This window comes from Streptomyces sp. NPDC091412 (assembly GCF_044756885.1).
Taxonomy (GTDB): Bacteria; Actinomycetota; Actinomycetes; order Streptomycetales; family Streptomycetaceae; genus Streptomyces.
Map to the genome: position 1 here is coordinate 17,835 of NZ_JBIVTV010000030.1, position 46,060 is coordinate 63,894.

The window sequence follows — 46,060 nt, forward strand, 5'->3', positions numbered from 1 at the left end:
CCGCCGGGGGGGGGGGGCCCCCGGGCGGCCGGGCGGGGGGGGGGGGGCCGGGGCGCGCCGGGGGGCCTACCCCCTGGCGGGGTGGGGGGGGGCCCCCCGGGGCGCCCCCCCCACGCCGCTGTGCCAGGTCCAGGCCTGTGGCGCGCTCGCCGCGGGCGAAGCTCACCTCCAGCTCCGCCAGGCCCAGGCCCAGATCGAGGTCGACGTCGCCGTGCAGGAAAGCCTTCGTCAACGGCGGGCGGTCGTACGGCTCGTGGAGCTCGTCGCCGATCAGTACGATCTCGCCGTCGAAGCCTGCCGATCGGAGCGCCGCACAGGTCCGTCCGCCGCCGATTCCACCACCGACGACAACAACCCTCTGCGGAGCCGCTCCGGCGTACGTCATGCGAGAACTCCCTCCGCACGGAGCACCCGATCGGCCAGCTCGGCCGGCGGGTGCAGGATCATCTCGTTGCTGCGCGCCTTCCGGAACAGCAGATGAGCGCAGTGCTCCCAGCTGAACCCGATGCCACCATGAACCTGGACGTTCTCGCCGCTGGCGAGGACGGCGGCGCGGGACGCCGCCAGCAGGGCCATGGCCGAGGCCTCCGGGAGGTCCCGCGGGCTCTGGACCGCCGCCCACACCGCGTGCTCCACGAGCGACCGGGCCAGGTCGGCTTCCACCGCCACGTCGGCGAGCACGTGCTTGACGGCCTGGAAGGAGCCGATGACCCGGCCGAACTGCTCGCGGACCTCGGCGTACTCGACCGCGTCCTCCAACGACTGCTCGGCGACGCCGAGCTGTTCGCAGGCGAGCAGGAGATCGGCGACCGCCTCGATCCTGTTGCGCAGCCCTTCCGTGACGGCGTCGCCGAGGTCTGTCGCGGGGGCACCGTCGACGGTCAGCGTGGTGATGTCCCGGACGAGGTCCAGGGTCTCGTGCCGGTCCCGGGTCGCGTCCGCGACGTCAACCCCGAACCAGCGCGCTCCGGCCGGGGTCGACGCCTCGGCGATGAGGACGTCTGTCACGGATCCGTCGACGACGGCCGGAGCCGATCCAGTGACCCGCCAGACGCCGTCGACCTCGACCGCGCGGAGGTCGCCGGCGAAAGCGACGGCACCGTGAGCGCTGCCGTCGATCAGTGCGGGCAGCCACACGCCGGCGGTCGGCGACTCGAGCGCGGCCACGAGCGCCTCGATGGCCAGTGCCGCGCCGAACAGCGGAACCGCCGCGGTTCGCCGGCCCAGCACCTCGACGACCGCGCCCAGCTCGGCGTGAGTCGCGCCGGCGCCGCCTTGCTCCTCCGGTACCGCGAGTCCAAGAATGCCGACCTCGCGGATCAGACGCTCCCACAGCTCACGGTCGAACGCTCCGTCGGCCGCGGCATCGGCCCGGGCGACCGCATCGCTGCGGGGCGCAACCCGGTCGGCCAGCTGCGCAACGCACTCGGTGAGCTCCGACCGCATCTCGGCCGCCTCGACATCCTGCAGAATCATCCTTCACACCTCCACGAAGTCCGAGACGTCCGTCTGCAGTGATGCGAGGAGGTCCGCGTACTTCTCCTCGGCCCGGGCCTGGAGCCGCGGCGCGTGCATCGACGGGAAGAGGTCGGGTGCGGGAGTCACGTCGCGCAGCAACTGCTTGGCCACGGACTGCTTGTGCACCTCCGTCGCGCCGTCGGCGATCGCCATGTGGAAGCTCTCCAGGACGTACTTGCCGAACGGCATCTCGGTCGAGATGCCCAGCGAGCCGTGCAGCTGCAGGGCACGGCCGGCGACGTCCTGCAGCACCCTCGGCATCGCGACCTTCACGCCCGCGATGTCCTTGATGACCTGCTTGTAGTTCTTGGCCTGGTCGATCTTCCACGCCGTGCGCAGCACGAACAGCCGGAACTGCTCGAGCTGGATCCACGAGTCCGCGATCATCTCCTGGACCAACTGCAGGTCTCCGAGCCGCCGGCCACGGGTCTCGCGCGAGACCGCCCGCTCGAGCATCAGGTCCAGCGAGCGGCGCACCAGCGCGACGGTGCGCATCGCGTGGTGGATGCGACCGCCTCCCAGGCGCACCTGCGCGACCTTGAAGCCGTCGCCCTCCTCGCCGAGCATGTGGTCCGCGGGGATGCGCACGTCGTTGTACCGGATGTAGGCGTGCGTCCCCTCGTGGCCGGCGTGGCCGGTGACGCCGACGTTGCGGACTATCTCGATGCCCGGCGTGTCCGACGGCACGATGAACATCGACGCGCGACGGTGGCGCGGTGCGTCCGGGTCGGTCACCGCCATGAGGACGAGGAAGCTCGCGAACCGGGCGTTCGACGAGAACCACTTCTCACCGTTCACGACGTAGTGGTCGCCGTCGCGCACGGCTCGGCATCGGAACGACGTCGGGTCAGATCCTCCCGTCGGCTCCGTCATCGAGAAGCACGACGCGATCTCGCCCTCGAGCAGCGGGGTCAGGTAGCGACGCTTGAGCTCCTCGGAGCCGAAGTGCGCCAGCACCTCCGAGTTGCCCGAGTCCGGTGCCTGGGTGCCGAAGACAACAGGGCCGCAGAGGGTCGTGCCGATCAGCTCATTGAGCAGCGCCAGCCTGAGCTGCCCGTAGCCGGGGCCCCCGAGCTCCGGGGCCAGGTGACAGGCCCACAACTCCTTCTCGCGCACCTTTTGCTGCAGGGGCTTGATGATCGCGTTTCGGACGGGGTCGGTCATGTCGAGCGGGTGCTCGTACATGCGATCGGCCGGCTCGACCTCCTCGCGGACGAACTGCTCGACCCAGTCCAGCTTCGCCTGGTACTCCGGATCGGTCTGGAAGTCCCACGCCATGGTGTTCTCCTTCAGGTGGCGGACGGCTCGGATTCGCCGATCGCCCAGTTGGGCAGGACGACGTCCCCTCCGAGGTCGATGAACTCGACGGTCACGGGCGTGCCCACGAGCAGGTGCGGGCGACCGGGCAGGTGACCGAGGAAACGGACGGTCGGGTCCCCGGGTCGCGGTTCGACATCGACCAGGACCGACGTGTACGGAACCGGGAAGTGGGGGTTGATCTGGTGCTCGACGACGGTCCACGTGTGGACCCTGCCCTCGCCGGGCACCTCCTCCCACCCGAGGTCGTCACCGCGGCAGGAACGGCACCGCGGGCGGGGCGGCTGCTGCTGGTGCGCGCAGGCGCGGCATGTCTGGACCACGAGCCTGCGCTCCCGGGCCGCGGCGAAGAATCCCGACGTGTCGGGGTCATCCGTGATCGGACGCAGTCCGATCCCTCCTCCCAGCCCGCTCATGCCGACACCAGCAGCAGGGCGCTCGCCCCCGGCGGAGGCGCCGAGGTGACCAGCGAGACCTCGACCCCGGGGACTTGAGCGGTCGACGTTCCGCGGATCTGGCGGACGCCCTCGACGATGTGGTTCATGCCATGGATGTACGCCTCGGACAACTGACCTCCTGCCGTGTTGATCGGGATCTGTCCGCCGACGTCGAGCGCGCCGCTCTCGACGAAGGCCGACGTGTCGAGGCGGTCGCAGAATCCGTAGTCCGGCAGTTGGAGGAACACCGTGATGGTGAAGCAGTCGTAGAGCTGCGCCACATCGACGTCGCTCGCCGTCAGGCCGGCACGCGCGTAGAGCCGCTCGGCGACGCGCCGGGAGGTGAGGTTGTCGAGGCTCTCCCCCATCAGCACCGGGTACATCTGTCCCGGCCCGACCCGCATCCCCGTGCCCTGGGCGACGGAACGGATCATCGCCGGCGACTGTGCGCAGTCGCGCGCCCGCTCCGCCGAGGTGACGACCAGCGCCGCCGCGCCGTCCGTCTCCAGGCAGAAATCGTAGAGGCGCAATGGGTCGGAGATCATCCTCGACGCGTAGTAGTCGTCGAGCGTCAACGGGCGGTCGTACATCTGTGCCGCCGGGTTCGCGTTGGCTCGCTGGCGGCACACCATGGCGATCTCGGCGAGCGCCCCCGACGTCAGGCCCCACTCCTCCTGGTAGCGCCGGGCGATCATGGCGAAGAACTGGCCGGGCGAGGTGACGCCGTACGGTGAGAACAGCTCGAGGTAGCTCGAGTTCCCCCCGACGCTGCTGTCGGCCGACACGCCCTTGCCCAGCCGCCGTCCCGACCTGCCGTTGAGCGCGCGGTAGACGAGGACGTTCGTGGCCTGCCCGGACACGATCGCCGCCACCGCCTGCCCGACCATCGCCGCCGGGCCGGACCCGCCGGGACCGTTCTGGCCCCAGTACGTGATGTCGTCGATGCCGAGCGCGTCAGCCAGCGCCACCTGGGACGTCTCGTCGTAGTCGCTGCGGATCAGTCCGTCGATGTCGGCGGGAACCAGCCCGGCGTCCCCGATGGCGGCCAGCGACGCCTCGGCGGCGAGTGAGGTGACGCTGACGCCGGACGCCTTCGAGTACGCGGTTGTGCCGATGCCGACAATCGCGCACCGGTCCGGCACCCAGGTGTCGGTCACGACGCCACCTCGTCGGCGACGAGGCCGCTCACCACCGCGTCGGTGTCCGCTCCGAGGCGCGGAGGCGCCTTCGGCCCGGCGGTTCCGTACGAGAACCGGAACGGCGCCCCGGGGAACAGAGCCGACTGACCGTCACCGGCCGCGACCGGGACGAAGAAGCCGCGCTCCCGCAGGTGCGGATCGTCGAGGAGCTGCTCGGGCGCGAAGACCGGACCGATCGGCAGGCCACGGCGCTGGGCCTCCTCGTAGACCGTGACCGAGTCCTGCATCAGGAAGAACGACTCAATGATCGTCTGGATGTGGGAGAAGTGCTCCTGCCGGTACGCCAGCGAGAGGTACTCCTCACCTCCCAGATCGAGGTCGAGACCCATCGTGGTGAGCCACTCGACCAGCGTCTTCCACGTCCGGTCGTCGCTGAGGATCAGCGCGAAGTACACCTGAACGCCGTCGGCGCACTCGAACAGAGCCGGCTGCGTCGGCGACGGCTGCGCGTGCCGGCACGTCTGTCGTTCGAGCAGGACCCGGGGGTAGAACCAGTACGGGTTCGCCAGCTCACCGCTGACCGCCACGGCCTCATGCATCGAGACTTCGACCAGCTGGCCCAATCCCGTGGCCTGCCGTTCGAGCAGGGCGAGGAGCAGCCCGCAGTGGCCGAAGCTCGCCGCGAGCTGGAAGGCCTGATTCCCACCCGGCCTGATCGGCGGGATCGTGTGGTCGTCGTAGCCACAGCTCATGAGGATCCCGCCGGCGGCGAGCGCCACGAGGTCGCTCGAACGCCACTCGGCCCAGGGACCCGTCAACCCGAACGGGGAGACCGACAGAGCAATCAGGTGCGGCAACTCGTCGATGAGCGCGTGCAGATCGAGCCCGTCGGCCGCCAGATCGCGTGGGCCGGCCGACGTGATGAGCACGTCGGCGTCGGCGATGAGCGCCCTGCGCTCCTGACGCCCCTCGGCTGTGGACGTGTCCACAACGACACTGCGCTTGCCCGTGTTGTACGTCCAGAAGTGCAGGCTGTGGTCGGGGTCGCCCTCGTGACCCTGTACCCACGGGCCGATCCTACGGCCGGCCGATCCGCCGGGGGGCTCGACCTTGACGACGTCCGCGCCCTGGTCGGCGAGCAGCTTGCCGACGATCTCGCCCTGAGGATCCTGAGCGAGCTCGACGACTCGCAGACCGCTGTACGTCAGTTCCGAGGTGGGGCCGTCCCACATGTCAGATCACCCCTTCCGACTCGAGCTCTGCGATCTCGTCGCTCGAGAGCCCGAGCATGTCGCCGAACACGTGGTGGTTGTCCTCACCGAGCAGTGGCGCGGAGCGCCAGGTGTGCTGGCGCGTCCGCGAGAACGTGATGGGCGTGCCCTCGAACCGGGCCTCGCCGATCACCGGGTGATCGAGCTCGAAGAAGATCCCGCGCTCCCGCAGCTGCGGGTCAAACTCGTTGATCTCCTCGGCTGTCTGCGCCGCACCGGCGGCCACACCCGCCGACTGCAGGAGGAGCATGGCGTCGCGGGGACTGCGCTGCCGGGTCCAGGTCGCGACATGCTCGTCCAACGCGTCCTGGTGGGCACGGCGCGACTCCTCGGTCGCGAACCGCGGATCCTCGGTCCAGGCCGGCCGCCCGATCGCCTCGACGAACCGCGTCCAGTCGTCGTCCCCGAAGACGGCGATCGCGATCCAGCGATCGTCACTGTCGCTCGGATACACCCCGTGGGGCGCTGCGGGCGGATGCTCGAGCCGGTTCCCGCGGGGGAAGTCGGGACGCCTGGTGTGGTGGCCGTTCACGGTCACGTCGAGCATGTCGGGCCCGATCATCGAGATGCCGACCTCGACGGCGGAGACGTCGACCTCGGCGCCGCGCCCTGTCTTGTTCCGTCGCAGGATCGCCATCATGAGCGCGGCCGAGTTGTAGTACGCTGCCTGGTTGTCCATGTAGGACAGCCCCCATCCGGACGGCTCGCGGCCGGGAAGTCCGCTGATGAAGGACAGTCCGCTGACTGCCTGGACGATCGGTCCGTAGGACTTGAAGTGCGCGTGCGGGCCCGAGTGCCCGAACCCGCTCATGCGTCCGTAGACGACGTTCGGCGACAGTTCGTCCAGCCGCTCGTAGGTGAGTCCCCAGCGCTCCATCACGCCCGGGGCGAAGTTCTCCGTCACGACGCTGCTCACCGAGATCAGACGGTCGACCAGGTCGCGCCCCTTCGGTGACTTCATGTCGACCGTGATGCCGAGCTTGTTGCGACTGTAGTTGTTGTGGAGTCCTCCGCGGTCCGGGTCGGCGTCGGGTATCTCCTCACCGTAGTTGCGCGTCTCGCCCTTGTAGATCGGGAGCAGGCGGGGCCGGTCGATCCGGCGCCGGTTCTCGATCTTGATCACCTCGGCGCCGAAGTCCGCGAGCATACGCGTGGCCACAGAGCCGACGCCCATCCAGCAGAAGTCCGCCACGCGGACACCCGCCAGCGGTCCGACCCGCGGCACCGGCGTGCGGTGGGCGGGACGTGCTGGAGACTCGTTCACCGACGTCATGCAGGTTGCTCGCTCTCTGTGCGTGGATCGGGGTGGCTCAGGACATCGCGGTGCGTCCACCGTCGACCGGCAACACCGTTCCGGTCGTGAAGGAGGACAGGTCGGAGGCGTAGTAGAGGGCGGCTCCGACGATCTCGCGCGGTTCCCCGGCGCGGCCGAGAGGGAACGACTTCGCGCGCTCGCGCCACTCGTCCGTGTACCAGACGTCACTCAGGTCCGTCAGGAAGGGCCCGGCCATGATCGTGTTGCAGCGGATCCGCGGGCCGTAGGCCTGGGCGAGGCCCTTGGTCAGGGTGTTCAACCCCGCCTTCGCCGCGGCGTAGACGAGGTCGGACGTCTTCGGACGAACCGAGGCGATTGAGCTCACGTTGACGATCGACCCGCCGTCGGCCATCCGTGGAGCCGTGAGGGTGCTGAGCCGGAACGGACCCTTGAGGTTGACGTCGAAGGTCTTGTCGAACAGCTGCTCCGTCGCGGTCTCGAGGCTCTCGTACATCGGGGCGATGCCGGCGTTGTTCACCAGTACGTCGAGACGGCCGAACTCCTCGAAGACGGTGTCGACGAGCGCCTCACCACCGGCCCAGTCACCGACGTGGGCGCCGACCCCTACGGAGCGGACACCGCTGTCGCGGGTCAGCTTCTCCGCCACCTCCCGGCACGCGTCGGCCTTGCGGCTCGCGACCACGACATTGGCTCCCGCACGGGCGAACGCCTGGCACATCTCCAGGCCGAGGCCACGGCTGCCGCCGGTCACCAGCACGACTCGGCCGGTCAGGTCGATCGCTACACTCATGGCCTCTCCTTCCAGGACCGGGACTCGGCCACCTTGGGTTCGGGAGGAAGGTTCAGGTGCCGCTCGGCGACGATCGACCGCTGGATCTGGTCGGTTCCGCCTGCGATGCGGTAACCGGGAGCACCGAGGACGTGGGCGTTCCACGAGAACGTGCCCGGCTCGCCGAGGTCGGCGACCGCCCGGTCAGCCAGTAGGGTGCGCGCCAGGTCCGAGACCCGGTTGAGCTTCGCGACCCACTGCAGCTTGCGCATGGAGCCGGCGGCGCCCGGCGCCTCGCCGGCGTCGCGTGCACGCTTGTCACGCCGGAGGGCGATCTCGGCGGCGATCTCCCGCATCCGGACATCGGCCAGTGCGAGCCTGACGTCGCGGTGGGACAGGGAGCGGGTTCGTCTTGCGAGATCGACCAGCTGCTCGAACGACCCGCCGACGCCCGCCTTGTTGGAGGCATTGGCGCGCTCGAAGCCCAAGGTCGCCCGAGTGACGCCCCACCCGTCGCCGACGTCGCCCATCCGGTACGCGTCCGGAACGCGTACGTCGGTCAGGAACACCTCGTTGAAGCTCGTCCCACCCGACATCTGCCGGATCTGGCGCACCTCGACTCCCGGCGCGTCCATGGGGACCATGAGGGTGGTCAGACCGCGGTTGCGCTTCGAGCCGGCCTCGGTCCGGACGATCGCCTGCCCCCAGTCGGCGAACTGGGCACCGGACGTCCACACCTTCTGCCCGTTGACGACCCACTCGTCGCCTTCGCGCACGGCCCGGGTGGAGATGTTCGCGAGGTCCGAGCCGGCCCCCGGCTCCGAGAACAGCTGACACGCGAGCAGTGAGCCGTCGAGCAGCCCCGGGAGCAGCAGGGACCTGAGCTCGTCCGACCCGTAGATCCGCACGGTGGGGGCGATCAGGTTGACGGTCACCGAGAAGAGTTCGTGTCGGGTCGGAGCGACCGCGGCGGTCTCCTCCTCCTTGAAGGCGTCGGCGTACTCCGTGGGCAGGCCGGCACCGTGCAGCTCCGTCGGCCACGAGAGAGCCGCGTACCCGGCGTCGAACTTGAGTCGCTGCCACTCCCGCAGCTCGCGCAGGACCTCGAGTTCGGCGTCGTGGTCGAGATTGTGGAAGACCGAGACGTCGTGCTCGTCCCGCACGGCCGTTCGGGCAGGAGCGTTCTGCCTCAGCCATGCCCGGGCCTGCTCGCGGAACTGCTCGATCGTCGGAGTCCCGACGGCCATGTCGATCGCCATCGTCACGCCTCGTCACTCACCGAGATCGCGCGCTCGGGACAGTTGTCGACGGCCGACAGCAGGTCCGCGATACCGTCCCGGTCGTCGGGAACACGCTCTTCGAGGATGACCGGGAAACCCTCGTCGTCGTAGTCGAAGAAGGCCGACGCGAGCGTGTAGCAACGGCCGTGGCCACTGCACTTCGAGGTGTCGACGGTGATGCGCTTCATCTCAGGCCTCCCAGGCAAGCTGCAGCTTCTCGACGCCGACCTGCGGGCCGCTCTCGACCAGGCCCTCCGTGTTCGTGACGCGGTAGTTCGGGATCCGCTTGTGCCACTCCTCGAGGGTGATGGCGAGCTCGGTCCGGGCGAGGTGTGCGCCGGCGCAGCGGTGCGGGCCGCCCGCGAACGAGAAGTGGCGGTTGACCTGGCGGTCGAGGCGGATCTCGGTCGGGTCGTCGTACACGGCCTCGTCGCGCGAGGCCGACGGGTTGGCGACCATGACCATGTCGCCCTTCTTCATCGGGCAGCCGTGGAAGTCGACGTCCTCGGCGACCTGACGAGCGGTCATCACGATGTTGTGCGCGCGCAGGAACTCCTCGACCGCGTTCGGGATGATCTCCGGCTCACGCGTGATCCACTCACGATCCGAGTCGTGTGTGGCAAGCCAGTAGAAGATGTAGCTCAGCTGGCTCTTCACCGTGTCGAGGCCGGCCAGGAGCATCACCTCCGACATGTTCAGGAACTCGTCGTCGCGGATCGGCCGGCCCTCGATCTGGGCGTTCGCGAGGATCGTGAAGAAGTCGTCCTCGGCGTTCGCCGGCTGGTTCTCCCTGCGGTCCTTGAGGACGCCCGCGAAGTAGGTGCGGATGTCCCGCTGCGCCTGCAGCTGGTCCTCGGCCTCCTCGCCGAAGTGGCCGAGGCCCTCGAAGATCGTCTCGACCCACCCCATGAACATGTCGATGTGCTCCAGCGGAAGCCCGAGGATGCGCAGGAAGACCTTGGTCGGGAACACCTTCGCGAACTGCTCGAGGAAGTCGCACTGGCCGTCGGCCACGAACGACTCGATGGTGTCGATGCAGTCCTGACGGATGGAATCCTCGATGGCCTTCACAAAACGCGGGGAGAAGGCGATGCTGACGAAGCGCCGGTACTCGCTGTGCAGCGGCGGATCGATCATCGTCGGGATCCAGGTCCAGTCCGGGTGCGGGACGGTCGGAATGGTGGCGCTGCTGCTGAAGATCTCCGGCGTCTGGTACGCCTCGCCGACGAGCTCGGAGGTCAGCAGCATCCAGAAGCCGGGGCCGTACGTCGAGTAGGCCGTCGGGCCCTGGTGGCGGAGCTTGTCGAACTCCTCGAAGTAGCTCAGCGCCGGTTTCGGGTTCGTGTAGTCGAAGTGGACGACCGGGCATCCCGCGGCCTTCGCTCGCTCGAGCCGCTCGGCGGCTTCGGCGGCCTCGTCGTACTGCCCGCTGGTCGTGGTCTGCATCGGCGCTCCTCGCTCGGTGGACGGTCTCAGTGACTGACGGCTGGGGGGACTGCGGCGCTGTTCGGCGGCGCTGTGGTGATCGGGAGGTGGTTGGCGACCTTGATCGTGTGGATCATGCGCGACAGGACCCAGTCGCGCTCCCCGCGGTCGAACTCCAGGTCGTAGGTCGCCGCCATCATCAGGACGTGTGACGGGTCGCCCTTCAGCATCTGGTGGGACACGAGGTATGCCTGGGCGGTGGCCCGGTCACCGGCGACGTCGACGCCGTACGGCGCGATCATGTGGTGTTGCCACGCCAGGTGGGCCGTGTTGTCGCGGATGTAGTCGACCATCGCCCGCGCACCCGTCACGACCGTCCGGCCGTTGTGGTAGTCGGCCACGACCTCGTCCGCGAGGATCCCGGCGAGCCCCTCCCACTCGCGAGCGTCCACGAAGGCTGCGTAGTCAGTGATGACGCGACGGATCTCGAGGTCGTCGACGGCCCGCGCGAGTCGCTCCACGAGGTGCTCGGTGGTGTCCACGCTGGCTCCTTTCGGCTCACGGTGTGGCACAGCGCACGCTAATTCGTCATGATAATTAGGTCAAGGGAAAGGTGGGGTCCCTTGCGGCAAGCGGTTCGCGCGAGTCACTCTTCGGCGAGACGACCCCCGCCCTCCGCACCCGTCGAGCGCGGGCGCGCCGGGACGCCGGCCACCCCGGCAGCGACCGGCGCAGCATATTCATCATGATGTATTACCGCAAGGTTGAGACCTCTCGATCCACAAGACGCCCGGCGCGGCCCGCCCCGACCCGCCCGGGCAGCCGTCACCGGATCTGTAATTCCTTATGATGAATAAGCTAGGGTGTGGCGCAGGGCACAACCGGACGGCAGGTCAAGCGAGGTCTCGATGGCATCAACTGCGCGCAAACTCAAAGGCGTTGTCGGCAAGGCGACGGAATCCGGCCTGCCGGAACAGGTCGACGTCGTCGTCGTCGGGTCGGGCGCGTCCGGACTCACAGCCGCACTGAGCGCCGCGGTGAACGGCGCCGACGTGCTCGTCCTGGAGTCCGAGCACCTGGTCGGCGGGACGTCGGCGATCTCCGGCGGAGCGATATGGGTTCCCGATCACCGCCTCTCCTACGACGCCCTCAAGGCGGACGACTCCCCGGAGCAGGCGCGGACCTATCTGCTGGGCCAGGGCCGCGACCAGGTCCTCGACCACGACATCGTCGACACGTTCATCGAGACCGCGCCGAAGGTCGCCCGCTTCATCGAGGAGCAGACGTACCTGAGCTGGATCCCCGTGGCGTGGCCCGACTACACGTCCGACATCCCGGGCGCGTCGAACTTCCGGTCGCTCTTCCCCGGCCCGTTCTCCCCGTCGGTCCTGGGCGATGCGGCCGGCCTCGTGCGACCGCCCAAGAAGTCGGGCATGGCCCGCAACCCCCTGCCCCTGTGGCTCATCAACGGGATCCAGGGCGTGTGGATGGCCGGGTACGCGATGATCGGCGCACTCCTCGAAGGCTGCCTGCACCACGGGGTCGCGGTCCGCACCGGGGCTCGCGCGACGCAGCTCCTGAAGGACTCCACCGGCATCACCGGCGTGGTCGTCGACACCGGCGCGGGCCGGGAGACGGTCCGGGCCTCGAAGGGCGTCATCCTCGCCAGCGGCGGCTTCGAGGGCGACGACGATCTCACCGCGAAGCACCTCGGCGCGCCCTTCCCGATCCAGACCAGCGCCCGCGGTCACGTCGGCGACGCCATGCACATGGTGGAGGAGGTCGGGGCCGACATGGTCGCCACCGACCAGGCATGGTGGATGCCCGGGATCAGCATCCCGGGAGAGGAGCTCGACGGTGCGCCGATCAGCCGCCTCGTCCAGGGCGAACGGGCGCTGCCCCACACGATCATGGTGAACGCCGAGGGCAAGCGCTTCGGCAACGAGGCGGCGTCGTACAACGACCTCGGTGCCGTGATGCGCGAGGTGGACCCTGCAAGCGGCGAGATGCCGAACGCCACCGGCTGGATGATCTTCGACGAGTACTACCACCAGCGCTACAGCTTCCTGAGCACCCCACCCGGCGGCGACTACCCGGCCGTTGTCCAGAAGGCCGCCACCTTGGAGGAGCTCGCCCGCAAGTGCGGGATCGACCCCGACGGTCTCACCCGGACGGTCCGGCAGTTCAACCCGGAGGCCGCAAAGGGCCTCGACCCCTGGTTCGGACGCGGCACCACCACGTTCGAGCGCTTCTTCGGCGACCACAACCCCTTCCTGGGGCGCTTCTCCATCAACGCCTGGGCTCCCGCTGCGGCCGAGCGCGGACGTGCCCTGATCGCGAAGTTGATCGGGCCGGTCGCCGGCCGGATCATGGGGAACATCGCGAAGGCCCGGAATCCGGAGCGGATGCGCAAGCAGCTGGTCGGCCCCCTGGCCATGGTCATGCGTCCCGCGTTGAAGAACCCCGCCACGGGCGCCATCGGGCCCGTCGACACCGCGCCGTACTACGCGGTGAAGGTCGAGGCCAGCGCCATCGGCACCATCGGCGGGCCACGCGCGGACGTCAAGGGCCGTGTCGTCGACACCGAGGGGAAGGCCATCCCCGGGCTGTACGCGGCGGGCAATGTCGGAGGTGCGACGACGCAGGGCTTCTACGGCGGGGCCGGCGGCACGATCGTCCTCGGCGTCGCCTTCGGATACCTCGCAGGAGAGGACGCCGCCGCGCGCTGAGGCGGGCCCTCAGGCGCTCACAGTACGGGCGCGTGGCCGCCCACCTCGCCGGAGACGGCCAGCCACGCGCCCGCCCGCAGATCTGTACCCGTGTGATCGCGGCCGAGCCCGAACGGCGCCAGGCCGTCCTCAGTACCGACAAGAGGTGGACATGGATCGCGAGCTCGAAGAGCGCTGCGCCCTGGTGACGGGGGCCGGGTCGGGCATGGGGGCGGCCACGGCCCTGCTGTTCGCCGAGCAGGGCGCACGCGTGCTCGTCGCCGACATCGACTGGGAACTCGGAGAGGGGACCGCGCGGGCCATCCGCGACCGAGGCGGCGACGCCGTCTTCCTGCGCACGGACGTCTCGGTCGAGGAAGACGTCGAACGTGCGGTGGCCACCGCAGTGGAACGCTGGGGCCGGCTCGACTGCGCCGTGAACAACGCGGCGGTCGCCCCCGACGCGGCCCGCCTCGTGGACCTCGACCTCCGGGCCTTCGACCGCATCGTCTCGGTGAACCTCCGGGCTATCGCGCTCTGCCTGAAGCACGAGCTGCGCCAGTTCGTCCGACAGGGCGAGGGGCCGCGGACGATCGTCAACATCGGATCGGTGAGCTCGGTGCGCGCACGCGTCGGCAACGCCGCGTACGTCGCCGCGAAGCACGCCGTCGTCGGCCTGACCAAGGTCGCCGCGCTGGAGCACGGCGCGGAGGGGATCCGGGTGAACGCCGTCCTGCCCGGCGGCGTCGACACCCCGATGATCCGCGCCTCGCGGGCGGGTCGCACGCCCGTGGACGAGTTCTCGCTCAGCGTGTTCGGCCGGCTCGGCACGCCGGAGGAAGTCGCACAGGCCAACCTGTGGCTGAGCTCCGAGAGGTCGTCCTACGTCACCGGACACTGCCTCGCGGTCGACGGGGGGCACCTGGTGCAGTGACGGCGGGCTCATCGCCATCGCCGGTCCGTTGTCCGACGGTTGTGGCGGGGGCTCGGCCCGATCAGGGTCGTCACTGTCGCCAGCCTCATCATCGCCGGGGCCTGCCTCCGACTCCGGCTCAGGCCCCCCACCAGACCGGGCGTTCCTGCTGCCGCCGGTCCCCCGGTCGCCGGACCCCGAAACCCTTGACTAATTCATCATGAGGAATTAATTTTATCGCCAGCCGCAGGGCAGGTGAAGGAGACGGTGAGCTGATGGGAATCTGTGAGGGCCGCGTCGCCGTGGTGACCGGCGCGGGCGCCGGCCTCGGCCGCGAGCACGCACTCGAGTTCGCTCGGCAGGGAGCCCGGGTGGTGGTCAACGACGTGGCGAACCCGGAACCCGTCGTGCAGGAGATCCTCGACATGGGGGGTCAGGCGGTGCCGAGCACCCACGACGTCTCCGACTGGGACGACGCGGGACGCCTGATCAGGACGGCCCTCGACGCCTTCGGCACGGTGCACACCGTGGTGAACAACGCCGGCATCCTGCGCGACAAGATGCTGGTCAACATGGACGTCGCCCAGTGGGACGCTGTCGCCAAGGTGCACCTGCGGGGCACCTTCTGCGTCACCAGGCACGCAATCGACCACTGGCGTCAGCAGTACAAGGCGGGAGACCCCGTCACCGCGCCGCGCATCGTGAACACCTCCTCCCCCTCGGGGCTGTTCGGCAACATCGGGCAGGCAAACTACGGCGCCGCCAAGGCAGCGGTCGCCTCCTTCACCCTCATCGCCGCCGACGAGCTCGCCCGGCTTTCCGTGGGCGTCAACGCGATTGCCCCGACCGCGTTGACCGACATGACGGCGGGGCTCGACGCGTACGTCGCGCAGGTACGCGAGACCTTCGAGCGCACCGGCTTCGACTCCGGCTCGCCGGCGAACATCGCCCCGTTGGTCGTCTACCTGGGCAGCCCCGCATCGGAGGGCATCACGGGCCGGGTCTTCACGGTCAAGGGCGGCGAGATCGCCGTGGCGGAGACCTGGGTCAAGGGTCCGCGCGCCGAGAAGCAAGGGCGCTGGGAGGTCGCCGAGATCGGCGGCATGCTCCACCAACTGGTCGCCCGGGCAAGACCGAACAGCCGGATCGACGGGAGTCCGCGACCGTGAGGAACGACATCGCGCCCGCAACCAGGGTCTTCGAGGACATCGCGGCGTTCCGGGCCGCCGAGGGCGAACTCCTCGGCGTGGGCGACTGGTTCGAGGTCAGCCAGCAGAGGGTCGACGACTTCGCCGATGTGACCGAGGACTGGCAATGGATCCACATCGACGTCGAGCGGAGCAAGGCGGGTCCCTACGGCGCGCCGATCGCGCACGGCTTCCTCACGCTCTCGCTGATTCCCCGCCTCGGCGGCGACATCTTCCGCGTCGACGGGCCGCGGATGGCAATCAACTACGGTCTCAACAAAGTGCGTTTCCCCAGCCCGGTGATCGCCGGCTCCCGGGTTCGCGCGGTCGCCACGCTCGTCGAGGTCACCGATGTGCCTGCCGGTGTGCAGGCGGTCGTCCGCTACACGATCGAGATCGAGGGCGCCGACAAGCCGGCCTGCGTCGCCGAGACGGTGCGCGTGCTGGTCCCCTGAGCCGTCGGCCGCCTTACCGGAAAAGGAGCATCATGCAGGACGCTGTCATCGTCGCGGCCGCCCGCTCGCCCATCGGGCGGGCCAACAAGGGGTCCCTGCGCGACCTCCGCCCCGACGACCTCGCCGCCGAGACGGTGACGGCCGCGCTCGCGCAGGTGCCGGCCCTCGACCCGGCCGAGGTGGACGATCTCATGCTCGGCTGCGCGCAGCCGGCCGGTGAGCACGGGTACAACATGGGCCGCGCGGTCGCCGTGCTGGCAGGCCTCGACGGCGTCCCCGGCACCACCGTCAACCGCTACTGCTCCTCCAGCCTGCAGACCACCCGGATGGCACTCCACGCCATCCGGGCCGGCGAAGGTGACGTCTTCATCTCCGCCGGTGTCGAGATGGTCAGTCGCTACCAGTACGGGAAGGCTGACGGGCTGCCACAGACCCGCAATCCGCGCTTCGCCGAAGCGGCCGCCAGGTCCGAGCGGCTGGCCGGGAACGGCGGCACCTGGACCGATCCTCGCGAAGCCGGCGACCTTCCGGACCTCTATCTCGCGATGGGCCACACAGCGGAGAACGTGGCCCAGGTCATGGGTGTCTCACGCGCGGACCAGGACGCCTTCGCCGCCCGCAGTCAGCAACGCGCGCAGGCCTCGATCGCGAGCGGGTTCTGGGCCGAGGACATCACCCCCGTCACTCGCCCAGACGGCGTGGTGGTGTCGGCCGACGACGGACCCCGGTCCGGCGTCACCGCCGAGTCCCTGGCCGCACTGGAGCCGGTGTTCCGTCCGGACGGCACCGTGACGGCCGGCAACTGCTGTGCCCTCAACGACGGCGCCGCCGCACTCGTGCTCATGTCCGCGCAGCGAGCACGCGACCTGGGCATCACCCCGCTGGCCAGGATCGTCAGCACGGGGCTGAGCGCCCTGTCGCCCGAGATCATGGGGCTCGGTCCGGTGGACTCGTGCCACCAGGCCCTGGCGCGGGCCGGCATGAAGGTTTCCGACGTCGACCTGGTCGAGCTCAACGAGGCCTTCGCGGCCCAGGTCGTGCCCTCGGTCCGGGAGCTCGGCCTCGACGAGGAACGGGTCAACGTGCACGGCGGGGCGATCGCCGTCGGGCATCCGTTCGGCATGACCGGAGCGCGACTCACCACGACGCTGCTCAACGCGCTGCGCTGGGAGGACCGCGAGATCGGGATGCTCAGCATGTGCGTCGGAGGCGGGCAGGGCATGGCGATGATCCTTCAGCGCCTCAACTGACGGCCGACGTGCTGTCTCCCACCGGGGACAGCCGGATGGGAACGACCCGGCACCAAGGCCGAGGCCGGACGCATCCCTGCGGTGACGCAGCTCTTTGACCCGCTCCGAGGGGCCGCTGCCCGGCCCGCCCGGGTTCCAGTGGTTGTCGCAACACCCCGCGGTTCAGGGGTGGCGACGGACTTCGGGATCCGGCGGGACCGCCCCTCATCGACACCCGCACGGGCGGGAAGTGGCTTTACGGACGTCAGCCCACTGGCACACAGAGGAAGGCGCCGGCACCGCTCGATGCGGTGGCGGCGCCTTCTGTGCCGTCCCGGTATCCGTGCGAGGCGGACCGTATCCACATCGCCGACCGACACGCCCGGACTCTGCGCTCAGGCCGCGCACACCGCACACCCCACTGTCAGGCCGCCTCCCGCCGGCCACGGTTCACCAGGCGCCCATGGTCGTGATCAGTGAACGACCCGCGGCGGCCTCCGAACCGTGCCTTCCCGGCCACCGGTAGGACGACCTCGTCATCGGCGAGGACGGGAAGCCGGCCATCGGAACACCGGTCGAGCGCGCCACTCGCCACGTCTGCTCCAGCAACCTGCTGCGGCGTTGCTTCCCCCAGGGAACCGACCCGTCCGTCCACAGCCCTGGGCATCCAGCCTCCGCCGCCGGACTCAACAACCGCCCACGCAGAACGCTCGGCCGGGAAAACCCAGCCGAGCGCCTGCACACACTGCTCGCAGTCTGATCAGCACAACCGTGCTGCGGCGACCGCTGGTAACCGCCCACGGCGGCGGGGAGCCCGAAATGTTTCCCGGACCTGCCGGCCCCGCCTCAGGCGACCCGGTCGGGGTCGACCTTGATGTCGATCAGCACCGGCCGGTCACGGTGGGGAAGCTCGGCCAGGACTGCGTCGAGCTCCTCCAGGTTGCGGACGGTGTAGCCCTTGCCGCCGAGCGCGTCGGCCACCGGGGCGAACTCCGGCCAGTCGAACATCGACGGCGTGGGGTCCATCTCCTTGTTGCGGAACTGGATGTGCTCGGCGCCGTAGGCACTGTCGTTGAACATCACCACGACGAGATCCAGGCGGTGGCGCACGGCGGTGTTGAACTCCGCGAGCCCACCCAGCATGAACCCGCCGTCGCCGGTGACCAGCAGCGTCGGCTTGCCGCCTCCGGCCGCGGCTCCGATCGCGTTGCCCATGCCGAGGCCGATCGAACCGAAGTTGATGGTGTGGTGGTAGTCGCGCGGATGCTCCACGTGGAACATCGTGAAGCAGTTGAAGATGAAGCGGCCCGCGTCGAACACGAGCGAACGGTCCTGGGGGAAGGCCGCATCGATCCGGAGGATCGCGGACCGGATGTCGACCGTGGTGTCGGTGCCGAGGTCCTTGAAATCCGCATCGCTCCGCTCGCTGAGCCGCTGGGCAAGCTCAGGAGTGGCGAAGCCCGTCGGCTTGACCTCCGCCTCGTCCAGTTGCTCGATCAGGAGGTCGGCAACGGCCCCGCTGTCTCCGTGGACGGCTGCATCGACCGGCTGGTGGCGCCCGAGGGCCGCCAGGTCGGAGTCGACCTGCACGACCGCCTTGCCGTCGAGCAGCGCACCCTCGGCCGTCGTCCACTTGTTCAACGACGCGCCGAAGGCAACCAGGCAGTCGGCCTTGTCGATCGTGTCGAGAGCGATCTGGTGGGACAGGGTTCCGTGCACGCCGAGGTTGTGGGGATCGCCGCGGAAGAGGTCACGAGCGCGAAGCGTCGTCGCCACCGGGGCGCCGATGCGACGCGCGAAGCGCAGCACGGCAGCGCGGGCCTCGTCGTCCCAGACACCGCGACCGGCGAGCACCACCGGCCGTTTCGTCGAGGCCACGATCCCGAGGGCCGCGTCGAGCGACCCCAGAGAAGGCACGAACGGCTGCGGTGCGTGCCAACGCCGTCCGGACGCCGGGGTGTACGTCGCCTCCTGCCACTGGAATTCCACCGGGACGTTGAGAACGATGGGCCGTTGCTCGGTGAACGCACGGCGCACCGCGACGGCGACGTCCTCGCACGCCGTGTCGACGGAACGGACCTGCTCGAATCCGGCGCCCGTCGGGAGGACGACGTCGCGCTGGGAGATGTTCTGGAAGTTCTCCTTGTCCACGGCTGCCGTGTCGCCCGCCACCAGCAGGAGCGGCGTCCGCTCGCGCACGGACTCGACCAGTGCCGTCACGGTGTTGGTCAGCGCCGGTCCGTGCGTGACCGTGGCGACGCCGAGTCCCCCTGTGGCCCGGGCGTAGCCGTTGGCCGCAAGGACGCCGCCGGCCTCGTTCGAGACCGAGTAGAACGTGCCACCGGTCACCTTGACGAAACTGTCCATCATGTACAGGTTGGCGTCACCGAGCAGACCGAAGATCTCGGTGACCCCCTGGTCGGCGAGCGACCGGGCGATTGCTTCGTGGAAGAGCATTGCGGCTGGGATCCTTCTCTAGTTCGGTTCGACGCGCGCTCAGGCGATGGTTGCGCCACCATCGACCGGGATCGTCACGCCGGTGAGGTAGCTGGCGTCGTCGCTGTTGAGGAACGCGATGACGTTGCCGATCTCCTCCGGCTGCGCCCCGCGACCGAGCGGCACCGAGGACCGGAACGACGCCATCAGTTCGGCGGTGTCCTTGTCCCCCGCGCCCGGGAAGAACGAGGACAGCATGGGTGTCTCGACCATTCCCGGCGCGACGACGTTGACACGGATCCCGCGCTTGGCCCCGATCAGGGCCAAGGAGCGGGCGAACGGCAGGATCGCCCCCTTGGTCATGGAGTAGAGGGGGCTGCGGGGTGAGCCGATGATCGCGGCAGCGGTGCTGGTCATCGTGATGCTGCCCTTGCCTCCCGCCCTCTCGAGCAGGTCGCAGCAGAGTGTGGTCGCGTAGTACGCCGACTTCATGTTGACGTCCATGGTCCGCTGCCACTCGTCCTCGGACACCGCGAGGCCGGCCGGACCGGGAATCCCCACCTGATAGTGCACGGCATGGAGGACTCCGTGCTCCCTGTCGATCCTGGCGTAGAGGTCGGTGAGCGCTGGGATGTCTGCCGCGTCGAGCCGGACGCCCACCGCACGGCCGCCCGCCTCATCGATCTCTGCCGCCACCTTCTTCGCACTGTCCTCGTCGATGTCCGCGACCCACACATGGCCGCCTTCGGACGCGATCCGAAGGGCGGCCGAGCGCCCCATGCCCGACCCTGCCCCGATGACGAGGACCACACGGTCCGCAAAGCGTTCCAATGACCTGCTCTCCATTCCGCCACTCCTCACGCGAGGAGCCGGCCTCAGTAGTTCCGCGACCAGACGCTCTTGCACCGCGTGTACTCGTCGAGCGCCGGCCGGCCCAGACTCCGCCCGTAGCCGGAACTCTTGGCGCCGCCGTACGACACGGCGGCGTCCGTGACCTGGTAGCAGTTGATCCACACGGTGCCGACGTCGAGGGCATCGGCGGCTCGGTGTGCCCTGGCGATGTCCCGGGTGAAGACGCCGGCGGCGAGACCGAACTGACTGTCGTTGGCCAGCCGGTAGGCCTCGTCCTCGTCCTCGAAGGGGATCACCGACATCACCGGCCCGAAGATCTCCTCGCGGGCGATCGTCATGTCGTTGCGGACGTCCGCGAAGATCACCGGAGGCACGTAGTTGCCTCCGGTCGCGGAGCCGGCCGCGCCCAGGTACCTCAGGCTGGCGCCCTCCTCCTGCCCGACCTGGATGTAGCGCTGCACCTTGGCCTGCTGCTCGGGGGTGATCAGCGGCCCGAGGTCGGTCTGCGGGTCGAAGGCGTTGCCCACCTTCTTGTCGCTCGAGTAGCGAACGGCCTCGTCTAGGAACTCCTCGTAGATCGCTCGTTGCACGAAGGTACGGGTTCCGGCCGTGCAGACCTGGCCCGAGTTGTTCCACACCGAGTGCGTCGCCATCTGCGCCGCGGTGGCGAGGTCGGCGTCGGCGAACACCAGCACCGGGCTCTTGCCGCCCAGTTCGAGGTTGACCTTCTTGAAGGTGTGCGCCGCGCTCGCGGCGATCGCCCGTCCGGTCCCGACGGATCCCGTGAACGAGATCCGGTTCACGCCCGGGTGCTCGACCATCGCGCGGCCGACGGCCGCGTCGCCGTGCACGATGTTGAAGACCCCGTCGGGGATGCCCGCCTCGAGCGCGAGCGTTCCGAGATAGGCGGCGCTGAGCGGGGTGTGCTCGGCCGGCTTGAGCACCACGGAGTTGCCCGCCGCCAGCGCTGGAGCACACTGCGCGAAGACGGCGGCCGGCCCGTTCCACGGCTTGATGACGCCCATGACGCCGACCGGCTCGATCCGCTCCTGGACGACGTAGTCCGGGCCGACTGGCGGAAGCGAGCCCGCCATCTTGGTCGGCCAACCGGCGAAGTAGCGCAGCGCGTTCGCCGAGTAGGTCGCGATGTAGTCCGCGTAGCGCCGAAGAATGCCCGCGTCCAGCGTGTCGAGGTCTCCGACGACGCTCGCGTTCTGCTCGATGAGCTCGGCCAGCCGCACGAGCCGGCGCTCCCGCTCGCGCGGGACGAGGTTGCGCCATCGGCCGTCGTCGAAGGCTTCGCGTGCGGCGAGGACCGCGCGATCCAGCTCGACCGCACTACCTGCGGCCACGTGTCCCAGCACGCTCCCCGTCGACGGGTTGACGATGTCACGCGTCGCCCCGGACTCGGAGAGCACCTCGCGTCCCCCGATGAGATGAGGCACGGTTCCCGCGGAGAGGAACCGGTGTGCCTCGGCGGAGATCCTGGCACCGTCGAACTCGACCTCGCCAGAATACGGGGTGATGGTCACTTTCCGTCCCTTTCTTCTTACGAGGCGAGCACCGGCGACGCGTGCCAGCAGACGAATCGCCAGGTGCCGTTCGCCGTCGTCCAGACCGCCGAGTACCTCGAACGGATCTCGATCACGTCGCCGTTGAGCTGGGCGGAGATCCTCGCCTCGCCGGTCACGATGGAGGTCGGCCCGTAGACCGTGACCCGGGTGTCGCTGCGGTCCACGGCGACGTAGCGGACCGTGCCGGCCTCCAGCGATCCGAGGTACGACGCCGCCGTGTCGACCAGCCCGTTGGAGTGGGTGTACGACAGTTCGTCGTCGAAGAGCGATCGAAGCGTGTCGAGGTCCTGCGTGATCAGCGCCTGCCATCGCCGGTCCTCGAGCGCCAGTACTTCCTCTGCGACACTCGTCGTGTCCGCCGCCGTCATGTCGACTCCCCTCTCAGACGCTGACGCCCAGGTAGGACGCCTCGATCTCCGGCCAGCGACGCTCGAGATCCGCGGCACTGCCCTCAGCCGTGATCCGGCCGCCGGACATGACGTAGCCGCGTTCCACGTGCTTCAACGCCAGGTGGACATGCTGCTCGACCACCAGCACACCGATGCCGAACTCGGCGGACAGCGACCGCAGTGCGTCGAACAGCCGCTCGACGATCAGCGGCGCCAGCCCCAGCGACATCTCGTCCACCAGCAGGATCGAGGGATTGCAGTAGAGCGCCCGGGCCATCACCAGCATCTGCTGCTCTCCGCCGGAGAGCAGCGCGCTGCGACGCTTGCGCAAACGTTTCAGCTCGGGAAACAGGTCGTAGGCGTCGACCCGAGGAGGTGCCGACGACGCCACACGGAGGTTCTCCTCGACGGTGAGGCTGTAGAACAGCGACCGGTCCTCGGGCACCTGGACGACGCCCATGGCCACGAGTTCGTTCGGCGACTTCCCGTTGAGGACGTCGTCGCCCAGCCGGATCTGCCCGCCGAGGGGCTTCACCAGTCCGGAGCAGGTCAGCATGACCGTCGACTTGCCGCCGCCGTTGGGACCGACCAGCGCCACGACTTCGCCCGGGGCGACGGAGAGGTCAACGCCGTGCACGACTGGAACGCCGCCGTATCCGGCGCTGAGTCCGCTCACGGTCAGGTTCTTTCCGGTCATCGTGCGCCCTCCTTGCTGCCCACCGGAACAGTCGCCGGCGCGCCCAGGTAAGCCTCCAGAACGGCCGGGTCCTCCCGAATCATCTGGGGGGTACCAGAAGCGATCCAGCGGCCGAAGTTGATGACATGGACCGTTTCGCAGTGCCCGAGGACGAGGTCCATGTCGTGGTCGATCAGGAACACGGTGACGCCCAGCTTCTCCACGACGGCCCGAAGGTGCGCCGCCAGCTCGCGCGTCTCGCCGGCTTCGAGGCCGGCGGCGGGCTCGTCGAGCAGCAGCACCTTCGGCCGGGAGACCAGCGCGCGGGCGATCGACACCACGCGCTGGATCCCGTGCGGCAGGTCGCCGGGAAAGCGATCGACGGTCCAGCCCACGCCGAACAGATCGAGCGCCTCGTGGATCGACTCGCCCGTCCCCGCGCCCTGCCGGAAGTTCCGGAGCCGGTTGCGAATCCCATGCCGGTCGGCGTAGACCTGCATGTTCTCGCGGACGGTGAGGTCGTGGAAGAGCTCCACCGATTGGAAGCTGCGAACCAGGCCGTGCCGGCTGCGCTTGTGCGCCGCCCAGCCGTCGATGGCCTCCCCCGCGTACCTGATCGAACCGGTGTACGAGGTCATCCCCGTGAGTGTGTCGATCAGTGTCGTCTTGCCGGCTCCGTTCGGGCCGATCAGGCCGGTGATGCTGCCCTCCTCGACCGTGAAGGAGACGTCCGTGAGCGCTTGCACGCCGCCGTAACGGACACCGACATGGTCAAGCTCGATGATCGCCATCGTCAACTCCGATTCTCGTTCCGACAGACTGCCGCACGGTGCTCAGGACGCCGGCAGCGTGCCGCGGAACCACGGGATGCCGTCGCGGACGTTCACGTAGGGCTTGAGCCCGGCGGGGACGTGATCGACGGTGACCGGGACGAACTCGCCGTTCTTGTACTGCGCGACCGTGACGTAGGGGTTGCGGATCGCCGGGGTCGCCTTCGCCGCCGCGTCCGATGCCATCGGGTGAGTCATGAAGCCGGGCCAGTCGGTCGAGTTCTGGGCCTGAGCGAGGACGGACTCCTTGGTGATGTCGCCCTTGATGCCCTGGAGCACCGACAGGGCGTACTGCATCCCCGAGGACGCGGCACAGGTCTGACCGGTCAGCTCCACGTCCGGCGCGTACGTCTTCATCACGTGCTCGTACAGCTCGACGTCCTCGCCGCCGACGCTGACGGGCGAGCAGACGAACGAGAAGTAGACCCCTTCGGCCGCCGCTCCGGCGTCCTCCAGGACCCCCTTCACCGCAGGAGTCTGGGTGGTCGTGATCGGAACGTCGACGCCGGCGTTCTTGAACGCCTTGAACACACGAACCGCGTCCCCCCTGCCGATTCCCGCGATCACGGCGTCCGGCTTCGACGCGGCCACCTGCGAGGCGAGCGGCGTGAAGTCCGGCGTGCGCAGACCGTAGGAGAAGATTCTCGACTTGCTGCCGCCGAGGGACTTCCAGAGGTCGGCCAGCGACTTGGCGACCGCGTTCGCGGCACCGTTGTCCTCGAACACCAGCGCCACGTTCTTGGCACCGATCGAGCGGAGGTAGACCGCGAGCCCGGGGTAGGTGCCGGAGGCTCCGGAGGTGGTCGGGAAGAGCAGCGGGTTCTCGTTCTCCTGCTGCGAGATCGGCCAGGCTCCGAGCGTCGCGACCTTCGCCTGCGTGAACTGGGGAAGGACCACCTGGCCGACCACGAGGGAGGCGTTGTTCACGAAGGCGACGGGCTCCTCCGCCAGAAGGTTGTTGGCGCAGGTGGTTCCGGCGGCGCTGTCGCCCTTGTCGTCACAGGTGACGATCTTGACCTCGCGGCCGTTGATCCCGCCGAGCTCCTTGTTGATGTACTTCTCCCACGCCTCGCTCGTCGCCTTGACGTCCGCGTTGCTCCAGAACGGGTTGTCGATCGTCAGCAGCGACCCGAGCACGATCGGTCCCGAACCGCTCGCGGAGGCCGCGCCGCTTCCGCAGGCGGTGAGCGCGCTCATGGTCAGCAGTCCCGCCGCGGCAAGGGCGACACGGGTTCTGAAAGTCTTGTGCTTCATCGAACGAGCCCTTCAATTTCTGAATCGGTAGTGACGTCGGTGCTGCGTTCCGCCGGGGGGGACGGAGGCACCTCCGAGTTGCTTGTACGCGATCGCAGACGGTGGCGCAGATCATGTCCAAGAGATGCGATCCCGTTGGGGTGGAGCTGGATCGCGATCAGCAAGCCGAGTCCACCGATCAGGTCGTGATAGCTGGCCCAGCCGTTGACGGCGAGGAGCTGGGCGAAGAGGCCGCCGGCGGCGCCGATACCGGCGAAGATCGCGCCTCCGATCATCGCGATACCGCCGATGTAGGCCATGACCACGATGTTCAGCGAGGCGAACGTGGTGAAGCCGTTCGGAGCGAAGACCAGGGCGTGGTAGCCGAGGAGGCATCCCGCGAGGCCGGCGATCGCCGAGGCCAGTGCGAAGCCCGCCAGCTTGTAGCGGGGGACGTTGGTGCCCGCCGCAATCGCCGCCGCCTCGTTCTCGCGGATCGCCAGGGCACGTCGGCCCAGGCTCGACGCCCGCAGGGCTCCGACGAGGGAGGCAACGACGATCACGACGACGAGGACCAGCACGGCGAACGAGGTCATGTCCAGCTGCCTGCCGAACAGCGCCGCAGCGGGGATCAGCGGGTAGCCGTACTCCGCATCGGTGAACCGCGGGTCCTGGAAGACCACCTGCTCGCAGATGTACGCGGCGCTGAGGGTGACGAGAGCGAGGCTCTGTCCGCGCACCCGCACCGACGGCAGCCCCAGGACAATCCCGATGACACCCGCCACGGCGGCGGCGATCAGCATGACCAGGGGCAGCGGCAGGCCGGCGGCGAGGCGCGCCGTGACCAGCCCACCGATGCCGGCGGTCGCGCACTGCGCGAGCGAGATCTGGCCCAGATAGCCCGTGACCACGACCACCGAGAGGCCGATGAGGATGCCGCAGAGGGTCACAATGCCGGCCGACAGCCAGGGGGTTGACGACGTGTATATAAGGAGCAGCCCCACCGCGAGTGCGATGACAGGGCCCGACTTCCGGTAGCGCGGAAGTGGGGCGACCGGCAGTCGGCCGGAGGCGGCGTCGCCCCGTGCGGGGAGCAGCCGGCCCGACGCGACGATGAGGAGGATGACCACGAGGGCCGGGAATGCCTGGGAGCGACCGATCCCGGCCCACAGGATGGAGTACCAGCCCTGGTGGTCCTGGACGAGGGCGAGCGTCGACTGGGCGATGCCGATGCCGAGGCCGCCCGCGACGGCGAGCATGAACGAGTTGAACCTCGCCAGGAGCGCCGCGCCGAACACCGGGACGATGAGCATGGTCAGCGCGTCCGCGTCGAGGCCGGAGATCGGGCTGAGGACGATGCCGGCCACCGCGGCGAGCGCGAATCCGATCGCCCAGGTCAGAGCCCCCAGCAACTGGGGGGACAGCCCGACGAGCTGGACGCCCTTCTCGTTGTCGGCCACGGCACGGACGGCGAGACCGAGCCGAGTCCGCACGGACACCACGCTGAGCACGATTCCGAGCAGGACCGCCAGGCACGCGATCAGCAGGCGGTCGACCGGCAGGGCGACGCTGCCCAACCGGAGCACATGGGAGGGCAGCTCGCCTCTGGGTGTGCGCGAGGCGACGTCGAACAGCGCCATCGCCAGTCCGCGCAGGACCAGCAGCAGTCCCAGCGTCGCGGTGATCCGGGCCAGGATCGGTGCGTTCCGGAGCTGGCGCATCACGAGGAGGTAGAACGCCACGCCCGCCAGGGAGGCAGTCGCGACGGTGATGACGACCGCCAACGCGGCCGGGACCCCCCCGTCATCGCGGAGCCCGAAGAAGACATAGGCGCTGAACATGCCGACGGCCCCCTGGGCGAAGTTCGGCACGCCGGTCCCGCGGTAGATCGCGACCACCCCCAGGGCCAAGAGGGCGTACGCGCCTCCCAAGCCCAGGCCCAGCACCGCCATGCGCAGCAATTCCACGTTCTCACTCCCGTCTGTCCGCCCGCCGCGAAGGCGATTCGCGGTGTGACTGGCGCCGCGAGGAGTCTCACCAGCGCCGAAGCTGCGCGTCAATACTCATGATGAATATTTCTCATGAGCATTGCGGCTCCCCAATTAACCCCTTGACGCGCCCATTCCTCATGACAAATACTGTGCGGCGCGTCACAGGAGGCAGGAGAGTCATGACCGCCGAACCCCGTCGCGCAGCCACGGCCTCAGCACGCCCGTCGCGGGTGTGCACCATGCAGCGAGTCGGCGCCGGTGAAATCGCCGAGTTCCTGACGTCGCTCCGGTACGCCGAGGGCCCGATGCCGCGTCACCCCGTCCTCGTCGACCTCGACGACGCCGTACGCGTGGGGACCCCGGATCCACCGCCGGTCCGTCCTGGCCTCGACCCGATCCTGGTGGGCGTCTCCACCAGGGTTCTGGGGCCGGCCATCGCAGCGCTGTCGAGGTCGCTGACCTTCACCATCGCGCCGGGAGGGGTCGGGCGCTCCTGGGTCGACGCCCCGGTCGACGAGACCGCCGAGGCGGTCGCGTCCACCTTCTCGCGCGCACCGGTCGCGTCGAGTGTGCTGGACCGGACCCTGCGCGCGAGCGAGGACCTCCCGGTCGTCGCCGCGCTCGAGCTGGAGTCCGCCGCCTACTCGATGCTGCTGGCCTCCGCCGAGTTCGCCGACTGGCGGCGGCGAACCCCACGCGGAACATCGGGCTCCGAGCCCGCGGCCGTCGTCATCGAGCGCGACGGGCCGTCGCTCGTGGTCGAGCTGAACCGGCCCGCTCGTCACAACGCCTTCAACCGCGCGATGCGCGACGGAGTGCTGGAGGCACTCTCGATCGCGCTGGCCGACGACTCCATCACCGAGATCCTTCTGAGCGGTCGCGGCCCCTCGTACTGCAGCGGCGGCGACCTCGACGAGTTCGGCTCGTACAACTCCCCCGCGGCTGCCCATCTGGTCAGGCTGGAGCAGAGCGTGGGGCACGCCGTCCATCTCCTCCGGGAGCGGGTCGTGCCGACGCTCCACGGTGCCTGCATCGGGGCGGGCATCGAGATCCCAGCGTTCGCGAGCCGCGTGCGCTCGGTCGAAGGGAGCTGGTTCCAGCTGCCCGAACTGTTGATGGGACTCATCCCGGGGGCCGGCGGAACCGTCGGTATCCCGCGGCGCATCGGCCGCTGGCGCACGGCGTTCCTGGCCCTCACAGGGCAGCGAATCGACGTGGCCACGGCCTTGAACTGGGGCCTGGTCGATGAACGGCACTGAGGACGCGGCCTCCGCGGAGGCACGCCTTTGGGCCGCGTCGGGAGCGATGTCGCTGACCGGGCGGGCCGGCGGGCCACCCCGGCCGGCGCCGGGTCTCCCCGCGACCACCGTCGCCGAGGAACTGGCCCGGCTGTCACGGTCCGCGCGCAGGCGCACCGGCCGCGCCCCGACACTCCCCGACGTTCGCCTGCTCTCCGAACGCGCCGCCATCGCCGGCCTGGGGCGTCGCGGCCCACTCTCGTGCTCCGGCACATTCCGGACCCTGCCCACCCTCGACGGCCGCATAGGACTGTCCCTCGCGCGCGACAGCGACCTCGACATGGTGCCCGCCCTGGTGATGACCGACGAGCTCACCGACCCGTGGGCAGCGGTGTCGGCTTGGGCGCGGGGCACCTCGACCTCGGATGCCGCCGACCGGATGGAGCTGCTGGGTCTGCCCGGTACGGCCGTGCCTCACCATGGGCCTCCACCGGGTGACCGGGACCCTGTCGAGCTGACTCCGGGCGGAACCCGCCCACACGTCCGTGAGCGCCCGCTGATCATCGACTTCACGGCGCTGTGGGCGGGCCCGCTGTGCGCGCACCTGCTCGGGCTGACGGGCGCGGAGGTCGTCAAGGTCGAGAGCAGCACCCGCCTCGACGGTGCCCGTCACGGTCCTCGTGCCTTCTTCGACCTGCTGCACGGCGGGCACCGCTCCGTCGTGATCGACCAGAACGACCCGGCCTCGCGGGACGCCCTGCTCCGACTGGTCCGATCCGCGGACCTCGTGCTGGAGTCCTCACGCCCGCGCGCACTCGCGTCCTGGGGCCTGCACGCCGACGAACTCGTCGCGGACGGAGTCAGCTGGCTCTCCATCTCGGCTCGGGGCAGGGACAGCCAGCGCGTCGGCTTCGGTGACGACGTGTCCGTCGGCGCAGGGCTGTACCTCCTTGACCGGGACGACGTCCTCCCCTGCGGCGACGCCCTCGCGGATCCGCTCACCGGCGTGGTCGCGGCCGGGGCCGCCGCAGAGGTCCTGGAGCAGAAGCGGGCGGTGCTCGTCGACGTCTCCATGCACGATGTCTGCCGCCACGTCGCCGCCGCGGGTGTCGACGACCGGCACCGGCTGCGCGTCACGATGGACAGGTCGGGCCGATGGCAGCTCGACACCGGCGAAGACGTCATTCAGGTCGCCCCTCCCCGAGCCCGCCGGCCTGCCGGGCCGGCCGCCACAGCCGGTGCGCACACCCCCGAGGTGCTCCGGTGACGCCTCCGGAAGGCCCCGGCCTGCTCCTCACCGAGGTGGACCTGGGCGGGACGCTCGTCGACGTACGCACCCGTGGTCCGCGGATCACCGAGGTCGCTCCCGGGCTGAGGCCCGCCGGCGAGCTGGTGATCGCCGGCCGAGGGGGTGCACTGCTCCCCGGGCTCCACGACCACCATCTCCATCTGCACGCACTCGCCGCCGCGCGGCACTCGCTCGATGTCGGACCCGAACGGGTGAGCGGCCTGCCAGATCTGGCCCGCGCGCTGCAGACCGCTCCGCAGGGCGACGGCTGGCTTCGCGCCGTCGGCTACCACGAGTCCGTCGCCGGCGAGCTGGACCGCCACGTGCTCGACCGACTGCTTCCGAGCCGACCGTTGCGGGTTCAGCACCGAAGCGGGGCGCTGTGGATGCTGAACTCGAAGGCGCTCGACCTGGTCGCCGAGGCGCTCGACCTCGGCTCCCCCGACTTTGAGCGAGATGCACAGGGGCGTCCCAACGGCCGACTGTGGCGCTACGACCGACGCCTGCGAGAGCACCTCGCCGGCGTCGACGACTCCCACCGCGTGGCGCTGCGCGAGGTCCGCGACCAGCTGCTCGGGTCCGGCATCACCGGCGTCACCGACGCGACGCCGGACCTGGACGAGGCGGGCGTCCGCGAACTGGCCCTGGTGGCACCACTCCACGTACAGGCGCTCGGTGTCGGTGACACGCTCGGCCTTCCGGCGAACGTGAGCCGCGGACCACGTAAGTTGCTGCTGCGAGACCACGATCTGCCCGACTACGACACGCTGCGCGCCCTCATCGACCAGGTAGGCGCCGACGGTCGGCGGCGCGCCGTCGCCGTTCACTGCGTCTCGCGGGAGTCGCTCATCCTGACCGTTGCGGTACTCGCCGACCTGGGCGCCTGCCCCGGCGATCGCATCGAGCACGGTGCGATCATCCCGCCGGAGCTCGACGACGACCTACGGCGGCTCGGGCTCACCGTCGTGACGCAGCCCGACTTCCTGCGCAGCCGCGGCGACACCTACCTCGCCGAGGTCGACGTCGACGATCTACCGCATCTCTACCGCTGGGCGAGCCTGTGCCGGGCCGGCATCCGCGTGGCCGGCTCCTCCGACGCGCCCTTCGGCGACCCAGACCCATGGCAGGTCATCAGGTCGGCACGGGATCGCACCACCCGCTCCGGAGCGGCGATCGGCGCCGGTGAGCGAATCGCCTCGGCGCTGGCCCTGGATACGCTGCTCACCTCCCTCGAAAACCCGGGCGGTGCACCTCGCCGCGTGGCGCCGGGCGCACCGGCCAGCCTCTGCCTGCTCTCGGTGTCCTACCGCGAACAGCTCGCCGCGCCTTGCTCAGAGGCAGTGCGGATGACCGTGGTCGACGGTCGTCCCGCCTGGTCCCGCTGAGCGCACTGCGCCGACTGGTACTCCGGCAGCGTTTCGTTATCTGGCCTGGTCAGAGACGTCGCCCTCAATGGCGATCGCAGTGAGATCCGAACCAGGCAGCAGCAGCTTCAGCGCCTGCCGAGCCGCCCAGTGACAGTGGAACTGATCAACGTCACGGCTGACACGCAGAAGATCGGTGTCAGGCATGCCCACTCCCGACGGACATCAGAGCGACGGAATGGGGCGTCCGAGACTCGGTTCGTCGAGTGCTGCGGAGGATCGCCTCCGCGGGCCAGATCGTGCGAGTCGGTGAGGCGTATGACGTTCCTGACCGACAGCTGGCCTTCGCTCGCACTCCGACACCGACCGTGGCAGCCAAGTCGGGCAGGTTCCGTCGGTCGAGCGGCGGCTCGATGTGGAGCACGTGGTCGACGAAAGTCCGGGCGCCCACCGAGAGGAGCTACTCCGCGAAGTCGCGCGCTTCTTCGGGTGGACACGGCTGGGCCCTGATATCAGGGATGCGCTCACGAGCGATGTGGACGAGCTCGTCGCGAAGGCGACGGTCCGTGAAGCGGACGGTTTCCTGATGCCCGCGGATGGTGACTGACGACTCACGAATGGTGCCGCTCGGCGAGACTGTCGTCGAGCGGCCGTGGGTTGCGCTGCATCGACCCCAGGGGACGTGACCCCCCTCCCAACGAGTGCAATCGCAAAGTAGGCGCACCCTAGAAGCGTCACAGGAACACGGACCGCATGAAGCGCCAACCGCATCGTGCGCGCCAGCGCAGCCGATCTCAGACGAAGCCGCACCGGAGCGCTCCGATGCACTTCGTCGTCTCACGGCTCGGCTCAAAGTCCCGTCAGGACGGACCCCGGCGGGGCCTCGCCGTATCACTCGCCTATCACACAGCCATCGCCAACTGGGCGGCCCCTCCCGGACCAGAAGGCTCTGACCTGCTATTTCGTGCCCGCGCTGGACCGGCGTAGACGCCCCCGGACGGTCTCTACGACCTGTGCCATGTCGTACCGCAGGACTCGCACGCCAACACCACAGATCACGGACCAAGATTCGGACAAGGTGCGGACCAACTCGGCTCAGCAGCAGACGATTCCACCCTTTGCCGCGGTCAGAGGCGACGGTGAGCGTGTACCACCAGCAGACGAAGAATCTGCTGGGAGCACTCCACCACGACACCCCCTCCAAGGAGCAGTGCCAAGAGCGCTCACGCCTACGGCCGCTCACACCTTGTCGAATTCCCACAAACTGACAGGCCGAGCACTGAGTTCCCGCACCGAAGTGTGAATCAGCCACCTGCCAGGTCAGCATCCGTGCGGTGGTCACCCAAGCGGCGATGACCACTACACCGCCGCGAAGGCACGACGCGAACATCTGATGACTCATCAGTAGGGTTAGCAAGAGTCCTGCCACAGCTACCCACAGACGGACACACCGTGGAATTACCTAGCCCCACACATGGGACCTGCGGCACGTCCAGCCGCCCTCCCGCACGCGATGGAGGGACGAGAGGCAAGGCACGACGGCAAGTCGCCCACCCGTCACTAACCAATCAGTCGTTTTCGCAGGTCAACGCACCCTTCCCCGTGGTTTCAAGGGGACCGGCGGGAGCTCCGGAGCGGGCAGCGGAGCCCCGTCGTACCCCTTCACTTCCCCGAACCGTGACCCTTCCATCCAGTCATGACGGGCCTGCGCGATCTCCTCCTGCGACCGTCCGATCCAGTTCCAGAACATGATCAGTTCCTCCTCGAACGGCTCGCCGCCCAGGAGCATCAGGCCCGCGTCCGACTCTGCGCGCAGGGGAAGTCCGGTGCGGCCGCAGCCCAGGTAGAGCATCGAGCCGGGCAGGACGGGTACGCCGTCGACGTGGGTCTCGCCGGACATGGAGAGCACGGCGTACTCGAAGTCCGGGTCCAGCGGGAGGCGTACGTCGGCGCCGTGGGTCAGGGTCAGGTCGGCGCCCGTGATCGGGGTGTACGCCGTGCCCGGCGAGGTCGCGCCGTCGAGGTCGCCCAGGATCAGGGTGGCCTCGAGGCCGGGGGCGGTGACCGTCGGCAGTTCGGTGTGGTGCTCGAAGCGCGGGTCGGTGTGGCGGTGGGTGTCCGGGAGGGCGACCCACAGTTGCGCGCCGTGCAGGAAGCGGGCGTGCGACCTGGGGCTCTCCTCGGAGTGGCTGATGGCCCGGCCGGAGGTCATCAGACCCAGCTCGCCGGGGCGGATCGTCTGGAGGCTGCCCGTCGAGTCGCGGTGCAGCACCTCGCCGTCGTGCAGCCAGCTCACCGTCTGGAGGCCCATGTGCGGGTGCGGCGGGACCCGCATGCCGGGCTCGTCGGCGATGTCGTCGGGGCCGTAGTGATCGACGAAGCACCAGGCGCCCACCATGCGGCGGCCCAGGTTCGGCAGCAGCCGCCTCACCTCGGTGGACTCGCCGAGCTTGACGCGGCGAGGGCTGAGGAGTTCCCGTACGGGCTCCGCCACCACGAAGCCACGGCCGCCGCACACCGCGGGGACCGACTCGCGATCGAGATTGCTCATGGCGCCCAACCTAGCCCCATGGGGCGCTTGAAGCCCCCGCTCGCCGTCGTTCGCGGGCTTTCCCGGGCCTTCGCCGCCGACAACGGCAGCGTAGTGGAATATTCAACCAATCGTGCCTGTTGTTGCGGCCGGTGGCTCCGAACGAGGCACCTGAGGAGGTCAGTGGTGGACACGACGTACTACGAGCACGGAACCCCGGCGGAGCGCTGGGAGCGGGCGCAGATGTTCTTCGACGCCCGGGACTACGCCGCCGCGGCCCGCGTGCTGAACGGGCTGGTCGAGGAGGTGCCGGAGCAGACCGGCCCCCGGCTGCTGCTGGCGCGCGCCTACTACCACTCGGCCCAACTGCGCCGGGCCGAGACCGAGTTGCGCGTCATCGTCGAGCGCGACCCGGTGGAGCACTACGCCCGGCTGATGCTGGGCCGCACCCTCCAGCGGCAGGGCCGCCAGGACGAGGCCGAGACACACCTGCGCGTCGCCTCCGCCCTCGCGGGCGACTTCGGGGACCGGAGCGAATAGCCGGTCAGAGCGGCGCCGCCGGGTGGAGGAGCAGGAACAGGGTGACCGCGGAGTTCGCCGAGGACACCGCGGACACCACCGCACCGGCGGCGGCGCCCCACACGGCGGCGCCGACCGCCGTGAGGGCCGATGGCCAGGGCCGGCCCGCCGGTGCCGGCGCCAGCAGGGCGGCGACCCGGCGCGGCACCGGGCCCCCGGCGGTCACCGCGGCGAGGGTGGGCACGGGCGCGGCGGACGACAGCAGGGCCGCCTTGCCGATCGCCCGCGCGACCACGCGCCGGTCGCCGACCGCGCGGGCCGCGTCCTCGTCGGCCCAGCGCTCGGCGGTGTAGACGACGGCGGACCGCAGCGGCCGCAGGAAGGGGTTGGCGCAGGCCGCCAGGTGGACGGTGAGCAGGTGACGGTGGTGGCGGGCCGCCAGGTGGGCGCGTTCGTGCGCGAACAGGGCCCGCCGCTCGTCCGGGGCGAGGCCGTCCAGAAGTGCCGTGGTGACGACGATCCGGTCGTGACTGCCGGGCAGGGCGTAGGCGTAGGGCGTGGTGTCGGGCAGGACCACGACGGGTGCGGCGCGCAGCCCGGTCAGGGCCCGGCGGGCGCGGCGGGCCACCCGCCGGTGACGCCACAGGGTGCGCCCGCAGGCCACCGCGACCAGTCCCAGGGCGGGGATCGCCGCACGGCCGGCGACCCGGTCGCGCGAGACGGCCGCCCTGAACTCGGGATCGGCCCACTCGTCCGGAACCGGGCTGCCGGTCAGCTGGGCGCTGCCGACGACCGTGAGCAGGGCGAGGCACAGCGTGCTGGATCCGCCCAGGACGGCGGCCACCCGGGTCAGCAGCCGGGTGGCCGTGCGCGGGTGCAGGCGCGGTGCGGCCAGGCGTGCGACGGGCCAGGCGGACAGCGGCAGCACCAGCGGCAGTAAGACGTAGAACCCCATGAGGCCTCAGTGTTCCGTACCGTCGTCCCTCGGGCGTCCCGCGCTGTCGGCGCTGTCGGCGTCGTCCGCGGCGGTGACCGTGTCCAGCAGTGCGCGCAGCACCTGCTCGTCGCCGGGCGGCAGCGTGGTGACGAAGCTGGTCAGCACCGCCTCGCGGTCCCGTTCGCCGTCCAGCAACCGGCGCATCCGGAGCGCCGCGAGGCGGGCGACGTCCGCGGTCGGGGTCCACACGAAGGAGCGGCCCCGGCGCTCGCGGGAGACGACGTCCTTGGCGAGCAGCCTGGTCAGGATGGTGACCACGGTGGTGTAGGCGAGATCGCCGCCGAGCCGCTGCTGCACCCAGGCCGCGGTGACCGGGCCGTCCGCCTCGCGGAGCGCGCCGAGTACCTGGCTCTCCAGTTCACCCTGCCCGCGCCGGGCACGCCCGTGTGGTGTCGTCATGTGCGTCTCCCTCCGGCGTCGGCGTGTCGCACCACGCTACTTCACACCGGAGGCGCTGCCGGGGGTGCTGCACGCCGGTTCCCGCACGCCCCGCGGAAACCGGCCCGTCCTCACCCGCTCAGGACGCACCGGCGCCGGTTACGCGCCAGGTTGGTGGCCTGCCTGCGCCAGGCGGACCGGGCCGAGCGAGCGCCGTGGCATCCTGACGTGATGGCTTCCCCCCGTGCGCGTACATCCCTGGCCGAGCAGGTCGAGGAACTCCTCGCCGACGACGGCCCGTTGCCCATCGTCGTTGCCGGCGACCCGGTGTTGCGGCGCGCCGCCGAGCCGTTCGACGGCCAGCTGGAGCCCGAGCTGCTGGCCTGCCTCATTCGGGCGATGCGCCTGACCATGCACGCGGCGCCGGGCGTGGGACTGGCCGCGCCGCAGGTCGGGGTGGGGCTGCGGATCGCGGTCGTGGAGGACCCGGCACCGGTGCCGGACGAGGTGCGAGTGGCGCGCGGACGGGTACCGCTCCCCTTCCGCGTGCTGGTCAATCCGTCCTACGAGGCCGTCGGCACCGCGCGCGCCGCGTTCTACGAGGGCTGCCTGAGCGTCCCTGGCTGGCAGGCCGTGGTGGCACGGCACGCCGAGGTGCGCCTGCGGGCCCTGGACGAGCACGGGCGCGCGGTGGACGAGGTGCTCTCGGGCTGGCCCGCCCGGATCGTCCAGCACGAGACCGACCACCTCGGCGGCACCCTCTACCTCGACCGCGCCGAACTCCGTTCCCTCTCCTCCAGCGACGCGATGACGCGCCGCTGGACCCAGCCGACCCCGGCGGAGGCCGCGCGGGCGCTCGGCTTCGAGTTGCCGTAGGCGAGCGCCGGCGCACCGGCCCCGCGGGAACTGCCGGAACAGCCGGGGCGGTTCCCGGGGCGCGTGGTCAGCCCCGGTAGGCCTCCAGCAGGCGGAGCCACACCTCGCTGATCGTCGGGTAGGACGGGACCGCGTGCCACAGGCGGCTGATCGGAACCTGGCCGGCGACGGCGACGGACGCCGAGTGGAGCAGTTCGCCGACGCCGGGGCCGACGAAAGTGACACCGCGCAGGGTCTCTGCGTCGAGGTCGACGACCATGCGGGCGCGGCCGCGGTACCCGTCGCCGTACAGGCCGGCCCCGGCGACCGAGGAGAGGTCGACGTCGACGGCCCGGACGCGGTGCCCGGCCTGTTCGGCTTCGGCCAGGGACAGGCCCACGGCCGCGGCCTCCGGATCGGTGAAGACGACCTGTGGTACGGCGTGGTGGTCGGCGGTGGCGGCGTGCGCGCCCCACGGGTCCGTCTCCAGCAGGGGCACACCGGCCGCACGGGCGCCGATCGTGTCGCCCGCGATCCGGGCCTGGTACTTGCCCTGGTGGGTGAGGAGCGCGCGGTGGTTCACGTCGCCGCACGCGTACAGCCAGGTGCTGCCGAGCACGCGCAGGCTGTCGTCGACCGGCAGCCAGGAGCCGGGCTCCATGCCCACCGTCTCCAGGCCGACGTCGTCGGTGCGCGGCGCGCGCCCGGTGGCGAAGAGGATCTCGTCCGCCTCGACACGGTCGCCGTTGCCGGTGACGGCCACGACGGTGCCGTTCTCGCGGGCGACCGACTCCACCGCGGTGCCGGTGCGGATGTCGGCGCCCGCCTCCGTGAGGGCGTCGGCGACCAGTTCGCCGGCGAAGGGTTCCATGCGCGGCAGCAGCCCCTTGCCGCGGACCAGGACGGTGACCTGTGCGCCGAGCGCCTGGTAGACGGTGGCCATCTCGGTGGCGACGACACCGCCGCCCACGATGATCAGCCGCTCGGGCACCTGTTCGGAGCTGGTGGCCTCGCGGCTGGTCCACGGCTTGACGGCGTCGAGCCCGGGAAGCTCCGGCAGCCGGGCGCGGGTTCCGGTGCAGACGGCGACGGCGTGCCGGGCGGTCAGCGTCCTGCGCGTGCCGTCGGGGCCGTCGACCGTGACCGTACGCGGACCGGCCAGCCGGCCGTGCCCGCGGTGGAGGTCGGCGCCGATGCTGTCCAGCCACCGCACCTGGCCGTCGTCGTGCCAGTGCGAGGTGTACACGTCCCGGCGGGCGAGGACCGCGGTGGCGTCGAGAGGGCCGCGCACCGCCTGGCTCAGACCCGGCAGACGGCGGGCGTCGGCGCGGGCGATGACCGGGCGCAGCAGGGCCTTGCTCGGCATGCACGCCCAGTACGAGCACTCGCCGCCGACCAGTTCGCTCTCCACGATCGCGGTGGACAGGCCGGCCGCCCGGGTGCGGTCGGCCACGTTCTCCCCCACGGGTCCGGCGCCCAGCACCACGACGTCGTACGCGATGGTTTCCGTTTCGGTCATGGGGTCAGTCTGGTGGGTGGTGTGCGCCCTGGCCACACGGGTACGTGCGCGGAATACCCGTAGGGTCGGCCGTGTTGTGCCCACGGCTTCGCCCCACGCCGGTAAGCCGACACCAGGAAGCACCAGGAAGAGGGATACGCATGACCAGCACCGTGGAGCTGACCAAGGAGAACTTCGACCAGACGGTCACGGACAACGAATTCGTCCTCATCGACTTCTGGGCGTCCTGGTGCGGACCGTGCCGTCAGTTCGCCCCCGTCTACGAGAAGGCGGCCGAGGACAACCCGGACCTGGTGTTCGGCAAGGTGGACACCGAGGCCCAGCCGGAACTGGCGGCGGCCTTCGGCATCCAGTCCATTCCGACGCTGATGATCGTCCGTGACCAGGTCGCCGTGTTCGCGCAGCCGGGTGCGCTGCCCGAGGCTGCTCTGGCGGACGTGATCGGCCAGGCCCGCAAGCTGGACATGGACGAGGTCCGCAAGTCGGTCGCCGAGCAGCAGAACGGTCAGTAGAAACGGTCCGTGGATCGGTTGGCGGATCGGACCGCGAGGTCTCGACGGGCTGCTTTCCGAGCGTGCCGGACGGTGGGTGCCCTCCCTGCGGGAGTGGCGCCCACCGCTTTGTCGTGGGGCCGGTCGGCCTGCCGCAGGTCGCTCGTACGGGCGTCGCGTGGGCCACGTGGACTCGCGGTCACGTGGACTCGCGGTGGACCACCGTCGCGCCCAGCACCGCGTGCCGCTCGGGCGGGGCGCCGGGGTCGCGAACGGCGCGGTCGACCAGTTCGGCGAGGTCGCGGCCGGAGGGCAGGTCGATGTGGACGGTACTCAGCCGGGGCCGCAGCAGCCGCCCGAGCATGAGGTCGTCGGCGCCGATCACGGCCGTCTCCTCGGGGATGCGCACGCCCCCGTCCTGCAAGGCGCGCATGAGCAGCATGGCGTACTCGTCGTTGTAGGCGAACACCGCGTCGAGGCCGAGGTCGCGCCAGCGGGCGGCCAGGCGGGCGGCGGACCGTTCGTCGTAGCCGAGGGGCAGTTCGGTCACGCTGCCGTCGGTGCCGTGCACGGCGCGCCGTACGCCGGCGAGCCGGGGCCGGGAGAACATGTCCAGTCCGCGTTCCTCGGGCACGACCACGCCGATACGGCGCCGGCCACGGGCGTACAGGTGGACACCGGCCCGGTGGCCGACGCTCTCGTGGTCCATGAGCAGCGCGTGGGCCCCCTCGACGGGCTCCGGGCCGAGGGTGACGACGGCACGCGCGCCGGAGCGTTTGAGCACCGAGACGCCTGCGGGTCCGAGCCCCACGCCGGACACCAGGACGGCGACCGGGCGCAATTCGGCCCAGGCCCGCGCCGCCTCGTCACCGGGCAGGCCCGCGGTGGCGTGCTGTACGACGGTGTAGTCGAGGAGGCCGAGCGCCCACTGGAGTTCTTCCAGGAAGCGGCTGTAGAGCGGGCCTGCCGGGATGGCCGGGGCGGGCATGAGGACCATACGGCTGTGCCCCGCGCGCAGGCTGCGCGCCGCCGCGTGCGGCACGTACCCGAGTTCCTCGGCGGCCTCGTGGACCCGGCGGCGGGTGGGCTCGCTGATGCGGACCGCTCTGGTGTTGTTCAGGACGTAGGAGACGGTCGCGCGCGAGACGCCGGCCAGTCGGGCCACGTCGGCGCTCGTGGGAACGGAGCGCGGAGCGGGCGACGGGGGCGCGGCGGGTTTGGGAATCTGCACCATGACGTACGGCATCTTGGCAGAAGCCGTGGACCGTCCGTCTGGTGAACTGCCCTATTCCATAGGGAAGTTGAAACGGCAACCGCCGCGGAGTGGGTACGCGGAGGGCGAGGGCGCGCAGGTCGCCCTGCCGGGCGGGGCAACCCTGCCGGGTGGCGTGCCAGGCCACGCCGTCTGTTCCATGGCCCGGGGGGTGGGCGAGGACCAGCGACGCCGGTGTCGGTGTCGGTGCCGATGTCGGCCCCGCGGCGCGGTCCCGGGGACATCGCCGCCGGCCTCACCGGGCCGGCCGGCGCGCGGCCCGCCCACATCGCCCGACCGGGTGGTGTCGAGGCGGCCGTGTGCGCGTACGGGAAGGCCGCTCGTGCGCGCAGGCCACGTACGGGAAAGCCGCCCGCTCGCAGACCGGCGGTCGGGAAAGCCCCCCGCTCGCAGACCGACGGACGGGAACGCCGTGCGTACGCGGCTCTTCCGCTCTTCGGTGCGAACACCACGCAAGCCCGCCGGAGGCCTTCGCCGGAAACACGCGCCGATCGCGGCCGAGCCGGCCGTACCGGCCCCCGGCTCTCAGCAGGCCGGCCCCGTGGAGGTGATCCGGGCGACCAGGTCGTGCCAGCCGGACTGCAACCGTTCCATCGGCATCTGGCACTGCCGGGTCAGGTGGTGGATGAGGGCGGGCTCGAGGTAGCCCATCAGCGTGTGGGCGAGGAGTTCGCTGTCCGCGTCCGGGGCCGCCTGCCGCAGCAGCATCGTCACATGGGCGTACTGGACCTGGCGGGCGGGTACGCCGAAGCGGCGGGCCGGGCCCGGATCGGCCGCCAGTTGCAGTTCCAGGTCGTCGGCCGCGCGGCGCAGCGCCACGCAGCCGAAGGCCCGCAGCCGATCGGCGGGCGGAGCGCCGGGGCCCATGGGCGGGGGCCCGCTGAGGAACGCGGCCTGGAACTTCCGCTCCGAGTGGTCCAGCAGGGCCCTGAGCAGGCCGGTGCGGTCGCCGAAGCGGCGGAAGACCGTCCCCTTGCCCACCTCGGCCGCCGCGGCGACCGCCTCCATCGTGACTCCGGCCGCGCCGTGCTCCGCGACCAGGCGCGCGGCGGCGTCCAACAGCCGCGCGCGGTTGCGGGCCGCGTCGGCCCGCAGGCAGGGCTCGTCCTCGCCGGTGCCGAAATCGAGCAACACCGGCTGCGCCAGCAGCTCCCGGGTCTCCTGAGGTTCTTGAGGCTCCTGGGGCTTCGGAAAGGGCGGCAGGGGGCGGGACATGAAGACAGCGTAAGGCATCGGGAACAGAACTGGACCGCGGTCCGCTTATGGTGGTAGAAAAATAAACGGACCTCGGTCCGGATCTGTAACGCCATTGTGTCATCCCCCCTTGGAGTCCCCCATGTCTGTTCGCATCCTCGCGCTCGTCGGCAGCCTCCGCGCCGGTTCGCACAACCGCCAGCTCGCCGAGGCCGCAATCAAGCTCGCCCCCGCGGGCGCCGAGGTCGAGCTGTTCGAGGGCCTGGCCGACGTCCCGTTCTACAACGAGGACATCGACGTCGAGGGCAGTGTGCCGGCCGCCGCCGCCAAGCTGCGTGAGGTCGCTGGTACCGCCGACGCCTTCCTGCTGTTCTCCCCCGAGTACAACGGCACCATCCCGGCCGTCCTGAAGAACGCCATCGACTGGCTGTCCCGCCCGTTCGGCGCCGGTGCCTTCGTGGGCAAGCCCGTCGCCGTCATCGGCACCGCCTTCGGCCAGTACGGCGGCGTGTGGGCGCAGGACGACACCCGCAAGGCCGTGGGCATCGCCGGCGGCAAGGTGATCGAGGACATCAAGCTCTCCATCCCCGGCTCCGTGACCCGCTTCGCCGAGACCCACCCGGTCAACGACGCCGAGGTCGCCGCCCAGCTCACCGAGGTCGTCGCGCGCCTGCACGGCCACACCGACGACGTGGCTGCCGCCTGAGCACCCCGGAAGGGGCCGGCGCCCAGTGGGCGCCGGCCCCTTCCGGCTTTCCGCTCGGTTCCGCGACCGAGTCCCGCCCTCCGTGCCGGTGCCTACGGGCAGGATTCCCCGAACTTGACCGCCGTGAAGGACACCGGCTGTCCCTTCAGCTCGGTACCAGGGCCCGGAGTCTGCGAGCACACCTGCCAGTTGCTCTCCACCAGCACCCACCGGTGGTCCGGCGACGCGTCCTTCACCGTGAGCGACGTGCTCGCGTCGAGCGCGGCGCGAGCCGCCTTCACCGACTTCCCCTTGAAGTCGGGCATCCTCCCGCCCTCGGCCGAGGGCGGAGCCTCGTCCTTCGCGGGACAGGACTCCTCCAGCTTGACCGCGCCGAAGTCCAGGGTCGTATCGGTCGAGACCGTCGTGCCCGCCGCCACGTTCTGGCTGCACACCTTCCAGTTCCGGTCGAACGCCTGCATCCGGCCGCGGCCCAGGGCGTCGTGCGACTTCAGCGAGTAGAAGCCCTGTTCCTGGGCGGCGTCCTGCGCGGACTGCAGCCCCATACCGACGAAGGCCGGCACCTTCTTCCGCTGGTCCCCTCCCGGCTTGCCGTCCTGCGTGGGCTCGCTGCCGTCCGAGGCGACGGGGGCCGACACCGAAGGAGTGGCGCCGCCCGGCGACTTGGTGCCGTCCGCGGGGTCACAGGCCACGAGGACGCCGGCCGCGGCACAGGTCAGAACAGCGGCGGCGAGACGAGTTCGCACGGATTCCCCCCAAGTAATGCTGGTACAGGCGAATAACGGTAGACCAATCATGAAAGAGAGGGGAAATCCACCGTCCGGTCCCGGACACCGGCCGTGCGGACAACGGCCCAGGCCACGCCCTGTTCCTCCGGCAACCCCCGTACGGCAAGCGGAACATGACTCCGCCGTTCTTACGCAAATACGCCAACGGTATGTTTGACAGGCCAAGTACCTGTACATGGCGAGGGACGGTCGGAATGAACGGGGCATGTCGACCTGTCGCGGGCGATTTCACGTCGCCTACGCGGCCTGGCCGTTCCCCGGTGACTCCGCCCGTCGCGACGCCGTATCGCGCGGCACACCACTGCCGCGGATCAGCAGACGTATCCGGAGGGATCTGTTCGTGACGAGTCAGCAGAGCACCAGTTCACGTCGCCGCTCCTTCGAGGTCTCGGTCGGCGCCGTGGGTGCGGTCGCGATGGCGATAGCCCTCAGCGGCTGCTCCAGCGGCCCGGACTACCAGGGCACATGCATGGACAGGCTGACCCAGAAACGCGTGACGGACCATCACTGCAACTCCGGTGGAGCCGGTGGGGCCGGTGGGGGCAGCTACGCCTGGTGGTACACCCCGCGGGGCAAGGACGTCCCCGCCGTCGGACAGAAGGTCGACCTCAGCAAGGGCAACGGCTCGTTCACCGCGCCGAAGTCCGGCAGCGTCGCCCGCGGCGGTTTCTCCGCCAAGGGCGGCAAGGCCGGATCGGTCGGCGGCTGATCCATGAGACGCGAACCCCGCACCCCGAGGGCCGACTGGGAGCAGACGGTCCTGCGGTCAGGCCTTCCGTTCCACACCGACGTACTGCCCGACGGCCGCACGTTGCCCTACTGGAACGAGAGCGCCGCCTACGTGCTCACCTCTCGCGAGGTGGACTACCTGGAGGACGTCACCGAGGAACTGCACGCGATGTGCGTGGCGGCGGCCCGGCACGTCCTGGAGAAGGGCGACGTCGAACGCCTCGGCATCGACCGCCGCTGGGCGAGACCCATGCTCGAGACCCTCGAGAACGAGTCGCCGAGCATCTACGGCAGGTTCGACTTCGCCTGGGACGGCACGGGCGACGCCAGGCTGTACGAGTACAACGGCGACGTTCCGGCGGCCCTCCTCGAAGCCGCCGTGCTGCAATGGCAGTGGCTGGAGGACGTGCACCCGGACCGCGACCAGTTCAACACGATCCACGAGCGCCTGGTGCGGACGTGGCAGCGACTGGCTCCGCGGCTGGGCGGCCAGGTCCACTTCGCGCACTCCGCCGACGAGCCCGACGAGGACATCATCACCACGGCGTACCTGCGGGACACGGCCGTCGAGGCGGGCCTTCCCACGGTGGGCCTGACGATGGAGGACATCGGCTGGCACAGCGGCATCCGGCGCTTCGTGGACCTGAGCGACGCACCCATCGACTCCTGCTTCAAGATGTATCCGTGGGACTGGGCGTTCGAGAGCGTCTACGCCCCGCAGTTGGAGGCCGGGCCCCGTTCGACGCACTGGCTCGAGCCGATGTGGAAGGCGCTGCTGTCCACCAAGGCGCTGCTGGCGGTGCTGTGGGAGCTGTACCCCGGCCACCCGAACCTCCTGCCGTCCTACCTCGACGGCCCCCGCGATCTGGCCGAATGGGTCGCCAAGCCCCTGTGGGGCTGGGAGGGTGCCTCGATCAAGGTCCGTTCCGCGGAGCACCACTTCGACCAGGCCGGCCCGTTCGACGACGGCCCGTTCCTGTTCCAGCAGTTCCACCGGCCGCCGTCCTTCGACGGCAACCACATGGTGATCGGCTCGTGGGTCATCGGCGGCAGGTCGGCCGGGATCGGCATCCGCGAATCCAACGAGATCGTCACCGACCGCCGGTCCCGTTTCGTTCCCCACCTCATCGACGCGCCGCGTTCCACTCCGGAGCAGGTCGCGCACTGGCTGCGGAACGGCTGACCGCGGCACGGCATGGGCGAGGCGCCCGTCCGGCCCGGCGGGAGGGCGGTGTGCCCGGGGACTCGCTTCCGTGGCCCCCCGGGGCCGCCGGTCACACCGCCAGCAGGCTGATGCCGAGGGCGATCAGGACGGCCACCTTGACGATCTCCAGGGCCACGTAGGCCAGGTGTCCGCGTGAGCGAGGCCGGTCCTCGCCGGCCTCTTCAGCCAGGACCAGGTCGGACCTGCGGTTGAGGCGGGGGCGTACGAAGGCCAACTGGGCGAGGAGCAGCATGGCGACGGCCGCGGTCAGCCCGGCGACGCCCGCCGGGGGCCCGCCCGCGGCGACGGCGGCGATCACCACGACGGCAAGGGCGGTCTCGACGAGGTTCAGCGCCCGGAAGACCAGCCGGCCGATGCCCAGTCCGATGGGGATGGTCACGCCGGGGGCCCGGAACTTCAACGGGGCCTCCAGGAAGGAAATGGCCAGCACCATGCCGAGCCAGACGAAGGTGACCGCACCCGCGAGGGCGGCCGCCGTGGTGTTCATCGATGTGTCGCCTTTCTGCGAGGTGTGCAGGAACTGCCGGGGTCTAAACCGGCGCCCGCCACGGCGCCGACCGGCACGCAAACCGCTGCTGTACCGGAGGCCGCGCGAGGTGCAGGCGCCGGGAGCGGGCCTCGAGCAGCCGCCGCGAGCGGGCCGCGTGCCGTGGCCGGGACCGGGGCCCCGGACGCCGGCGTCCGCCGAAGCGCGGCCTCCGCCGCCCTTCACGTCATCCGTCCGGCATCGCCCCGGCCGGGCGGGTGGCCAGGTGGGCCAGGCAGGAGTCGGGGGCCGCGAACGGTTCCAGGCCGGTCGCGACGAGCGGTGCACGCAGTTCGGCCAGCGCCCCCTGCATCAGGCCCAGATGGATCGGGCATACCAACTGGCCATGTTCCTCGGCGAGTTCGAGGAAGGGGCAGTGGCGCAGCCGGATCCGCTCCGGTGGTTCCCCGGCACCGCCGCCCTCGGGCTCCGGGGCGAAGCCCAGGTCGTCCAGGAGGGCGACGAGCCGGGCCGCCGCCCGCTCGGCCGTGGGCGGCGGCGAGGGCGGCAGCGGATCGACCAGGAAACCGCCCCAGGCGCGGCCCGCCTCCGTCGCGGCCTCCCGCGCCCCGGGACCCTGGGACGCCAGTTGCCCGAGCAGGATCTGCGCCAGGAGCCGGTAGCTGCGTGTGCCCCGGCGGTCCATGCCGGGCCGGGGGGCGTAGACGGTACGGGGGCGGCCGGGCCCCGAGGGTTCCTCGACCTGGCGTACGACGACGCCCTCGGCCACCAGGGCGTCGAGATGGAAGCGCACGGTGTTGGGGTGCAGCCCGATCCGCTCGGCCGCCTCCGCGACCCCCAGCGGCTCGGCCGCGGCCCGCAGCATGTCCAGCACCTCGCGTCGGCGGGGGCTCTCCCGTGGGGTGGTCACGTCCACTCAGCTCTTCTCACCCGAAGCTCTTCTCACCCGAAGTAATTTTCACGAATCCTACATGTAATAATCGTAGACCCGGACGCGGGCCCGGGGCATGACGGTCCCGGGAGGAACGGCCGTACCGGGGAATGAGGGGTGCACGATGACATCGCCTTCCGAGCACGGCACCGGACCGGGCGGCCCGGCGGAGCCGGAACCGCGGGTCCTGTGCGACGCCCGGGCGCTGGCCGACGCCCCGCCGGTACCGGGCGGCGTGCTGTGGAAGCTGGCGGAGTCCGGGCGCCAGCTCGACGCGAACGTCGTACGGCTGGCGCCCGGCACGGGCGTGGCGCCGCACCGCGAACCGGACCTGGACGTCCTGCTGTTCGTCGTCGCGGGCGATGGTGTGCTCGGCGCGGGCACCGGCGACGAGCCGCGGCAGCTGACGGAGGGCGCGGCGGTCTGGCTGCCGCACGGCTCCACCCGCAGCCTCACCGCCGGCCCGGACGGCCTGGCCTACCTCACCGTCCACCGGCGCCGTCCCGGCATGCGGATCCGCCCCCGTGACGGGGCTTGACGCGCACCCTCTAGTAGGGCTTGGTCATCTTCACTCGTGAGTGGCGTGTCTGTTGGTCGGCGGGTGGGGTTGGCATGGTGTGACACCTGAGGAGATGGTCGGGGT

Annotated in this window: 46 protein-coding genes; 16 read left to right on the forward strand and 30 right to left on the reverse strand. The window is 70.4% G+C overall.

Features of this window, described 5'->3' with window-relative positions; genetic code table 11:
- From ACIQMV_RS36715 to ACIQMV_RS36770, 12 genes are all read right to left on the reverse strand, one after another.
- On the reverse strand, positions 1 to 385 hold a 385-nt coding region (locus ACIQMV_RS36715), incomplete at its 3' end, for an FAD-dependent oxidoreductase (protein WP_402597457.1).
- A complete protein-coding gene (locus tag ACIQMV_RS36720; protein WP_402597417.1) occupies positions 382 to 1,476 on the reverse strand; it encodes an acyl-CoA dehydrogenase family protein in 1,095 nt (364 codons plus the stop codon). The genes ACIQMV_RS36720 and ACIQMV_RS36715, both read right to left, overlap by 4 nt.
- Positions 1,477 to 1,479: 3 nt before the next feature.
- A complete protein-coding gene (locus ACIQMV_RS36725) occupies positions 1,480 to 2,796 on the reverse strand; it encodes an acyl-CoA dehydrogenase family protein (RefSeq protein ID WP_402597418.1) in 1,317 nt (438 codons plus the stop codon).
- An 11-nt stretch (positions 2,797 to 2,807) separates the two neighbouring features.
- Positions 2,808 to 3,251, reverse strand: a complete 444-nt coding sequence (locus ACIQMV_RS36730; protein WP_402597419.1) for a Zn-ribbon domain-containing OB-fold protein — start codon at positions 3,249 to 3,251, stop codon at positions 2,808 to 2,810.
- Positions 3,248 to 4,429 carry a thiolase C-terminal domain-containing protein gene (locus ACIQMV_RS36735; protein ID WP_402597420.1) on the reverse strand — a complete coding sequence of 394 codons (1,182 nt, stop codon included), beginning with the start codon at positions 4,427 to 4,429 and terminating at the stop codon, positions 3,248 to 3,250. The genes ACIQMV_RS36730 and ACIQMV_RS36735 overlap by 4 nt, the downstream gene beginning before the upstream one ends.
- Positions 4,426 to 5,643, reverse strand: coding sequence for a CaiB/BaiF CoA transferase family protein (locus tag ACIQMV_RS36740; RefSeq protein WP_402597421.1), 1,218 nt, complete (start codon positions 5,641 to 5,643; stop codon positions 4,426 to 4,428). Before ACIQMV_RS36740 ends, ACIQMV_RS36735 begins: the two co-directional genes overlap by 4 nt.
- 1 nt (position 5,644) lies before the next feature.
- Positions 5,645 to 6,946: a CaiB/BaiF CoA transferase family protein gene (locus tag ACIQMV_RS36745; RefSeq protein WP_402597422.1), complete on the reverse strand. Its 1,302-nt coding sequence runs from the start codon at positions 6,944 to 6,946 to the stop codon at positions 5,645 to 5,647.
- A 46-nt stretch (positions 6,947 to 6,992) separates the two neighbouring features.
- Complete coding sequence (locus tag ACIQMV_RS36750) at positions 6,993 to 7,748, reverse strand: SDR family NAD(P)-dependent oxidoreductase (RefSeq protein WP_402597423.1); 756 nt, start codon at positions 7,746 to 7,748, stop codon at positions 6,993 to 6,995.
- Positions 7,745 to 8,986: an acyl-CoA dehydrogenase family protein gene (locus tag ACIQMV_RS36755; RefSeq protein ID WP_402597424.1), complete on the reverse strand. Its 1,242-nt coding sequence runs from the start codon at positions 8,984 to 8,986 to the stop codon at positions 7,745 to 7,747. The genes ACIQMV_RS36750 and ACIQMV_RS36755 overlap by 4 nt, the downstream gene beginning before the upstream one ends.
- Before the next feature lie 2 nt (positions 8,987 to 8,988).
- A complete protein-coding gene (locus ACIQMV_RS36760; RefSeq protein ID WP_402597425.1) occupies positions 8,989 to 9,195 on the reverse strand; it encodes a ferredoxin in 207 nt (68 codons plus the stop codon).
- A gap of 1 nt (position 9,196) precedes the next feature.
- On the reverse strand, positions 9,197 to 10,453 hold the full coding sequence (locus ACIQMV_RS36765; RefSeq protein ID WP_402597426.1) for a cytochrome P450: 1,257 nt from the start codon (positions 10,451 to 10,453) through the stop codon (positions 9,197 to 9,199).
- Positions 10,454 to 10,479: 26 nt separating this feature from the next.
- Positions 10,480 to 10,974, reverse strand: coding sequence for a nuclear transport factor 2 family protein (locus ACIQMV_RS36770; RefSeq protein WP_402597427.1), 495 nt, complete (start codon positions 10,972 to 10,974; stop codon positions 10,480 to 10,482).
- Positions 10,975 to 11,340: 366 nt separating this feature from the next.
- On the opposite strand from ACIQMV_RS36770, the gene ACIQMV_RS36775 reads away from it, so the two are divergent.
- The 5 genes from ACIQMV_RS36775 to ACIQMV_RS36795 all read left to right on the forward strand — a co-directional run bounded on the left by ACIQMV_RS36775 (position 11,341) and on the right by ACIQMV_RS36795 (position 16,945).
- Positions 11,341 to 13,161 (forward strand): FAD-dependent oxidoreductase, encoded by a 1,821-nt coding sequence (locus ACIQMV_RS36775; RefSeq protein WP_402597428.1) that lies wholly within the window; start codon positions 11,341 to 11,343, stop codon positions 13,159 to 13,161.
- Positions 13,162 to 13,312: 151 nt separating this feature from the next.
- Positions 13,313 to 14,074, forward strand: a complete 762-nt coding sequence (locus ACIQMV_RS36780; RefSeq protein ID WP_402597429.1) for an SDR family NAD(P)-dependent oxidoreductase — start codon at positions 13,313 to 13,315, stop codon at positions 14,072 to 14,074.
- A gap of 254 nt (positions 14,075 to 14,328) precedes the next feature.
- Positions 14,329 to 15,222 carry an SDR family NAD(P)-dependent oxidoreductase gene (locus ACIQMV_RS36785; protein WP_402597430.1) on the forward strand — a complete coding sequence of 298 codons (894 nt, stop codon included), beginning with the start codon at positions 14,329 to 14,331 and terminating at the stop codon, positions 15,220 to 15,222.
- On the forward strand, positions 15,219 to 15,695 hold the full coding sequence (locus ACIQMV_RS36790; protein WP_402597431.1) for a MaoC family dehydratase: 477 nt from the start codon (positions 15,219 to 15,221) through the stop codon (positions 15,693 to 15,695). The genes ACIQMV_RS36785 and ACIQMV_RS36790 overlap by 4 nt, the downstream gene beginning before the upstream one ends.
- Positions 15,696 to 15,727: 32 nt before the next feature.
- Positions 15,728 to 16,945 (forward strand): acetyl-CoA C-acetyltransferase, encoded by a 1,218-nt coding sequence (locus tag ACIQMV_RS36795; protein ID WP_402597432.1) that lies wholly within the window; start codon positions 15,728 to 15,730, stop codon positions 16,943 to 16,945.
- Between the two features lie 825 nt (positions 16,946 to 17,770).
- Here ACIQMV_RS36795 and ACIQMV_RS36800 read toward each other — a convergent pair.
- From ACIQMV_RS36800 to ACIQMV_RS36835, 8 genes are read right to left on the reverse strand one after another with little or no spacing between them, the layout of a single operon-like run.
- On the reverse strand, positions 17,771 to 19,381 hold the full coding sequence (locus ACIQMV_RS36800) for a thiamine pyrophosphate-binding protein (protein WP_402597433.1): 1,611 nt from the start codon (positions 19,379 to 19,381) through the stop codon (positions 17,771 to 17,773).
- Positions 19,382 to 19,420: 39 nt separating this feature from the next.
- Complete coding sequence (locus tag ACIQMV_RS36805) at positions 19,421 to 20,206, reverse strand: SDR family NAD(P)-dependent oxidoreductase (protein WP_402597434.1); 786 nt, start codon at positions 20,204 to 20,206, stop codon at positions 19,421 to 19,423.
- 29 nt (positions 20,207 to 20,235) lie between these two features.
- On the reverse strand, positions 20,236 to 21,744 hold the full coding sequence (locus ACIQMV_RS36810) for an aldehyde dehydrogenase family protein (protein WP_402597435.1): 1,509 nt from the start codon (positions 21,742 to 21,744) through the stop codon (positions 20,236 to 20,238).
- Between the two features lie 17 nt (positions 21,745 to 21,761).
- Positions 21,762 to 22,154 carry a nuclear transport factor 2 family protein gene (locus ACIQMV_RS36815; protein WP_402597436.1) on the reverse strand — a complete coding sequence of 131 codons (393 nt, stop codon included), beginning with the start codon at positions 22,152 to 22,154 and terminating at the stop codon, positions 21,762 to 21,764.
- A gap of 13 nt (positions 22,155 to 22,167) precedes the next feature.
- Positions 22,168 to 22,872 carry an ABC transporter ATP-binding protein gene (locus ACIQMV_RS36820; RefSeq protein ID WP_402597437.1) on the reverse strand — a complete coding sequence of 235 codons (705 nt, stop codon included), beginning with the start codon at positions 22,870 to 22,872 and terminating at the stop codon, positions 22,168 to 22,170.
- On the reverse strand, positions 22,869 to 23,642 hold the full coding sequence (locus ACIQMV_RS36825; protein WP_402597438.1) for an ABC transporter ATP-binding protein: 774 nt from the start codon (positions 23,640 to 23,642) through the stop codon (positions 22,869 to 22,871). Before ACIQMV_RS36825 ends, ACIQMV_RS36820 begins: the two co-directional genes overlap by 4 nt.
- Before the next feature lie 42 nt (positions 23,643 to 23,684).
- On the reverse strand, positions 23,685 to 24,935 hold the full coding sequence (locus ACIQMV_RS36830) for an ABC transporter substrate-binding protein (RefSeq protein ID WP_402597439.1): 1,251 nt from the start codon (positions 24,933 to 24,935) through the stop codon (positions 23,685 to 23,687).
- Positions 24,932 to 26,881, reverse strand: coding sequence for a hypothetical protein (locus tag ACIQMV_RS36835; protein WP_402597440.1), 1,950 nt, complete (start codon positions 26,879 to 26,881; stop codon positions 24,932 to 24,934). Before ACIQMV_RS36835 ends, ACIQMV_RS36830 begins: the two co-directional genes overlap by 4 nt.
- A 263-nt stretch (positions 26,882 to 27,144) precedes the next feature.
- On the opposite strand from ACIQMV_RS36835, the gene ACIQMV_RS36840 reads away from it, so the two are divergent.
- From ACIQMV_RS36840 to ACIQMV_RS36850, 3 genes are read left to right on the forward strand one after another with little or no spacing between them, the layout of a single operon-like run.
- Complete coding sequence (locus tag ACIQMV_RS36840; RefSeq protein WP_402597441.1) at positions 27,145 to 28,164, forward strand: enoyl-CoA hydratase/isomerase family protein; 1,020 nt, start codon at positions 27,145 to 27,147, stop codon at positions 28,162 to 28,164.
- Entirely contained in the window at positions 28,151 to 29,410 is a 1,260-nt protein-coding gene (locus ACIQMV_RS36845; protein WP_402597442.1) for a CoA transferase, read from the forward strand. Before ACIQMV_RS36840 ends, ACIQMV_RS36845 begins: the two co-directional genes overlap by 14 nt.
- Positions 29,407 to 30,816: an amidohydrolase family protein gene (locus ACIQMV_RS36850; RefSeq protein WP_402597443.1), complete on the forward strand. Its 1,410-nt coding sequence runs from the start codon at positions 29,407 to 29,409 to the stop codon at positions 30,814 to 30,816. The genes ACIQMV_RS36845 and ACIQMV_RS36850 overlap by 4 nt, the downstream gene beginning before the upstream one ends.
- A gap of 36 nt (positions 30,817 to 30,852) precedes the next feature.
- On the opposite strand, the gene ACIQMV_RS36855 is transcribed toward ACIQMV_RS36850, so the two are convergent.
- Positions 30,853 to 31,002, reverse strand: coding sequence for a hypothetical protein (locus ACIQMV_RS36855; RefSeq protein WP_402597444.1), 150 nt, complete (start codon positions 31,000 to 31,002; stop codon positions 30,853 to 30,855).
- A gap of 217 nt (positions 31,003 to 31,219) precedes the next feature.
- Here ACIQMV_RS36855 and ACIQMV_RS36860 point away from each other — a divergent pair, with 217 nt between their 5' ends.
- Positions 31,220 to 31,402: a hypothetical protein gene (locus tag ACIQMV_RS36860; protein ID WP_402597445.1), complete on the forward strand. Its 183-nt coding sequence runs from the start codon at positions 31,220 to 31,222 to the stop codon at positions 31,400 to 31,402.
- 978 nt (positions 31,403 to 32,380) lie between these two features.
- Here the strand turns inward: ACIQMV_RS36860 and ACIQMV_RS36865 are convergent.
- Positions 32,381 to 33,346 carry a pirin family protein gene (locus ACIQMV_RS36865; protein ID WP_402597446.1) on the reverse strand — a complete coding sequence of 322 codons (966 nt, stop codon included), beginning with the start codon at positions 33,344 to 33,346 and terminating at the stop codon, positions 32,381 to 32,383.
- Positions 33,347 to 33,511: 165 nt separating this feature from the next.
- Between ACIQMV_RS36865 and ACIQMV_RS36870 the strand changes: the two genes are divergently transcribed.
- A complete protein-coding gene (locus tag ACIQMV_RS36870; protein ID WP_141355808.1) occupies positions 33,512 to 33,865 on the forward strand; it encodes a M48 family metallopeptidase in 354 nt (117 codons plus the stop codon).
- Positions 33,866 to 33,869: 4 nt separating this feature from the next.
- Here ACIQMV_RS36870 and ACIQMV_RS36875 read toward each other — a convergent pair whose 3' ends face one another.
- Together ACIQMV_RS36875 and ACIQMV_RS36880 are read right to left on the reverse strand one after the other, a co-directional pair.
- Positions 33,870 to 34,799 carry a M56 family metallopeptidase gene (locus ACIQMV_RS36875; protein ID WP_402597447.1) on the reverse strand — a complete coding sequence of 310 codons (930 nt, stop codon included), beginning with the start codon at positions 34,797 to 34,799 and terminating at the stop codon, positions 33,870 to 33,872.
- 6 nt (positions 34,800 to 34,805) lie between these two features.
- Positions 34,806 to 35,240, reverse strand: coding sequence for a BlaI/MecI/CopY family transcriptional regulator (locus ACIQMV_RS36880; RefSeq protein ID WP_402597448.1), 435 nt, complete (start codon positions 35,238 to 35,240; stop codon positions 34,806 to 34,808).
- A 210-nt stretch (positions 35,241 to 35,450) separates the two neighbouring features.
- Here ACIQMV_RS36880 and ACIQMV_RS36885 point away from each other — a divergent pair, with 210 nt between their 5' ends.
- Positions 35,451 to 36,095: a peptide deformylase gene (locus ACIQMV_RS36885; protein WP_402597449.1), complete on the forward strand. Its 645-nt coding sequence runs from the start codon at positions 35,451 to 35,453 to the stop codon at positions 36,093 to 36,095.
- A gap of 67 nt (positions 36,096 to 36,162) precedes the next feature.
- Here the strand turns inward: ACIQMV_RS36885 and ACIQMV_RS36890 are convergent, their stop codons facing one another.
- Complete coding sequence (locus ACIQMV_RS36890; protein WP_402597450.1) at positions 36,163 to 37,593, reverse strand: dihydrolipoyl dehydrogenase family protein; 1,431 nt, start codon at positions 37,591 to 37,593, stop codon at positions 36,163 to 36,165.
- A 140-nt stretch (positions 37,594 to 37,733) separates the two neighbouring features.
- Between ACIQMV_RS36890 and trxA the strand changes: the two genes are divergently transcribed.
- Positions 37,734 to 38,105, forward strand: coding sequence for a thioredoxin (gene trxA / locus ACIQMV_RS36895; RefSeq protein WP_141355818.1), 372 nt, complete (start codon positions 37,734 to 37,736; stop codon positions 38,103 to 38,105).
- Between the two features lie 178 nt (positions 38,106 to 38,283).
- Here trxA and ACIQMV_RS36900 read toward each other — a convergent pair whose 3' ends face one another.
- Positions 38,284 to 39,318, reverse strand: coding sequence for a LacI family DNA-binding transcriptional regulator (locus tag ACIQMV_RS36900; protein ID WP_402597451.1), 1,035 nt, complete (start codon positions 39,316 to 39,318; stop codon positions 38,284 to 38,286).
- A 564-nt stretch (positions 39,319 to 39,882) separates the two neighbouring features.
- Positions 39,883 to 40,572 (reverse strand): TetR/AcrR family transcriptional regulator, encoded by a 690-nt coding sequence (locus ACIQMV_RS36905; RefSeq protein WP_253265991.1) that lies wholly within the window; start codon positions 40,570 to 40,572, stop codon positions 39,883 to 39,885.
- 121 nt (positions 40,573 to 40,693) lie between these two features.
- Here ACIQMV_RS36905 and ACIQMV_RS36910 point away from each other — a divergent pair, with 121 nt between their 5' ends.
- Positions 40,694 to 41,257, forward strand: coding sequence for an NAD(P)H-dependent oxidoreductase (locus ACIQMV_RS36910; protein ID WP_401781828.1), 564 nt, complete (start codon positions 40,694 to 40,696; stop codon positions 41,255 to 41,257).
- 92 nt (positions 41,258 to 41,349) lie between these two features.
- On the opposite strand, the gene ACIQMV_RS36915 is transcribed toward ACIQMV_RS36910, so the two are convergent.
- The gene (locus ACIQMV_RS36915; RefSeq protein WP_402597452.1) at positions 41,350 to 42,054 is read right to left on the reverse strand and encodes a PASTA domain-containing protein; all 705 of its coding nucleotides are present in this window, start codon (positions 42,052 to 42,054) and stop codon (positions 41,350 to 41,352) included.
- Between the two features lie 331 nt (positions 42,055 to 42,385).
- On the opposite strand from ACIQMV_RS36915, the gene ACIQMV_RS36920 reads away from it, so the two are divergent.
- Both ACIQMV_RS36920 and ACIQMV_RS36925 read left to right on the forward strand, forming a co-directional pair.
- Positions 42,386 to 42,754, forward strand: a complete 369-nt coding sequence (locus ACIQMV_RS36920) for a hypothetical protein (protein ID WP_402597453.1) — start codon at positions 42,386 to 42,388, stop codon at positions 42,752 to 42,754.
- 3 nt (positions 42,755 to 42,757) lie between these two features.
- A complete protein-coding gene (locus tag ACIQMV_RS36925; RefSeq protein ID WP_402597454.1) occupies positions 42,758 to 43,957 on the forward strand; it encodes a glutathionylspermidine synthase family protein in 1,200 nt (399 codons plus the stop codon).
- Positions 43,958 to 44,048: 91 nt separating this feature from the next.
- Here the strand turns inward: ACIQMV_RS36925 and ACIQMV_RS36930 are convergent, their stop codons facing one another.
- Together ACIQMV_RS36930 and ACIQMV_RS36935 are read right to left on the reverse strand one after the other, a co-directional pair.
- Positions 44,049 to 44,486 carry a hypothetical protein gene (locus ACIQMV_RS36930; RefSeq protein WP_402597455.1) on the reverse strand — a complete coding sequence of 146 codons (438 nt, stop codon included), beginning with the start codon at positions 44,484 to 44,486 and terminating at the stop codon, positions 44,049 to 44,051.
- Between the two features lie 226 nt (positions 44,487 to 44,712).
- Positions 44,713 to 45,396 carry a helix-turn-helix transcriptional regulator gene (locus ACIQMV_RS36935; protein WP_402597456.1) on the reverse strand — a complete coding sequence of 228 codons (684 nt, stop codon included), beginning with the start codon at positions 45,394 to 45,396 and terminating at the stop codon, positions 44,713 to 44,715.
- A 145-nt stretch (positions 45,397 to 45,541) separates the two neighbouring features.
- Here ACIQMV_RS36935 and ACIQMV_RS36940 point away from each other — a divergent pair, with 145 nt between their 5' ends.
- Positions 45,542 to 45,955, forward strand: coding sequence for a hypothetical protein (locus tag ACIQMV_RS36940; protein ID WP_141355835.1), 414 nt, complete (start codon positions 45,542 to 45,544; stop codon positions 45,953 to 45,955).
- Positions 45,956 to 46,060: the final 105 nt, after the last annotated feature.

Coding starts and splice junctions, on each gene's coding strand:
- ACIQMV_RS36720 (WP_402597417.1), bottom strand. CDS start 1,476: ATGATTCTGCAGGATGTCGAGGCGGCCGAGATGCGGTCGGAGCTCACC.
- ACIQMV_RS36725 (WP_402597418.1), bottom strand. CDS start 2,796: ATGGCGTGGGACTTCCAGACCGATCCGGAGTACCAGGCGAAGCTGGAC.
- ACIQMV_RS36730 (WP_402597419.1), bottom strand. CDS start 3,251: ATGAGCGGGCTGGGAGGAGGGATCGGACTGCGTCCGATCACGGATGAC.
- ACIQMV_RS36740 (WP_402597421.1), bottom strand. CDS start 5,643: ATGTGGGACGGCCCCACCTCGGAACTGACGTACAGCGGTCTGCGAGTC.
- ACIQMV_RS36750 (WP_402597423.1), bottom strand. CDS start 7,748: ATGAGTGTAGCGATCGACCTGACCGGCCGAGTCGTGCTGGTGACCGGC.
- ACIQMV_RS36755 (WP_402597424.1), bottom strand. CDS start 8,986: ATGGCGATCGACATGGCCGTCGGGACTCCGACGATCGAGCAGTTCCGC.
- ACIQMV_RS36760 (WP_402597425.1), bottom strand. CDS start 9,195: ATGAAGCGCATCACCGTCGACACCTCGAAGTGCAGTGGCCACGGCCGT.
- ACIQMV_RS36765 (WP_402597426.1), bottom strand. CDS start 10,453: ATGCAGACCACGACCAGCGGGCAGTACGACGAGGCCGCCGAAGCCGCC.
- ACIQMV_RS36775 (WP_402597428.1), top strand. CDS start 11,341: ATGGCATCAACTGCGCGCAAACTCAAAGGCGTTGTCGGCAAGGCGACG.
- ACIQMV_RS36780 (WP_402597429.1), top strand. CDS start 13,313: ATGGATCGCGAGCTCGAAGAGCGCTGCGCCCTGGTGACGGGGGCCGGG.
- ACIQMV_RS36785 (WP_402597430.1), top strand. CDS start 14,329: ATGGGAATCTGTGAGGGCCGCGTCGCCGTGGTGACCGGCGCGGGCGCC.
- ACIQMV_RS36795 (WP_402597432.1), top strand. CDS start 15,728: ATGCAGGACGCTGTCATCGTCGCGGCCGCCCGCTCGCCCATCGGGCGG.
- ACIQMV_RS36800 (WP_402597433.1), bottom strand. CDS start 19,381: ATGCTCTTCCACGAAGCAATCGCCCGGTCGCTCGCCGACCAGGGGGTC.
- ACIQMV_RS36805 (WP_402597434.1), bottom strand. CDS start 20,206: ATGGAGAGCAGGTCATTGGAACGCTTTGCGGACCGTGTGGTCCTCGTC.
- ACIQMV_RS36815 (WP_402597436.1), bottom strand. CDS start 22,154: ATGACGGCGGCGGACACGACGAGTGTCGCAGAGGAAGTACTGGCGCTC.
- ACIQMV_RS36820 (WP_402597437.1), bottom strand. CDS start 22,872: ATGACCGGAAAGAACCTGACCGTGAGCGGACTCAGCGCCGGATACGGC.
- ACIQMV_RS36825 (WP_402597438.1), bottom strand. CDS start 23,642: ATGGCGATCATCGAGCTTGACCATGTCGGTGTCCGTTACGGCGGCGTG.
- ACIQMV_RS36830 (WP_402597439.1), bottom strand. CDS start 24,935: ATGAAGCACAAGACTTTCAGAACCCGTGTCGCCCTTGCCGCGGCGGGA.
- ACIQMV_RS36840 (WP_402597441.1), top strand. CDS start 27,145: ATGCAGCGAGTCGGCGCCGGTGAAATCGCCGAGTTCCTGACGTCGCTC.
- ACIQMV_RS36845 (WP_402597442.1), top strand. CDS start 28,151: ATGAACGGCACTGAGGACGCGGCCTCCGCGGAGGCACGCCTTTGGGCC.
- ACIQMV_RS36855 (WP_402597444.1), bottom strand. CDS start 31,002: ATGCCTGACACCGATCTTCTGCGTGTCAGCCGTGACGTTGATCAGTTC.
- ACIQMV_RS36865 (WP_402597446.1), bottom strand. CDS start 33,346: ATGAGCAATCTCGATCGCGAGTCGGTCCCCGCGGTGTGCGGCGGCCGT.
- ACIQMV_RS36875 (WP_402597447.1), bottom strand. CDS start 34,799: ATGGGGTTCTACGTCTTACTGCCGCTGGTGCTGCCGCTGTCCGCCTGG.
- ACIQMV_RS36880 (WP_402597448.1), bottom strand. CDS start 35,240: ATGACGACACCACACGGGCGTGCCCGGCGCGGGCAGGGTGAACTGGAG.
- ACIQMV_RS36885 (WP_402597449.1), top strand. CDS start 35,451: ATGGCTTCCCCCCGTGCGCGTACATCCCTGGCCGAGCAGGTCGAGGAA.
- ACIQMV_RS36890 (WP_402597450.1), bottom strand. CDS start 37,593: ATGACCGAAACGGAAACCATCGCGTACGACGTCGTGGTGCTGGGCGCC.
- trxA (WP_141355818.1), top strand. CDS start 37,734: ATGACCAGCACCGTGGAGCTGACCAAGGAGAACTTCGACCAGACGGTC.
- ACIQMV_RS36900 (WP_402597451.1), bottom strand. CDS start 39,318: ATGGTGCAGATTCCCAAACCCGCCGCGCCCCCGTCGCCCGCTCCGCGC.
- ACIQMV_RS36905 (WP_253265991.1), bottom strand. CDS start 40,572: ATGTCCCGCCCCCTGCCGCCCTTTCCGAAGCCCCAGGAGCCTCAAGAA.
- ACIQMV_RS36910 (WP_401781828.1), top strand. CDS start 40,694: ATGTCTGTTCGCATCCTCGCGCTCGTCGGCAGCCTCCGCGCCGGTTCG.
- ACIQMV_RS36915 (WP_402597452.1), bottom strand. CDS start 42,054: ATGATTGGTCTACCGTTATTCGCCTGTACCAGCATTACTTGGGGGGAA.
- ACIQMV_RS36925 (WP_402597454.1), top strand. CDS start 42,758: ATGAGACGCGAACCCCGCACCCCGAGGGCCGACTGGGAGCAGACGGTC.
- ACIQMV_RS36930 (WP_402597455.1), bottom strand. CDS start 44,486: ATGAACACCACGGCGGCCGCCCTCGCGGGTGCGGTCACCTTCGTCTGG.
- ACIQMV_RS36940 (WP_141355835.1), top strand. CDS start 45,542: ATGACATCGCCTTCCGAGCACGGCACCGGACCGGGCGGCCCGGCGGAG.